This window comes from Pseudomonas sp. RtIB026 (genome assembly GCF_016861355.2).
GTDB lineage: Bacteria > Pseudomonadota > Gammaproteobacteria > Pseudomonadales > Pseudomonadaceae > Aquipseudomonas > Aquipseudomonas peradeniyensis.
In genome coordinates this window covers 4,527,501-4,583,395 of sequence record NZ_AP023348.2, presented here as the reverse complement: position 1 = coordinate 4,583,395, position 55,895 = coordinate 4,527,501, and the positions used below count along the sequence as shown (strand labels likewise).

Sequence of the window (55,895 nt, the reverse complement as noted above, 5' to 3'; positions counted from 1 at the left end):
GCCACGAATACCACTCGGCTATCGAGCAATGCACTGACCGCTACAGGTGAAAAGTTCTGTTCTACCTGGGCGATCGCCTCTGCCGGGTAATCCTGCGAGTTGGATTCGCGCAGCGCCGCGATCACGATCCGGCTGATGGCTTCTGCGTCTTCGCGCTGAGCGCGGCGGATATGACATTCCATGGACGTATCCCTCTGCTCCAAGGCGTATCGCAATCCCTTGTAGGAGCGGCCTTGTACCGCGAAAGGGCCGCAAAGCGGCCCCAGATTTCAGCATCATGCACCATTGCCGGGGCTGCTACGCAGCCCTTTCCGGCCGGTCCGACGCCTCGGCAAGGCCGCTCCTACAGAGCCCGCATGTACCTGGAGGTCAGTGCTTCATCCCCAACTCCGCATCATCCATCAGCGCCTTGGCCAGCGCACTCAGGTAATACGATGCCCAGATCAACTGAGGCTTCTCCTCCATGATCCCGGTGATGGTTAGGTCGCATACGCAGCCCATCAACTCCGAAGCCTGTTCTCGTGCGTGCTGGCAAGGGATGCCGGGTTCGATGCAGAACAGCGGGTCGGTATGCTTTTCACCCTGGTAGAACTTGGTCTTGCCCACCGTGGTGTGGGGCGTGGTGTCGTCTGTGCTCATTGCTCAATCTCCCTGAAGTTGTTGGCGCCTGGTCTGGACTTTTCGCGGGCAAGTCGCATCGGCGCACCACCCACACAGGATCATCGCGGTCTTCCAGAATGGCGCTGTGCCTGTGGGAGAATCTGTCTTGCTTAGATTCTTCAATTTGGTGCGATCCCTGTGGGAGCGGGCTTGCCCGCGAATGCGTCAGTCCAGGCAATACCTGTCTCGCAGATTAGTGTTGTGTCTGCGGCTGCGCCGACAGCATCTGCACCTGAATCAACGCCGACTCGAGCAGCACCCGCAGCGCCTCCATTTCATGCATCGCGGCCATGACCAGGATCGACACGGGCGACTTGGGATGCAGCAGAACAGCCTGATGCGCCACGGTCTGCGCGCACAGGGCGTACTCCGTGGCCTGGATGATGGTGTCTTCGAGGGAGTGGTGGTTGTGGGGTGGATCGGGAACTATCTTCAGCATGGTTTTGTGCCCTTTGATGGGGCCGCTACCGGACTGCTGTCAAACAGGTAGGTGGCAGCTATGCATAGGTTGACAGACCGGCGGACACAAAAACCGGCGCACGCAAGCGTGCCCCATGCACAGCCGCCATAGAGGGCAAGCAGTGCAGGTGTCGCGTCGCGGCCTGTCAAAGCCGATCGCTGATATGCAGCGACCTGCCGAGACTAGAGCGCTGGCAGGGCGATCGCAACGGGAAATAGGAGGTCGGAGTATCTTTGGGAAATGGACTACAAGAAATAGGCTAAATCTGAGTTTTTCTTGTAGAGGTAGGTTATAGTAAGACTTTTCCGGATACGATTTTACCTTCGCGCCCGATCAGCGGGAAGTCGAGGTTTGGAGCATAAATCTGCTTGTTCGCTGAATACGCCATTCTTGCATTTAGAGTGGCAATAAGTTTCTGGCCGGCTTGAAGAGTTCTTGATTTGTCGGAAAAGTTGCCAAGAAGCGAAACGTTTTTGGCGATCGGAAAATATATGAAGGTGTTTTTTAGGCCGAAGCCGGGAGAGTTTCGGAAGAAGGGTGGTACTTTGTCCGGTTCATGGTAATCAAGGAGGACTGGTCGGTCGGTGGTGATTATCGCTCCTGAATCGGTGTTGGCTCTAATTAAAGACCAGTCGCGCATCATAAGCAAAGAGACGACGGGTTGCAGCATTTTCATCTCTACTTGGATATGGTGCTCTCTGGCTACTTCAATGGTGTAGGGTTTTTCTTTGTGAAATTTCACCATGTCTTCATAAGTAATGTTGTCAGACAGCGTGCCCCCGTTTTTTCGAACTTGCTCAATTTGAGACTGCCAGCGCTCTTTGGTTGCCAAAGATATGCTCATGATGCGCTCAACTATTTCAGCTTCGATCTGGCGCATGTTTTCACGCATCTGTGGGGATCGTATAGCTAGCAAGCCAATGAGCGTAAGAATGGTATCTTTCTCTTTTCCTGCAAAGCTAGCCCCTTCGGTGACGGCTTTTAATGATATTGCTGCGTCGCTCTCAAAATCTGCCAAGGATTTTTCAAGAATATTTTGGTCCACACCTTCAATGTCAATTCGGTTGAAGTCACGTGCTCCGCCAACATTTCTAGGTGTGGTTTCAAAATGTTTTTTCTGGGAGAGATCGATAACTGTCAGTTTGGAGTTCTTGCTGCCATTGTTTGTGAACCCTCGGAGGTAGCACTGTGAAAGAAAGTGATGCTGCCTGGCAGTCATTTTGCCCTCCTGGCTTTGGGCGTTCGACGAAAATTACGAGGGTTTCCTTAATGTCAAACAGTTGGTGTCGCTTCTAAAAACGCCGCCTCCAACAACTGCCTCGTATACCCATGCTTCGGCTCATGAAATATAGCCCCCGCATCCCCCTGCTCCACCACCTGGCCATGCTTGATCACCATCAACTGATGACTCAACGCCTTGACCACCGCCAGGTCATGACTGATAAACAGATAAGTCAGGTTGTACTTAACCTGCAAATTCCGCAAAAGCTCCACCACCTGCCGCTGCACCGTCCGATCCAGCGCCGAAGTCGGCTCATCCAGCAGAATCAGCGCAGGCTTCAACACCAACGCCCGAGCAATCGCAATCCGCTGCCTTTGCCCCCCAGAAAACTCATGGGGATACCGATGCCGCGTCCTCGGATCCAGCCCCACTTCCTCCAACGCCGCAATAATCGCCGCTTCCTGCTCAGCCGGCGTGCCGATCTTGTGAATCCGTAAACCCTCGCCGACGATATCCGCCACGCACATGCGCGGGCTCAGGCTGCCAAAGGGATCCTGAAACACCACCTGCATCTCCCGCCGCAGCGGCCGCACTTCCTTCTGATTCAGCCCTTCAAGATTCTGTCCATGGAAGCGAATCCCTCCCTGGCTGGAAATCAACCGCAAGATGGCCAACCCCAAGGTCGACTTGCCCGATCCACTCTCGCCAACGATCCCCAGCGTCTGCCCCCGGGGCAGGCTGAAGTTCACCCCATCCACCGCCTTCACATGGTCCACGGTCCGGCGCAGCAGCCCCTTCTTGATCGGGAACCACACCTTCAGGTCCTTCACCTCCAGCAACGGCGCCCCTTCGGCATTCGCGGCGGGCGCGCCGCTGGGCTCGGCGTTGATCAGCATCTGCGTATACGGATGCTGCGGCTTGCTGAACAGCGTGGCGCAGTCGGCCTGCTCGACGATCTTGCCGCACTGCATCACGCACACGCGGTGGGCGATGCGGCGCACCAGGTTGAGGTCGTGGCTGATCAGCAGCAGGGCCATCCCGAGGCGCGCCTGCAGCTCCTTGAGCAGGTCGAGAATCTTCAACTGCACGGTCACGTCGAGCGCAGTGGTGGGCTCGTCGGCGATCAGCAGTTCGGGCTCGTTGGCCAGGGCCATGGCGATCATCACCCGCTGGCGCTGGCCACCGGACAGCTCATGGGGCAGGGCTTTCAGGCGTTTCCTGGGCTCGGGAATGCCGACCAGCTCCAGCAGCTCCAGCGTGCGCGCAGTGGCGGCCTTGCCGGTCAGCCCCTTGTGCAGCAACAGGATCTCGTTGATCTGCTTCTCGATGCTGTGCAGCGGGTTCAGCGAGGTCATCGGCTCCTGGAAGATCATCGCAATGCGGTTGCCGCGAATCCGCTGCATGGGCTTTTCGCCCAGGTGCAGCAGGTCCTTGCCGCCGTACTGGATGGTGCCGCTCGGATGCCGGGCCAGCGGGTAGGGCAGCAGGCGCAAAATCGAATGCGCGGTCACCGACTTGCCCGAGCCGCTTTCGCCCACCAGGGCGAGGGTCTCGCCCTTGCGGATGTCGAAGCTGATGCCGTCGACCACGCGGTTGACCTGCTCGCCAGTGACGAACTCCACCGCCAGGTCGCGGACTTCGATCAGGGTGTCTTGGCTCATGTCATTTCCTCGGGTCGAAGGCGTCGCGGGCGGATTCGCCGATGAATACCAGCAGGCTCAGCATCACCGCCAGCACGGCGAAGGCGCTGATGCCTAGCCACGGGGCTTGCAGGTTGGATTTCCCTTGGGCGACCAGCTCGCCCAGCGACGGCGAGCCGGCAGGCAGGCCGAAGCCTAAGAAGTCCAGGGCGGTGAGGGTGCCGATGGCGCCGGTGAGGATGAACGGCATGAAGGTCATGGTCGAGATCATGGCGTTGGGCAGGATGTGGCGGTACATGATCGGGCCGTTGCGCATCCCCAAGGCGCGGGCGGCGCGTACGTACTCGAGGTTGCGCCCGCGCAGGAACTCGGCGCGCACCACGTCCACCAGGCTCATCCACGAGAACAGTAGCATGATGCCCAGCAACCACCAGAAGTTGGGCTGCACGAAGCTGGCGAGGATGATCAGCAGGTACAGCACCGGCAGGCCGGACCAGATCTCCAAAAAGCGCTGGCCCGCCAGGTCGACCCAGCCGCCGTAGAAGCCCTGCAAGGCGCCGGCGATCACGCCGACGATGGAGCTGGCGATGGTCAGCGTCAGGGCGAACAGCACCGAGATGCGGAAACCGTAGATCACCCGGGCCAGCACGTCGCGGCCCTGGTCGTCGGTGCCCAGCAGGTTGTCGGTGGAGGGCGGCGCGGGGGCCGGCACCTTCAGGTCGTAGTTGATGCTCTGGTAGCTGTAGGGGATCGGCGCCCACAGCACGAAGGCGTCTTTTTTCTCCAGCAGCTCGCGGATGTACGGGCTCTTGTAGTTGGCCTCCAACGGGAACTCGCCGCCGAAGGTGGTCTCGGGGTAGCGCTTGAAGGCCGGGAAGTACCATTCGCCGTCGTAGCGCACGGCTATCGGCTTGTCGTTGGCGATGAACTCGGCGCCCAGGCTGAGCACGAACAGCACCAGGAAGATCCACAGCGACCACCAGCCGCGGCGGTTGGCCTTGAAGCGCTCGAAGCGCCGGCGATTGAGGGGGGACAGGGCCATGTCAGTGCTCTCGGCTGGCGAAGTCGATCCGCGGATCGACCAGGGTGTAGGTGAGGTCGCCGATCAGCTTCACCACAAGACCGAGCAGGGTGAAGATGAACAAGGTGCCGAACACCACCGGGTAGTCGCGGTTGATCGCCGCTTCGAAACTCATCAGGCCCAGGCCGTCGAGGCTGAAGATCACCTCAATCAATAAGGAGCCGGTGAAGAAGATGCCGATGAACGCCGAGGGGAAGCCGGCGATCACCAGCAGCATGGCGTTGCGGAACACATGGCCGTAGAGCACGCGGGTGCGGCTCAGGCCCTTGGCCTTGGCGGTGACCACGTACTGCTTGTTGATCTCGTCGAGGAAGCTGTTCTTGGTCAGCAGGGTCATGGTGGCGAAGTTGCCGATCACCAGCGCGGTGATCGGCAGTACCAGGTGCCAGAAGTAGTCGAGCACCTTGCCGGTGGTGGAGAGCTCGTCGAAGTTGTTGGAGGTCAGCCCGCGCAACGGGAACCAGTCGAAGTAGCTGCCGCCGGCGAACAGCACGATCAGCAGGATGGCGAACAGGAACGCGGGGATGGCGTAGCCGACGATGATCGCCGAGCTGGTCCAGACGTCGAAGTGGCTGCCGTGGCGCACGGCCTTGGCGATCCCCAGGGGGATCGACACCAGGTACATGATCAGCGTGCTCCACAGCCCCAGCGAGATGGACACGGGCATCTTCTCGGCGATCAGGTCGATGACCTTGGCGTCGCGGAAGAAGCTGTTACCAAAGTCCAGTTGGGCGTAGTTCTTGACCATGATCCACAGCCGTTCGGGCGCCGACTTGTCGAAGCCGTACATGCGCTCGATTTCGGCGATCAGCGCCGGGTCCAGGCCTTGCGCACCGCGGTAGTTGGAGCCGGCCACCGACACTTCGGCGCCGCCGCCGGCGATGCGGCTGGTGGCGCCTTCGAAGCCTTCGAGCTTGGCGATCATCTGCTCGACCGGGCCGCCGGGGGCGGCCTGGACGATGATGAAGTTGATGATGAGGATGCCGAACAGGGTCGGGATGATCAGCAGCAGGCGCCGCAGGATATAGGCCAGCATGTCAGTTGACCTCTTCCGCGGCGGGGGCTTCGCTCACGGCAGGCGTGACGTCGGGCTTGATCCACCAGGTGTCGATGCCGATGTCGTACTTGGGCGACACGGCGGGGTGGCCGATGTGGTTCCAGTAGGCCACGCGGGAAGTCTTGATGTGCCAGTTGGGGATCACGTAGTAGCCCCACAGCAGTACCCGGTCCAGGGCACGGCAATGGTCGATCAGGCTCTGCCGGGAGTCAGCGTTGATCAACTGCTCCACCAACTGGTCGATGGCCGGGTCACGCAGGCCGATGAAGTTGCGGCTGCCGGGGTTGTCGGCGGCGGCGCTGTTCCAGTATTCACGCTGCTCGTTGCCGGGCGAGTTCGATTGCGCGAAACCGCCGACGATCATGTCGTAGTCCCGCGAGCGCAGGCGGTTGATGTACTGCGATACGTCTACCCGGCGGATCTCGAGGTTGATGCCCAGGTCCGCGAGGTTGCGCTTGAACGGCAGCAGTACGCGCTCGAACTGGGTCTGGGCCAGCAGGAACTCGATGCTCACCGGCTTGCCGTCCTTGTCGACCATCTTGTCGTCGACGATCTTCCAGCCGGCGTCCTGCAGCAGCTTGTAGGCCTGGCGCTGCTGGTCGCGGATCATGCCGCTGCCGTCGGTGACGGGGTTGCGGAAGGCGCCGTTGAACACCTCGTCGGGCACCTCGGCGCGCAGTGGTTCGAGGATCTTCAGCTCGGCGGGCGAGGGCAGGCCGCTGGCGGCCATCTCGGAGTTCTCGAAGTAGCTGCCGGTGCGGGTGTAGGCGCCGTTGAACAGCTGCTTGTTGGTCCATTCGAAGTCCATCAGCAGGCTGATGGCGTGGCGCACGCGGATGTCCTGGAACACGGGTTTGCGCAGGTTGAAGATGAAGCCCTGCATGCCCACCGGGTTGCCGTTGGGGATCTCTTCCTTGATCAGGCGGCCGTCGCGCACGGCGGGCACGTCGTAGGCGGTGGCCCAGTTCTTCGCGCTGACTTCCAGGGCGTAGTCGAACTGACCGGCCTTGAGGGCTTCGAGGGCGACGGTGTTGTCGCGGTACGAGTCGAAGGTCATCACGTCGAAGTTGTAGAAGCCGCGGTTGATCGGCAGGTCCTTGGCCCAGTAGTCCTTGACCCGCTCGTAGCGGATCGAGCGGCCGGCCTTCACCTCGACGACCTTGTACGGGCCGCTGCCCAGTGGGATCTCCAGGTTGCCGCGGTTGAAGTCACGGCCCTCGTACCAGTGCTTGGGCAGCACCGGCAGCTGGCCGAGGATCAGCGGCAACTCGCGGTTGTTGGTGTGCTTGAACTTGAACAGCACCTTGAGCGGGGCTTCGGCGACCACCTCGGCGACGTCGGCGTAGTACTGGCGGTACAGCGGCGCGCCGTCCTTGATCAGGGCGTTGAAAGTGAACACCACGTCCTCGGCGCGCATCGGCTGGCCGTCGTGGAAGCGTGCCTCGGGGCGCAGGTAGAAGCGCACCCAGCTGTTGTCGGGGGCCTTTTCGATTTTGCCGGCCACCAGGCCGTATTCGGTGAAGGGCTCGTCCAGGCTCTGGCGCATCAGGGTGTCGTAGATGCTGCCGACGTTGTCGGCGGGCACGCCCTTGTTGATGAACGGGTTGAGGCTGTCGAAGCCGCCGAAGCTGGACTGGCGGAAGGTGCCGCCCTTGGGCGCGTCAGGATTGACGTATTCGAAGTGCTTGAAGTTGGCCGGGTATTTTGGCGGCTCGTCGTACAGGGTCAGGGCGTGCTGCGGGGCGGCCACGGCCGGGAGCGTGAGGCAGGCCAGCAACAGGCTGCCGGCCAGGCGGCGCAAGGTGGGCGTCATTTGGCTTTCTCCGAAGTCTTCTTGATCCACCAGCTGTTCAGCCCGAGGGTGTAGGGCGGCGTGGTGACGAAGGCGAACCGGTTGCGGTAGGCCAGGCGGTGATTGTCGAGGTACCAGTTGGGGATCATGTAGTACTGCCATGAGAGCACGCGGTCCAGGGCACGCGCCGCGGCGATCTGGTCATCACGCGTGCGGGCGGCGAGCAGGGTGTCGAGCAGGTGGTCGACCACCGGGTCCTTGACCCCAGCATAGTTCTTGCTGCCCTTGGTGGCGGCTTGGCTCGAGTGGAAATACAGCCACTGTTCGAGGCCCGGGCTCAGCGTCTGGTTCAGGGTCATCAGGATCATGTCGAAATCGAACTGGTCGAGCCGTTGTTTGTACTGGGCACGGTCGACGGTACGCAAGCGCGCATCGATGCCGATGCTCGCCAGATTTTCGACATAAGGTTGCAGGATGCGTTCGAGGTTCGGGTTCACCAGCAGCAGTTCCATGCGCAACTGCTGGCCCTTGTTGTCCACCAGGCGCTGGCCGTTGAGCTTCCAGCCGGCCTGGGCGAACAGGTCGAGGGCCTGGCGCAGGGCCGGGCGGCTGATGCCGCTGCCGTCGGTGTGGCTGACCTGGTAGGGCTGGGTGAACAGCTTCTCGGGCAGTTGGTCGCGGAACGGTTTGAGCAGCAGCCATTCCTTGCCGGTGGGCAGGCCTGTGGCGGTGAAATCACTGTTGGGGTAGTAGCTGGTGGCGCGCCGGTAGGCGCCGTTGAACAGCGCGCGGTTGGTCCACTCGAAATCTAGCATCAGGCCCAGCGCCTGGCGTACCCGCGGGTCGCTGAAGGTGGCGCGGCGGCTGTTCATGAACAGGCCTTGGGTCTGTGTCGGGATCTTGTGCGGGATCTGCGCCTTGATCACCTCACCGCGGCGCACGGCGGGGAAGTTGTAGCCGTTGGCCCAGTTCTTCGCCTGGTGCTCGATGTAGAGGTCGAACTCGCCGGCCTTGAAGGCCTCGAAGGCCACGGTGGCGTCACGGTAGAACTCGTATTCGACGCGCTTGAAGTTGTACTTGCCGCGGTTCACGGCCAGGTCCTTGCCCCAGTAGTCCTTCACCCGCTCGAACACCAGCCGGCGGCCGGGTTGCACCTCGGTGATGCGGTAGGGGCCGCTGCCCAAAGGCGGCTCGAAGGTGGTGGCCTTGAAGTCGCGCTTTTCCCAGTAGTGCCTGGGCAGCACCGGCATCTCGCCCAGGCGCAGGATCAGCAGCGGGTTGCCGGCGCGCTTGAACACGAAGCGGATGCGCAGCGGGCCGAGGATGTCGACCCGGGCCACTTCCTGCAGGTTGGTGCGGTAGATCGGGTGGCCGTCCTTGAGCAGGGTGCGGTAGCTGAAGGCGACATCGGCGGCGGTGATCGGCACGCCGTCGTGGAAGTGCGCCTCGGGGCGCAGGTTGAACACCACCCAGCTGCGGTCCTCGCTGTACTCGACGGAGCGGGCGATCAGGCCGTAGCTGGAGGTGGGCTCGTCGCCGGAGGGGTCGTACATGCCGGTGCCGACCATCAGCGGCTCGTTGAGCTCGTTGATGCCGTACTGCAGGAAGTTGGGCGTGGTGACCGGGCTCGAGCCCTTGAAGGTGTAGGGGTTGAGCGTGTCGAAGGTGCCGAAGGCCATGGCCCGCAAGGTGCCGCCTTTGGGGGCTTGCGGATTGACCCAGTCGAAGTGGGTGAAGCTGGCCGGGTACTTGAGCGTGCCGAACTGCGCGTATCCGTGGCTTTCGCTCACCATCGCGACGGCGGGGAAGCTCAAGGCCAGGCTGAGAGACAGCAGGAGGGGACGTATCAAGTCGGCATCCGATCCAGAAGGCGTTGGGCTTGGTTCGGGGTACAGTAACAGCTTGTCTGGAATGGAAAAAGGGTGCGAGCCGGTCAGATGGATGTGGCTGATTGGGGCTGCTTCGCAGCCCTTTCGCGGCACAAGGCCGCTCCTACAGAGTCTGCGTAATCCCTGTAGGAGCGGCCTTGTGCCGCGAAAGGGGCGCGAAGCGCCCCCGGGATTCACATCAACGCGACAGGTAAACGGTCAGCGTCTGCCCCGGCTTGAGCGCATGCCCGCTGCGCGGGTTCCAGCGCTTGAGGTGTTTCATCTCGACGTTGAAACGCTTGGCCACCAGGTAGTACGAGTCGCCCTTGCGCACCTTGTACTGGGTGGAACGCTGCTTGGCATCGGCCACGCGGTTGGCCGCCGCGCTCGGCGCGTTGCCGCCACGCAGGGCCAGCACCTGGCCGACCTTGAGGCTGTTGCCGCGCAGGCTGTTCCAGCGCTGGATGTCCTTGACCGCGACGCGGTTGGCCTTGGCGATGCTGCCCAGGTTGTCGCCGCGCTTGACCCGGTAGCTGCGCGCCGCCGGCGCCTTGGCATCGGCCAGGGCGGCCTGGAACACGGCCTTGTTCGGCTGCAGGGCGACCAGTTCCTCGGGCTTGAGGTTGGACATGCGGTCGCTCAGCAACTGTGCCTTGGCGGTAGGCACCAGCAACTGCTGCGGGCCGTCCACGGTCATGCGCTTCTTGAAGGCGGGGTTGAGCTGGATCAGCTCGTCTTCGTCGATGTCGGCGAAGGCCGCGACGCGCGACAGGTCGAGGCGGTCGTTGATGGCGACGGCTTCGAAATAGGGTTCGTTGGCGATCGGGTTCAGGTTGATCCCGTAGGCGGCCGGGGTGTTGACCACCTGCGACAGGGCCAGCAGCTTGGGCACGTAGTCGCGGGTTTCCTGCGGCAGCGGCAGGTTCCAGTAGTCGGTCGGCAGGCCCAGGCGCTCGTTGCGCTCGATGGCGCGGCTGACGGTGCCTTCGCCGGCATTGTAGGCCGCCAGGGCCAGCAGCCAGTCGCCGTTGAACATGTCGTGCAGGCGGTTCAGGTAGTCCAGCGCCGCATTGGTCGAGGCGGTGACGTCGCGACGGCCATCGTAGAAGTTGGTCTGGCGCAGCTTGAAGTGGCGCCCGGTGGACGGGATGAACTGCCACATGCCGGCGGCGTGCGCGCGGGAGTAGGCCATCGGGTTGTAGGCGCTCTCGATGGCCGGCAGCAGGGCCAGCTCCAGCGGCATGTCGCGTTCTTCGAGGCGCTCGACGATGTAGTGCAGGTAGAGGCTGCCGCGCTCGCCGGCGTTCTCGAGGAACGACGGGTTGCTGGCGAACCATAGGCGCTGCTGTTCGATGCGCGGGTTGACGTCCATGCCATCCTGCAGGGCGAAGCCCTGGCGCATGCGCTCCCAGACGTCCTGGGGCGGCGCTTCCTTGGGCTTGACCACCAGTGGCGCGGGCTTGTGCTTGATCCGCGCCTGGTAGTTGTGCGCGCGAACGCTGTCGGATTCGTCGAGCTGACGGGTGCTCTGGCAGCCGACCAGGGTGGCGGCCAGCGCCAGTGCACTGATCTGTGCCAGTCGCGTCAGGGCGACCGAATGAGCGGTTCTGCGGCTAGGGGAAGACATCGGCTGGAACGGTTATCCGGGCAAAAAAGTTGGGCGATTCTAGAAACCGGCCCCGGCCGGGTCAACCTTTGGGCTTGTGTCACGATATATCTTGAGGTTATCAGAACACGTCCTTCCAAGACCTCAAGGCAGCAAAAACAGTGGCTTGGGTGGGGTTGGAATGTCCCTTCCATTCGTCTGCTTTTTGTTTAACGAATGTTTCAGCGGTACGCAAAAACGGGTTGGTCAGGCGCTCCAGGCCGATGGTGGAGGGCAGGCTGATGCGATTGTCGGCGCGCAGGCGGGTAACGTCTTCGAACCGTTGCAGAACGTGCAGGTTTTCCGGTTCCACGGCGCGGGCGAAGCGCAGGTTGCTCAGGGTATATTCGTGGGCGCAGTACACTTCGGTCTCGGCGGGCAGGGCGGCCAGGCGCTGCAGCGAATGGTGCATCTGTTCAGGCGTGCCTTCGAACAGGCGACCGCAACCGGCGGCGAACAGGGTGTCGCCACTGAACAGTAGCGGCGTGGGCGATTGCGCAGTGTAATAGGCGATATGCCCCAGGGTGTGGCCGGGCATGGCCATGACTTCGAACGTCAGGCCCAGGGCTTTGACCTGCGCGCCATCCTCCAGGGCGACGTCGCGGGCCGGAATGAGCTCGTTGGCCGGGCCGTAGACGGTGGCACCGGTGGCCTGCTTCAGGGCCTCGACGCCGCCGACATGGTCATGGTGGTGGTGAGTGACCAGGATCGCCTCCAGCGCCCAGTCGCGATGCTGGCCCAGCCAGGCCTGCACCGGCCTGGCATCGCCGGGATCGACCACTGCGCAGCGGCGATTGGCAGTATCCTGTAACAACCAGATGTAGTTGTCGTTGAAAGCGGGTAGGGCATCGATCTGTATCATGTGCGGATCCGTATCGCCAAGCCTGGACATTGAGGGCATCTTAGCCGCGATGGCGCGGCCGGAGAACCTTCGAGGGAGAATGCAATGACCGACCAAGCCTTCGCCCAGGCCGACCCCGACTGGGTCGAACTCATCAGCCTGGCCCGCGACTGGTTCAATGGCCCCCTTGGGCAGTTGATGCTCAAGGAAGAGGAAAAGTTGCTCGAAGAAGAGCTGCGGCGCTTCTTCGGTGGCTACCTGGTGCACTACGGCCCCTGCGCCGAACCGCCGCCCAACGCCCCGCAGGTGCAGCGCAACGTGCGCCTGGGCGCGCCGTTGCCGGGGGTGGAGATCGTCTGCGAGGAGCAGGCCTGGCCGCTGTCGGAACATGCCGCCGACGTGGTGGTGCTGCAGCACGGCCTGGACTTCAGTCTCTCTCCCCACGGATTGCTCCGGGAGGCGGCCAGCGCGGTGCGCCCGGGCGGTCACCTGCTGATTGTCGGCATCAACCCGTGGAGCAGTTGGGGGCTGCGGCATTTCTTCAGCCAGGGCGCCTTGCGCAAGGCCCGCTGCATCTCGGCGTCGCGGGTCGGCGACTGGCTCAACCTGCTGGGCTTCGCGCTGGAGAAACGCCGCTTCGGGTGCTATCGTCCGCCGCTTGCCTCGCCGGCCTGGCAACAGCGCCTGGCCGGTTGGGAGCGGGTGGCCGGGGGCTGGCAGGGCGCCGGTGGCGGTGTCTACCTGCTGGTGGCGCGCAAGATGGTGGTCGGCCTGCGGCCGCTGCGCCTTGAGCGCCGCGAGCCGATGGGCAAGCTGCTGCCGCTGCCGTTGGCCAAGGTCAATCGCAGCGCCACCCACCCCGATTCCGAAAAGCACTGAACACGAGTGGTACATGAGCGATAGCGTCGAGATCTACACCGATGGTGCCTGCAAGGGCAATCCCGGCCCGGGCGGCTGGGGCGTCCTGATGGTTTTCAAGGGCGTCGAGAAGGAACTGTGGGGCGGCGAGCGCGAGACCACCAACAACCGCATGGAGCTGATGGCCGCGATCGAGGGCCTGAAGGCGCTCAAGCGCGAGTGCGAGGTGGTGCTGACCACCGACTCCCAGTACGTGATGAAGGGCATCAACGAGTGGATGACCAACTGGAAGAAGCGCGGCTGGAAGACCGCCGCCAAGGAGCCGGTGAAGAACGCCGACCTGTGGATGGCCCTCGATGAACAGGTCAACCGGCACAAGGTGACCTGGAAGTGGGTGCGCGGGCACATCGGCCACCCGGGCAACGAGCGGGCCGACCAGTTGGCCAATCGTGGGGTCGATGAGGTGCGGGCTCAGCGTTGAGCCAACTGGGGCTGCTGCGCAGCCCTTTCGCGGCACAAGGCCGCTCCTACAGGATTTACACGGTCCCAGTAGGAGCGGCCTTGTGCCGCGATGGGCCGCAAAGCGGCCCCGATTCCGGTATACTCCCGCCTCGAATTCAAGCCCCGCAAGTTGGAGTCACCCGTGGAGCAGCAGCAAGACAAACGGTTCGTCATCCTCGACACCGAGACCACCGGCATGCCGGTGGCCGAAGGCCACCGCATCATCGAGATCGGTTGCGTCGAGGTCGTGGGCCGGCGCCTGACCGGGCGGCATTTCCATGTCTACCTGCAGCCCGACCGCGAGAGTGACGAGGGTGCGATCAACGTCCACGGCATCACCGACGCCTTCCTGGTGGGCAAACCGCGCTTCGGCGATGTGGCCGAGGAGTTCTTCGACTTCATCCAGGGCGCCACCCTGGTCATCCACAACGCGGCGTTCGACGTCGGCTTCATCAACAATGAGTTCGCGCTGATCGGCCAGCAGGACCGCGCCGACATCTCGCAGCACTGCCCGATCCTCGACACCCTGATGATGGCGCGCTCGCGCCACCCGGGGCAGCGCAACAGCCTCGATGCGCTGTGCAAACGCTACGGTATCGACAACTCTGGCCGTGAACTGCACGGCGCATTGCTCGACTCGGAACTGCTGGCCGACGTCTACCTGGCGATGACCGGCGGCCAGACCAGCCTGTCGCTGGCGGGGGATGGCGCGCAGGGCGAGGATGGGCAGGGCAGCACCGGCAGTGAGATCCGTCGGATTACCGGTCGTGCGGCGGGTAAGGTGATCATGGCTAGCGAGGAAGAGCTCGAGGCCCATGTCGAGCGTTTGGCGGCCGTCGCCAAGTCGGCGGGTGGGCCGGCGATGTGGCAGGTGCTGACAGAGGCACCTGCCAGCTGATCTACCAGCAGTACTGGCCCTTTCGCGGGTAAACCCGCTCCCACAGGCAACCCCCCCGAACCTGTGGGAGCGGGTTTACCCGCGAAGAGGCCGGCACTGACGACACCAGCCTCAACTACCCTGAGGGGGAAGCCCCCGCAGAGGTAGCCGCCCGATGTACAAGGACCTCCAGTTCCCCATCCTCATCGTCCACCGGGCGATCAAGGCCGACAGTGTCGCCGGTGAACGGGTGCGTGGCATTGCCGACGAACTGGCCAGGGACGGCTTCGCCATCCTCGCCGCCGCCGACCAGGCCGAGGCGCGCCTGGTGGCCGCTACCCACCACGGCCTGGCCTGCATGCTGATCGCCGCCGAGGGTGTCGGCGACAATAGCCGCCTGCTGCAGAACATGGCCGAGCTGATCCGCCTGGCCCGGCTGCGCGCACCCAACCTGCCGATCTTCGCCTTGGGCGAGCAGGTCACCCTGGAGAACGCCCCGGCCGAGGCCATGGGTGAGCTCAACCAGTTGCGCGGCATTCTCTACCTGTTCGAAGACACCGTGCCCTTTCTCGCCCGCCAGGTGGCGCGGGCCGCGCACACTTACCTCGACGGTTTGCTGCCACCGTTCTTCAAGGCCCTGGTGCAACACACCGCGCAGTCGAACTACTCCTGGCACACCCCAGGCCACGGCGGCGGCGTGGCCTATCACAAGAGCCCGGTGGGGCAGGCCTTTCACCAGTTCTTCGGCGAAAACACCCTGCGCTCGGACCTGTCCGTGTCGGTGCCCGAGCTGGGCTCGCTGCTCGACCATACCGGCCCCCTGGCCGCCGCCGAGGCGCGGGCGGCGCGCAACTTCGGCGCCGACCATACCTTCTTCGTCATCAACGGCACCTCCACCGCCAACAAGATCGTCTGGCACGCCATGGTCGGGCGCGGTGACCTGGTGCTGGTGGACCGCAACTGCCACAAGTCGGTGGTGCATGCGATCATCATGACCGGCGCCATCCCCCTCTACCTGTGCCCGGAGCGTAACGAGCTGGGCGTCATCGGGCCGATCCCGCTCAGCGAGTTCACCCCGGCGTCCATACAGGCAAAGATCCAGGCCCACCCGCTGGCCCAGGGGCGGCCGGCGAAGATCAAGCTGGCGGTGGTCACCAACTCCACCTATGACGGCCTGTGCTACCACGCTGGCCTCATCAAGCAGACCCTCGGTGCCAGTGCCGAGGTGCTGCACTTCGATGAGGCCTGGTTCGCCTACGCCGCCTTCCACGAGTTCTTCACCGGCCGCTATGCCATGGGCACGCCGCGCGGCGATGAGGGCCCGCTGCTGTTCAGCACCCATTCCACCCACAAGCTGCTGGCTGCCTTCAGCCAGGCATCGATGATCCATGTGCAGGACGGCGCCGCCCGCCAGCTGGACCGCGACCGCTTCAACGAAGCGTTCATGATGCATATCTCCACCTCGCCGCAGTACAGCATCCTCGCCTCGCTGGACGTGGCCTCGGCGATGATGGAGGGCCCGGCCGGGCGCTCGCTGCTGCAGGAGATGTTCGACGAGGCCCTGAGCTTTCGCCGGGCGCTGGCCAACCTGCGCGAGCACATCGCCGCCGACGACTGGTGGTTCAGCATCTGGCAGCCCCCGCTGGCGCAGGGCGGCGAGCGCCTGGAGGCGGCGGACTGGCTGTTGCAGCCGGGGGCCGAGTGGCATGGCTTTGCCGAGCTGAGCGACGACTATGTGCTGCTCGATCCGCTCAAGGTCACCCTGGTGATGCCGGGAGCCGGTGGTGGGGCGGGCGAGCACGGCATTCCGGCCGCGGTGGTCGGCAAGTTCCTCTGGGAACGGGGGCTGGTGGTGGAGAAGACCGGTCTGTACAGCTTCCTGGTGCTGTTCTCGATGGGCATCACCAAGGGCAAGTGGAGCACGCTGCTGACCGAACTGCTGGAGTTCAAGCGCCACTACGACGCCAATACCGCGCTGGCCGACTGCCTGCCCAGCGCGCTGACGCCGCAGCCGTCACGCTACCAGGGGCTGGGGCTGCGCGACCTGTGCCAGCAACTGCATGCCTTCTACCGCGGCAATGCCACGTCCAGGCAGCTCAAGCTGCTGTTCACCCGTTTGCCCGAGGTGGCGATGACCCCGGCCGAGGCCTATGACCGGATGGTGCGCGGGGAGGTGGAGGCGGTGCCGATCGAGCAGCTGCTGGGCCGGGTCGCGGCGGTGATGCTGGTGCCGTATCCGCCGGGGATCCCCTTGATCATGCCGGGCGAGCGCTTCACCGAGGCGACCCGCTCGATCCTGGTCTACCTGGAGTGCGCCCGGGCCTTCGACCAGGGCTTCCCGGGTTTCGTCGCCGACGTGCATGGCCTGCAGCGCGAGGGGACGCTGTACACCGTCGATTGCGTCAAGGAATGCGGATGATCTCGACGCCGGTCTGGGCCAGCTCGAAGCGGTCGTCGCCCAGGTGGTTGACGCGGTCGCCGATGGCCAGCCGATAGCTGGTGACCGGCGCGCCGAGGGTGCTGCCGTCAGCCTGCAGGGTGGATTCCTGGAATTCGTGGACGGGGTAGATACGGCCTTCGGCGTCGCGGGCGTGGAACTGGCCGACCATTACTGCTGCCATTTAGGTGGAAACCTCTGAATCGTGTAGGAAATGTCTGTAGGCATAGACCAGTGAAACGCCCGGGAAGTTTTCAGCCAAATGGAAAAAAAACCGGGAGCCGAGGAACGGTCATCTATAACTAACAGGTCCCATTCCCAGAGCAGAGGTTGCAAAACGCCATGAGCCAGGTCTATTCGGTAGCGGTTGTCGTCGGCAGCTTGCGCAAGGAGTCCTACAACCGCAAGGTGGCCCGCGCGCTATCTGAGCTGGCGCCATCCAGCCTCAAACTGCGGATCGTCGAGATCGGCGACCTGCCGTTGTACAACGAGGATGTCGAGGCCGAGGGCGCTCCCGAGGCGTGGAAGCATTTTCGCGACGAAATCCGCCGCAGCGACGCGGTGTTGTTTGTCACCCCGGAGTACAACCGTTCGGTGCCGGGCGGGTTGAAGAACGCCATCGACGTGGGTTCGCGGCCCTATGGGCAGAGCGTATGGAGCGGAAAGCCGGCGGCGGTGGCCAGCGTGTCGCCGGGGGCGATCGGCGGGTTCGGCGCCAATCATGCGGTGCGCCAGTCGCTGGTGTTCCTCGACATGCCGTGCATGCAGATGCCCGAGGCTTATATCGGTGGGGCGGCGACGCTGTTCGATGATAGCGGCAAGCTGAACGACAAGACCCGGCCCTTCCTGCAGGGCTATATCGACCGGTTCGCGTCGTGGGTGAAGTTGAACCGGGCAGTCTGATGGTTCTCGGTTGTCTGCTCTGACGCCTTCGCGGGTAAACCCGCTCCCACAGGAAAATCACCGACTTCCAAGGCAGTGATATCTCTGTGGGAGCGGGTTTACCCGCGAAGAAAGTAACACCGACCTGTCAGGAGGCCTGCGGCATCTCCCCCTTGGCCAACCGCCGATTGATATCGGCAATGACCTCGGGCAGCTCGTTGATGGTATCGATCAGGTAGTGCGGGCGGGAGCTGGCAAACATCCCATGGATCCGCTTGCGCTCGCTCTCCAGCTTCTCCGTGCTCAACGCCCGGTAGCCTTCCCAGGTCAGCCCCAGGGCATTGCCCGAGCACACGAGCGCCACGGTCCACATCCCGGCGCGGCGGCCTTCGAGAATCCCCGGCACGGTGTCGTCGACCTTCACGCAGGCAGCCACGTCATCGATGCCCAGGGCAATCACGTTGGCCAGCGCCTGGGCCGGCCACGGGCGGCCGTTCGGCGTCTCGTCGGTGGCCACCACATGGTCGGCCACGTAGCCGTTCTGCGCGGCCAGTTCGACCACCTTGTCCATCACCACCTTCGGGTAGCCGGAGCAGGAGCCGATTTTCAGGCCGTCCTTGCGCAGCCCGGTCAGGGTGTCCAGGGCGCCTGGGATCAGCGCCGAGTGCACGGCGATCTTCTCGATCTGCAGCGGCATGAAGCGCTCGTAGATGGCGGTGACATCGTCGTCGGTGGGCGTGCGGCCGAACACCTTGCGGTAGCGCTCGGCGATTTCCGGCACGTCGCACAGGGTGCGGATATGGTCCCACTTGCCCATGCCCATCGGGCCACGGGCTTCTTCGATGGACACCTGCACGTCGAACTCGGCGAAGGCTTCGACGAAGATCTGGGTCGGGGCGAAGGAGCCGAAGTCGACCACGGTGCCGGCCCAGTCGAGGATGGCGGCTTGCAGCTGGGTGGGGTTGCTGTAGTTCATGTGCGCGTTTTCCTTGAATTGGGTGGGCAGAGGGTCAGATGTCCAGCACTTCCATTTCCCGCAGCACCTCGGCCACGGCGTTCACGGCGGCCTGCATGCCATCGGCGCCAACCACGCCGATGCAGCCGACGCGGAAGGTCTCGACCTGGGTCAGCTTGCCCGGGTAGAGGATGAAGCCCTTGGCCTTGACCCGCTCATAGAAGTCCTTGAACTGGTAGCGCGGATCCTTCGGCGCGTGGAAGGTGACGATGATCGGTGCCTGGATGTCGGCGGGCAGGAAGCTCTTCAGACCGATCTTCGCCATGCCGTCGAGCAAGGTCTTGCAATTGTCGGCGTAGCGTTGGTGGCGAGCGGGCAGTCCACCTTCTTCGTTGTATTGCTGCAGCGCTTCGTGCAGGGCGGCGACCACGTGGGTCGGCGGGGTGAAGCGCCACTGGCCGGTCTTGGCCATGTAGGCGTGCTGGTCGTGCAGGTCCATGGCCAGGGAGTGGGCGTTGCCCTCGGCGGCGGCCAGGGCGGTTTTTTCGGCGAAGACGAAGCCCATGCCCGGCACGCCTTCCAGGCACTTGCCGGAGGCGGCGATCAGCGCTTCGAAGGGAATTTCACGAGCATCGATCGGCAGCGCACCGAACGAGCTCATGGCGTCGATGATCAGGCGCTTGCCGTGGCGCTGGATCACCTGGGCGATCTCGGGCAGCGGGTTGAGGATGCCGGTGCTGGTCTCGCAGTGGATCAGCGCCACATGGGTCACGGCGGGGTCGGCGGCCAGCAGGCGGTCGACGTCGGCGGCGGTGGTCGGCTGGTCCTCGGCGGTCTCGAAGGTGCTGTAGGCGCGGCCCAGCACCTTGCAGATCTTCGCCAGGCGCTGGCCGTAGGCGCCGTTGATCAGCACCAGCACCTTGCCGTCACGGGGTACCAGGGTGCCGATGGCGGCCTCGACGGCGAAGGTGCCGCTGCCTTGCAGGGGCACGCAGTGGTGGCTGGCGCTGCCGTCGATGATGGCCAGCAGTTGTTCGCACACGCTGGCGGTCAGCTGGTTGAAGTCGCGATCCCACGAGCCCCAGTCCACGAGCATGGCCTGGCGGGTGCGGATCGAGGTGGTCAGGGGACCGGGGGTCAGCAGGATCGGGGCGTTGCTCATTCCGGGGTTCCTCACTTGCGGTGGGCTGGAAACTTAGTGGGGCTAGGTTGCAATTCGCCGTGTCATCAATCAAATTGTTTGTAGATATGCCAGCCATAAGTCAGGCCGATAGATATGAACCTGTTCCAGCTCCGCGCCTTCGACGCCGTCGCCCGCGAGGGCAGCTTCACCCGCGCCGCCGAGCGCCTGTTCATCAGCCAGCCGGCGGTGACCGGGCATGTGAAGGCGTTGGAGGAGCACTACCAGATCACCTTGCTGCGCCGTACCGCCCGGCGGGTCGAGCTGACCGAGGAGGGCACGCGCCTGGCGGCCATCACCCGGGCCATGTTCGGCCTGGCCGAGGAAGCCCAGGCCATGCTCGAGGCCAACCGGCAGTTGCTGACCGGGCGCCTGGAGGTGGCGGCGGACGGCCCGCACCGGGTGATGCCGATGCTGGCGCAACTGCGCGAGCGCTACCCCGGCATCACCGTCAACCTGCGCCTGGGCAATGCCCAGGAAACCCTGGCCGCGTTGCTGTCGGAACATGCCGATGTGGCCGTGCTGACCGAGATCGAGCCGCGCAAGGGCCTGCACCTGCAGGCGTTATGCGAATCGCGGTTGTGTGCACTGTTGCCGGTGGGGCATGCCTGGGCGGGTGCCGGGGGTGACTTGCCGCTGGCCGAGCTGGACAGGCAGATCATGGTGCTGCGCGAGCCCAGCTCGACCACCCGGCGCACCTTCGACAAGGCCTGCGCCGACGCTGGCGTGCAACCCCGGGTGCTGCTGGAACTGGACAGCCGCGAAGCGGTCACCGAGGCGGTGGCGGCGGAGCTGGGCATCGGCGTGGTGTCCTCCACCGAAGTGGCCCATGACCCGCGGGTGGTGGCCCGCCCCCTGGGCGGCCAGGGTCTGGTCAACCAGCACATGGTCGGTTGCCTGGAGCGCCGCCGTGAGTTGCGCCTGATCCAGGCGTTCCTGAGCCTGGCCGCCGGTCAGTGATTGGCGGCTGACGTTTTCCCCATGGCGGCCTAAGATGGCGGCCACAGCGCAGACTGGATTGTCGATGAGCGAGAAGGACACCATTTCCATGCAACTGGTGCGCGAAGCCCTGTTGCAGACCTGCCCGGCCGGCGAGCCCGACGCCGGGCTGCTGGCGCGTGCCGGGATCGCGGCCGAGCAGTTGGACCTGCCCGAGGCGCGGGTCACGGCGGAGTCCTACGCCCGGCTCTGGCGCCTGTTGGCGCGCCGTTGCAACGACGAGTTCTTCGCCATGGACCGGCGCGGCCTGCGCAGCGGCAGCCTGGCCTTCATGGCCCGCAGCGCCATGGCCCAGCCGACCCTGGGCGCGGCCCTGGACAACCTGCTGGCGTTCCTGTCGCTGATGCTCGAAGACCTGCAGCCGGGCCTGGTGCGCCAGCAGAGCCTGGCCGAGATCGTCATCAACGAACCCGGCGATACGCCGCGCCGGGCGTTCACCTACTTCACCTTCTGGATGATCGTGCACGGCCTGGCCTGTTGGTTGGCCGGGCGGCGCATCCCGATCCTGGCCATCGACCTGCGCTGCGCCGAGCCGCCGTTTTGCGACGACTACCGGGTGATGTTTTCCGAGAACCTGCAGTTCGAGCGCCCGCGCACGCGGATGATCATCGCCGCCGAATGCCTTGAACTGCCGGTCAGACGCAGTGACGAGGAGTTGCAGCGCTTCCTGGCCGAGGCCCCGGGCAACATCCTGGTCAAGTTCCGCGACCCGGCCAGTCTGGCCCGGCAGATCCGCCACCGCTTGCTGGAAATGCCGCCGGGGGGCTGGCCGGACGCCGAGCAGGTGGCCGCCACCCTGCACATGTCGGTGTCGACGTTGCGCCGGCGTCTGTCGGAAGAGGGCCAGAGCTACCAGGGCATCAAGGATGGCGTGCGTCGGGAGCTGGCCATTGCCTGGCTGGCCGAGGCGCAACTGGGGTTGGGCGATATCGCCGAACGTCTGGGCTTTGCCGACAGCAGCTCGTTCTACAAGGCGTTTCGCAAGTGGTTCGGCTGCAACCCGGGGCATTACCGTTCGCTGGTCATGCAAGAAGGCGGCGTACCGGGTGGGTGAGCCTTCCCGCTGAAGCGCCGCCGAGGGCTTGTGCATTGTGAGGCACCTCCAAGCACAAGGTCCCTACAGCATGAACGCCAACACTCTCCAGCCAACTGAAGCGGGCAGGAACGCGCAACTGCGCGTGCTTCTGGACAAGTTTATCGGTGCAAAGCTGCCGGACTGGTTTACGCAGGTTCCCGTGGAGCGCCTGAGGGCGCTGCATAACGCATTCCAAGGCCATGAAAAGAGTCGCCAGCGCCTGGTGCGGGCGACGGTGGGGCTGGTCTCGGCGCAACAGTTCGCCGAACAGCATTTCCAGCCGATGCTCAAGACCATGTTGCCCGAGGGAGTCGCGCTGGATGCGCTGGAATGGGTCGACGCGTGGTACGGGCTGACGCCGATCCTGTCCACGCCAGGTGTCGAACCACGCGAACTGCGTTCGCCGGCACGGTTGCGGTTGATGCAGAACTTCCCCTCGGCAGCTTCGTTCTTCGTCGCCACAGGTCTGGTGAGCAGCGGCACTTCGGCGGTCCTGGCCAGCCCGGAGGGCGTTGCCGGTGCCTGCCGCAAGCTGGATCTGGGCAAGCAGTACCAGGCACTGGTTGCTCAGGTGCTCAGCCCGGCCAGTCGCACATTGCTTGCTGAACACAAACGAGCCGCGTTTGTCCTGATGTGCGAGCTGGCCCTGTGCCGCGCGCAGATCAGCGCCGAAGAGTACATGGCCCTTGACCAGCTATCGAGCGGCAAGGCAGATCAGCCAGGCCAACAATGCTTCGCTGGCGCCGGCGAACTGCGCATGCTGGGATTCACCGTCGAGAACGCCTTGAAAATCCAGTTGCGCGATGCGCAGGGTACGGACAAGGGCGTGATCCTCTACGTGCCCGACGACGGCCAGAACTCCCTGCGCCGCTTCGATTCGGTCCAGCGGATGGAGCAGACGCTGGCAAGTGAGCTGGAAAACGCGAATATCCGCCGCGACTTTCGCGAGCGGATTCGCCTGCGTGACCGTGCTGCCTTCAGTCAGTTGCTGGACAAGCGCCTGAGTGATGATGTGCCGGACCTGCAAATGGTCGGTGCCGCGTCCGGGCAGGATATCTTCATCACCCTGGCCATTACCCAGGTCGAGCGGTTCAAGGATGACGGCAAGCTGCTGCTGGTCTCGAATGCGGACGCTGATCAGCGGGTGGCCAACGAGCGTCTGGCCGTCTGGTCCGAGATCGGTCTCGGAGTGCTTGGCCTGGCCGGCCTGGGTATCCCGATCGTCGGTGTCGCGTTGTTCGCGACCTTGGTGGTGGACACCCTCGCGCATGTCTATGAGGGCGCCGTCGACTGGAGCAAGGGACATCAGCATGAAGCGCTCGAGCACCTGTTCGCTGTTGCCGAGACTATGGCGATAACTGCTGCCGTCGCCGCAGGTGCCACGGCGCTGGCGAGCGTGTTGAAGCGCAGTTCATTTGTCGACCTGCTGGATCCGGTCAGGACAAGCCTTGGGGCACGCCTGTGGCAGGCGGACCTGCAGGTGTACGAATCGGACCCGGGTGCCGCGCGGCTTTTGGATAATGGTCTGTATGGCGAGGGCCGTCGACGCTGGTTGCGTGCCGACGACAAATACTACGAGTTGCAGCGGGAGGCGCCAGACAAACCCTGGCGCCTGCGCCATGCCGAACGCGGGAACGCTTACGGGCCGCCGGTCGACTTCAATGGCGAACGTTGCTGGCGCATACGTCTGGAGCGGCCTCTGGAGTGGAATGACAGCACGCGGATGCTCAACCGTCTGTGGCCGTTGGACCCACCGCTGTGCGCCGAAACGGCCGGACGGATCCTGCAGGTGGCCGGGGTCGACAAGGAGGCGTTGCGTGGGGTGCTGGTGGAAAATCGTCAGGCACCGATCGCTCTGCGGGATACGCTCAGACGCTACATGGCGGCGAGTCGGGTTTCGGCGCTGTTCAGCGCCCTGGAGAAGCCCGGCGTAATCCTGAAGGACACCCAGGTGCTGGCCTGGTGCAGGGGCAGCGCGGATATGCAAGCGCTGGATGACCAGGCCATTGGCAGGCAGTTGTTGACGCGACGGTACGAGCTGCGTGAGGCGTTGCAGAGCCACCTGGCGGAAGACCTGCTGCTTGCCGAGGATCCCCTGGAGGCATTGCCGGACGATGAACCTGCTGCAGACGCGCTGCTGCAGCAGTTGCAAAGCGAGTTTCCCGGCTTGCCCCTGGCCTACGCCACCGAGGCGCTGCAAAACGCAGACTCGATGCTGCGGCGGGTGGCCATCAGCGAGTCTCGGTTGCCGATGGCAATCCTCAAGCATGCTCGCTCGCTGCTTGGGCAAGCGCGGCTGACACGGGCACTTGAAGGTCTTCTGCTGGACACCAGCTACAACGATGGGACTGGCGAGCTGGTGCTGGCCTTGCTGCCCAGGCTCGCCAAATGGCCTGCGTCGTTGAATCTGGAACTGCGCGAAGGTTCGGCGTTTGGCCGACGGATCAGTGTGCTGGACCCTCAAGGTCCGAGCGAGAAACGCACGGTACTGGTCTGGCGCTCGGGCCAGTTCCACCTCTACGACCACCGGGGGCTGGCGCTGGAGCAGGACATCGACGCGCCGGGCGGGCTGTTCCAGGCCTTGGTGAGCTTGCTCGGGCAGGAGGGGAGGCAGGCCCTCAGACTGACCGGGCAGTTGCCGGCCGAACAGCTGCGCCAGGTAATCATCGGCGAGCTGCCGAAAACTCGGGACGCAATCATCAACCGTTTAGGCTGGCGGGCGGAGGCTCCCAGGTTCAACCCTGGCAGGCGTTTGCCCGATGGGCGAGTCGGCTACACCCTTGGTGGCTCTTTCTCCAGGCGCTCGGGGACCATGGATACCCTGAGGCTGCGGGTTCGGGCGCTGTATCCCTCGCTCAGTGTCATCGAGGTGGACAGGATGATTCAGGAGTGGCAGTTGCGCACAGGGGATGCCATTGAGGCGCTGTTGTCCCAGGAAACCAACTTCACATACCTGGACGATACCCTGAGCACTTGGGAGCGCGAGCCGCGCAGCCGCGGGCTGCGCAATCGGCGCCGGCAGTTCTCCAACCGCCTGCGCAGCGCCTGGCGTTATGAGGGGGAAGCCATTCGCAGCAGCGAGGAGCGAGTCGGGCGTATCCTGAGCATTGACGGGTGGCGCATCGGCTCGTTGCCAGACCTGCCAGCGGAAGTCGACATGGGGCACATCTATGAGTTGCGCATGTCCGGCATGGACTTGATGAGCATGTCGCCGATGTTCCTGGGCTGTTTCGATTCCCTGGAAACGCTGAGCCTGAACAACAACCTGCTGACTTCTGTGCCAGAGCAGATCGCCCAGTTGCCCAGGCTCAGGCGGCTGGAGATGAGGTCGAACCGGATCCAGATGAATGCCTCGGGCGTCGAGACCTTGTCCAGCCTTGAAGGTTTGGAGACATTGGTGCTCGATTTCAACCCGCTGCGTTCGCTCGATCTGGATTTCTCCCGTCTTCCCGGATTGCAGTTCCTCAGGGTGAACCGATGCTCCCTGAGAAGCGTGCCGACAGGTATCGAGCGATGTACTCAACTGATCCTGGCCGATCTACGCTTCAACCTGATTACCACGATTCCCAATGGCCTGATGGCCACCTCACGCCCCTTCAGGCGCCGTGTGAACCTGGATGGCAATCCGTTACCGTTGCAAACCCTGACCGCGTTCATGGCCGGGGACGCCGAGGAACCTGTCGATGCTCAGCTCCCTGAGGTTGTCGACCCTCTGCAACGCTGGCTTGAAACATGCGAACTGCAAGGGCGCACCGAGCGACGCACCATGTGGCAGCGCGTGCAGCAACTCGAAGGCAGCGCGCAATTGTTCCGGTTGTTGGCCAGTCTCACCAGGACCCAGGATTTCCTCCAGGCCCCCGAGTATCTGGGCGACCAGGTCTGGCAGTTGATCGAGGATCTCGACACCGACAGCGTGTTGCGCGATGACCTCTTCACCCATGCCGGTATCCAGCTCACCTGCCATGACAGTGTCGCGGAACGCTTCAGCAGGCTGTGGATGCGGGCGTTGGTTCACCATGCCGAAGTAGAGGGCAAGGTAGGAAGCAATGGTGACGAACTGTTGAAACTGGGGCGGGCCCTGTTTCGCCTGGACCGTCTCGACGAGTTCGCCAGGCAGGAGGTAATTCTGCGCGAGGCGGCGGGGCAGGAGGTCGATGAACTGGAGGTCGTGCTCGGCTTGCGGGTCGAGCTGGCCGACACGCTGGGTCTGATCGGGCAGCCCAGGTCGATGTTGTATGGGGCTGTAGCGGATATCACGCCTGCGTTGAAGGAGCGGGCGGTCGATGCGGTGCTGGCGGATGAGACGGATGGGCACCTGGTGCGGAGTCTGGTGAACCGCGAGTTCTGGCGTGATTACCTGAAAGTGCGGCATGACGAACTCTTTGCCCAGCATGACGAAGAGTACGTTGAAAAGCTTGCCGCGCTGGACGAGCAAGCCTTGAGCAGCGATGCCTATCTGAAGGCCTGCAATGCCGTGGCGGCTGAGCGTGAGGCCAGTGAGCGCACCATGCTGGTCACGCTGACCCAGGAGGTGCTCGACCTTGAGGCGGTGGGCGTCAAGCTCGGCCCGGAGGATGGCGAATCCGCTCAGCCGGATTGACAGCTTTGGCCATTGCCGGTTGCGCCTGGCGGCGCGAACATCGTCAGACCGATGGTGCACTCCAACAATAAGAAACCAGGAGTCTGACGATGCGCGATTACGCCGAGGCCGCCCGTTCGTTCGACCATGCCCGGGCCGCCGCCGCGGCGCTGCATGGCAACCTCGAGGCCCTCAACGCCTGTGTCGAGTGCTGCGACCGCCACACCGGCAGCAACAAACCCGCCCTGGTCTGGGAGGACCGGGATGGCAACAGCGGGCGCTACACCTTCGATCAACTGCAGGCCCTGGCCGCACGCTTTGCCAACGTGCTCAAGGCCCAGGGCGTCGAGGCCGGCGACCGGGTCGCCGGGCTCATGCCGCGTACCCCCGAATTGCTGGTGACCATCCTTGCCACCTGGCGCCTGGGCGCGGTCTACCAACCCCTGTTTACCGCATTCGGCCCGAAGGCCATCGAGCACCGCCTCGAGCAGTCCCACGCCAAGGTGGTGATCACCGATCGCAACAACCGGCCCAAGCTCGATGAGGTGGCGGACTGTCCGACCATCGTCACGGTCGCCGCCGTCGAGGGCGAACTGGACTTCCATCGCAGTCTCGAGGCCGCCGCCGGCGATTGCGCGCCGGTGATGCGTACCGGCGACGATCCTTTCCTGTTGATGTTCACCTCGGGCACCACCGGCCCGGCCAAGCCGCTGGAAGTGCCGCTGCGCGCCATCGTCGCGTTCCAGGGCTACATGCGTGACGCCATCGGTCTGCGCCCGGACGACAACTTCTGGAACCTGGCCGACCCCGGTTGGGCCTATGGCCTTTACTACGCGGTCACCGGACCGCTGTCGCTGGGCCATGCCACCACCTTCTACGACGGCCCGTTCAGCGTCGAAAGCTGCGCGCGGGTCATCGACAAGCTGGGCATCACCAACCTGGCAGGCTCGCCCACGGCCTACAGGCTGCTGATCGCGGCGGGCAGCGCATTCTCGGCGCCGATCAAAGGGCGCCTGCGGGTAGTCAGCAGTGCCGGCGAACCGCTCAACCCGGAAGTGATCCGCTGGTTCGCCGACGAGCTCGGGGTGACCATCCACGACCACTACGGCCAGACCGAGCTGGGCATGGTGCTGTGCAACCACCATGCGCTGGCGCACCCGGTGCACCTGGGTTCGGCCGGCTTCGCCATTCCCGGCCACCGCATCGTGGTGGTGGACGAGCAGGGCAACGAACTGCCTGTCGGCCAGCCTGGCATCCTCGCGGTGGATCGCGAGCAGTCGCCGCTGTGCTGGTTCGCCGGCTACCACGGGCTGCCGACCAAGGCCTTTTGCGGTAAGTACTACCTGTCCGGCGACACCGTCGAGCTCAACCAGGATGGCAGCATCAGCTTCGTCGGTCGCAGCGACGATGTGATCACCACCTCCGGCTACCGGGTCGGCCCATTCGATGTGGAAAGCGCCCTGATCGAGCACCCGGCAGTGGTCGAGGCGGCGGTGATCGGCAAGCCCGACCCGGAACGCACCGAACTGATCAAGGCCTTCGTGGTGTTGGCCCAGGGTTACCAGGGCAGCGCCGAACTTGAGGAAACCCTGCGCCAGCATGTACGCCAGCGCCTCTACGCCCACGCCTACCCGCGTGAAATCGAATTCGTCGGCGAGCTGCCCAAGACCCCGAGCGGCAAGCTGCAGCGCTTCATCCTGCGCAACCAGGAAATCGCCCGACAACAAGCCGCGCAGCCGATCGCTGCGGGCGCCTGAAGGAAGACCGACATGCACATCACTCAAAAGAATTTCATCGTCAGCGGCGCGGCCTCGGGCCTGGGCGCCGCCACCGCGCAAATGCTCATCGAGGCCGGCGCCAAGGTCATGCTGGTCGACCTGAACGCCGCGGCAGTCGAAGCCAAGGTCGCCGAACTGGGCGCCAATGCCCGCTTCGCGGTGGCCGATATCAGCGACGAGGAGGCCGCCAAGGCAGCGGTCGATGCCGCGGTCGGCGCCTTCGGCAGCCTGCACGGGCTGGTCAACTGCGCCGGCATCGTCGGTGCCGAGAAGGTCCTGGGCAAGAACGGCCCGCACGCCCTGGGCAGCTTCGCCAAGGTCATCAACGTCAACCTGATCGGCAGTTTCAACCTGTTGCGCCTGGCCGCCGCGGCCATGGCCGAAGGACCGGCGGACGAGGGTGGCGAGCGGGGCGTGATCATCAATACCGCCTCCATCGCCGCCTATGACGGCCAGATCGGCCAGGCCGCCTATGCCGCCTCCAAGGGCGCCATCGCCAGCCTCACCCTGCCGGCGGCCCGTGAGCTGGCGCGCTTCGGCATCCGCGTGATGACCATCGCTCCCGGCATTTTCGAAACCCCGATGATGGCCGGCATGACCGACGAAGTCCGTGCCTCGCTGTCCGCCGGCGTGCCGTTCCCGCCACGCCTGGGCCGCCCGCAGGAATACGCAGCACTGGCCCGTCATATCATCGAGAACAGCATGCTCAACGGCGAGGTGATCCGCCTCGACGGCGCGCTGCGCATGGCTGTCAAGTAAGGAGAACCGAACATGACCCTCGCCAATGATCCGATTGTCATCGTCAGCGCCGTGCGCACGCCCATGGGCGGCCTGCAGGGTGACCTCAAGAGCCTGACCGCGGCGCAGCTGGGCAGCGCGGCGATTCGTGCCGCCGTCGAGCGCGCCGGTATCGATGCCGCCAGTGTCGAGCAGGTGCTGTTTGGTTGCGTGCTGCCGGCCGGGCAGGGCCAGGCACCGGCACGCCAGGCGGCGCTGGGTGCCGGCCTGGACAAGCACACCACCTGTACCACCCTGAACAAGATGTGCGGCTCGGGCATGCAGGCCGCCATCATGGCACATGACCAGCTCCTGGCCGGCAGCGCCGACGTGATCGTCGCCGGTGGCATGGAAAGCATGACCAACGCCCCCTACCTGCTGGACAAGGCCCGTGGCGGCTACCGCATGGGGCACGGCAAGATCATCGACCACATGTTCATGGACGGCCTGGAAGACGCTTACGACAAGGGCCGTCTGATGGGCACCTTCGCCGAGGACTGCGCGCAGAAGGGCGACTTCAGCCGCGAGGCCCAGGACGCCTTTGCCATCGCTTCGCTGACCCGCGCCCAGGACGCGATCAAGAGCGGCCGCTTCGCCGCCGAGATCGTTCCGGTGGAAGTCACCGAGGGCAAGGAAAAGCGCATCATCAAGGACGACGAGCAGCCGCCCAAGGCGCGTCTGGACAAGATCCCGCAGCTCAAGCCGGCTTTCCGCGAGGGCGGCACCGTCACCGCGGCCAACTCCAGCTCGATTTCCGACGGCGCCGCCGCGCTGGTGCTGATGCGTCGCTCCGAGGCCGAGAAACGCGGCCTCAAGCCGCTGGCGGTGATCCATGGCCACGCGGCCTTCGCCGACACCCCGGCACTGTTCCCCACCGCGCCCATCGGTGCCATCGACAAGCTGCTCAAGCGTACCGGCTGGAACCTGGCCGAGGTGGACCTGTTCGAGATCAACGAGGCCTTCGCCGTGGTCACCCTGGCGGCCATGAAACACCTCGACCTGCACCACGACAAAGTCAATATCCACGGCGGCGCCTGCGCCCTGGGCCACCCGATCGGCGCCTCGGGCGCGCGCATTCTGGTGACCCTGCTGTCGGCCCTGCGCCAGAACAACCTGCGCCGTGGCGTGGCGGCCATCTGCATCGGCGGTGGCGAAGCGACGGCCATGGCGGTCGAGTGCCTGTACTGAGGTGAATCATGCTGGTAACTGAAGAGCAACAACAGATCGCCGACGCCGTGCGCGACTTCGCCCAGGAGCGCCTGAAGCCGTTTGCCGAGCAATGGGACAAGGAACACCGTTTCCCCAGGGAGGCCATCGAGGAGATGGCCGGCCTGGGCCTGTTCGGCATGCTGGTACCGGAGCAATACGGCGGCAGCGACACTGGCTACGTGGCCTATGCCATGGCCCTGGAAGAGATCGCCGCCGGTGACGGCGCCTGCTCGACCATCATGAGCGTGCACAATTCGGTGGGCTGCGTGCCGATCCTCAAGTTCGGCAGCGAGGCGCAGAAACAGCAGTTCCTCGCGCCATTGGCCAGCGGCTCGATGCTCGGCGCCTTCGCCCTGACCGAGCCCCAGGCCGGCTCCGACGCCAGCAGCCTGAAGACCCGCGCCCGCCTGGACGGCGACCATTACGTGCTCAACGGCAGCAAGCAGTTCATCACCTCCGGGCAGAACGCCGGGGTGGTGATTGTCTTCGCCGTGACCGACCCGGACGCCGGCAAGCGCGGCATCACCGCCTTCATCGTGCCCACCGACTCACCGGGTTACCAGGTGGCACGGGTCGAGGACAAGCTCGGTCAGCACGCCTCCGACACCTGCCAGATCGTCTTCGACAATGTGCGGGTGCCGGTAGCCAATCGCCTGGGTGAGGAAGGGCAGGGCTACAAGATCGCCTTGGCCAACCTTGAAGGCGGCCGCATCGGCATCGCCTCGCAGTCGGTGGGCATGGCCCGCGCCGCCTTTGAGGCAGCACGCGACTACGCCAACGAGCGGCAGACCTTCGGCAAGCCACTGATCGAGCACCAGGCCGTGGCCTTCCGCCTGGCCGACATGGCAACGAAGATTGCCGTGGCCCGGCAGATGGTGCTGCACGCCGCCGCCCTGCGCGATGCCGGGCGTCCGGCACTGGTGGAAGCGTCGATGGCCAAGCTTTTCGCCTCGGAAATGGCCGAAAAGGTCTGTTCGGACGCCTTGCAGACCCTCGGCGGTTATGGCTATCTGAGCGACTTCCCGCTGGAGCGGATCTACCGCGACGTGCGGGTCTGCCAGATCTACGAAGGCACCAGCGACATTCAGCGCATGGTCATTGCGCGCAATCTTTGAAGGAGCAGACTGCATGGCATTCGAAACCATCCTGTTGGACATCCACGGCAAGGTCGGCCTGATCACCCTCAACCGCCCGCAGGCGCTCAACGCGCTGAACGCGCAGATCGTCGGCGAGATCAACCAGGCCCTGGACCAGCTGGAGCGTGACCCGAACATCGGCTGCGTGGTACTGACTGGTTCCGCCAAGGCCTTTGCCGCCGGCGCCGACATCAAGGAAATGGCCGAGCTGCAATACCCGCAGATCTACGTCGAGGACCTGTTCAGCGATTCCGATCGCATCGCCAACCGGCGCAAACCGATCATCGCCGCGGTGTCGGGCTTCGCCCTGGGCGGTGGCTGCGAGCTGGCGATGATGTGCGATTTCATCCTGGCCGCCGACAACGCCAAGTTCGGCCAGCCGGAAATCAATCTCGGCGTGCTGCCGGGCATGGGTGGCACCCAGCGCCTGACCCGCGCCGTGGGCAAGGCCAAGGCCATGGAACTGTGCCTGACCGGCCGCCTGATGGGCGCCGAGGAAGCCGAGCGCGCCGGCCTGGTGGCGCGTATCGTGCCGCAGGCGGAGCTGGTGGAAGAGGCGCTTAAAGTGGCCGCGACCATCGCCAGCAAGTCGATCCCGGTGAGCATGATGGTCAAGGAAAGCGTCAACCGCGCCTTCGAAGTCACCCTGAGCGAGGGCGTGCGCTTCGAGCGCCGGGTATTCCACGCTGCATTCGCTACCGAAGACCAGAAGGAAGGCATGGCCGCGTTCATCGCCAAGCGCGAGGCGCAGTTCAAGGACCGTTGATGTCACGCGGGCGCCGTTTGTACGGCGCCCCATGTCACTACAGGTTGAAGAAGTAGCGCTCGGCTGCGGCGCTGGTGATGGGCGCCCGGTAGACCTCAACCTCCTTGCCGCTGGCGTCGGTATGGCGCCCGCCGGCGGCATGGCGCTGGGCAGCAGTCTTCAGGTGGCCGGCGGTGAAGTCGGCCTTGGCCGTGTCCGCTGCCGGGTAGTGGAAGTGGGCGTACCACAGCGCCTGGCCACCCCGGCTGATGCTGTATTCGTCCAGGTAGTCGACGGGGCGGCCCTTGACCTTGGCCAGGCGGGTGCGGCCACCGACCAGGGCGATCCGCACTTCGCCTTGCTCCAACAGGAACTGCACCTCGCCCATCCTCGGTTGACGCGCCACGGCGGCGTCCATACGCATCCGGGTCGCCTGGCGAGCCATCTCTGCGGCCAGATCGCGCAGGTGCCTGGCCACCCTTTCGGCATCCTTGCCCTGGCTCGCCTCGTCGGTTTCATTGTCCGCTGTCAGACGCGCCTCGATGTCCTCGACCCGTTCCAGCAGGCGGTCACGCTGGTGCAGCACGGACTCCTCGATCTCCACTGGCAGGTAGCTGTCCGAGGCCCGTTGCAGGCGGGCCACTTCCTGCGCGGTTTCGGCGATAAGCCCGTCGCTGCCCTTGAGCAGGCGCTTGAGGCTCAGGCCTGACGCACGGTTGACCACAATCGCCGGTGCGACCTCGACCCATTCACCGTGCTTGAGATGGTAGGTCTGGCCCGGGGTCTTGCTGTCGGGGCCCGGAATGTCCACGGTGCTGGCGTCGTTCGTGCGGGGCTCGGCCAGCAGCAGGCCATGTTCGGTGGTTTCGATCAGGCCGGGAACCTTGCTGCGCAACTGCTTGAGGGAGCTGACCGGTGGGTAGTCGGGCAAATTGCCCAGGTCCTGGGCAATCAGGCCCTGGATGTGCTCCAGCTCGTCGCGCAGGCGTTGCAGGGTCTGTTGCGCGGCCTCGCCGGGCACGCGCTCCGCGAGGTTGCCCAACTGGCGCGCGGCGGCCTGGAAATGCCCCTGGATGCTGCGCAGCAAGCGCACCGACACTTCCTGATCGGCATCGGCCAGCTTGTACAGTTCGCTGCGCTGGATGATGCCGAGCTGGAAGCTGCGCCAGAAGCGGTCGCGCCAGTAGGCGGTATCGTTGCTCAGACCATGGACCAGGGTCAGGCGGTTGAGCAGGCTTTCGAGGTGCAGGAAGCGCAGGAACAGGTCCTTGTTCGCGGTGGCGGAGGGGACGGCCATCAGATCGCGCCAGTGGACGATATCGGGGTGTCGCTGGCCGGCCAGCCGGGTCAGTTCTTCCTGGCGTTGGCGTAGCAGGGTGTTGTTGTGGATCATCTGCTCGAGCAGCGGTTGCATGGTGTCCAGGCGCTGGGTCGCGATGCGGATGTCGGCGCGGCTGAGCTCCTCGCCGTCCTGGTCCTGTTGCCGGGCGATCTGCGCCAGTTGCTCGCGGATGGGCTGGTAGCGTTTTTGCAGCAGGGTACGCAGGAGCTGCTGGCAGGAGCAGTCCTGGTACAGCGCGAATGCATGTACCTTGCGAAAGTCTTTCACCGGTTGCATGGCGTTGCGGGTCCTGAGGTGTTCTATATGGGTGGTCCAGAATGCCGACAAGGCCTGCACCTTGCCCTGGCAACGCTCCAGGGTCGCATCATCGAGGGCAGTGGCGGCCAGCTTGTCGATGGTGCTCAACTCCCGGATCCTGTCCGTCATCAGTGCCTTGTCCGCCATGATCGCCTCATTGGCCGCCTGCATGGCCGTCTCCTTGTCCAGGCGCATCCGGCGGATCTGCTCGGACAACGGCATGCCGCCCTTGAGCCCCAGGCGCAGGTCCAGTTGCCAGCGGCCGATCTCGTCGCGGTGCAGCCATGGGCCCTGGGTGAGGTCCGGGCCGATGATGCGCAGCCGCTGCGGCACCACCAGTTCCACCTCGTAGACATTGCCGTCCTGCAGGGTGAAGAAGCGGGTGTCCTGCAGATAGAGCCCACGCAGCCTGCCGTTGGGTATCGGCGCTCCCAGCGCGCTGGCCTTGACCGTTGCCTGCAACGCCTCGAGCGCGTCGCGTTGGGTGTCGTTGAGTCGCCGATCAGGGCGGGCCCAGGTGAAATCCAGCTGGGTGAAGGGCACTGCTGCCGCGACAGGCAGGAGGGGGCCGGTTTCGGAGGCGTGGGGTGGTGTCAGCCCGACGGGCGACCGAGGTGTCATGCCCTGCTCCAGTTGCAGCCGTATGAGCGAGTGGGAGAACAGCAGCAGGGCGATGTTCAGCAACAGGTTGACCAGGGCCAGTTCGTGCCCGGTGGGGTTGCGTTCGGCATCGGATTCGACGAACTCGGCCAGGGCCACTTCCATCTGGACCAGCCAGGCTACTTTGCCCAGGGTGCCGCCGGCCAGCGGCAGCAAGGTGTTGAACAGCAGCCAGCCCAGTTCTTTCCAGCTGTTCCAGCGGGTCTGCGCGCTGGTGCTGGCCTGGGCCTCGAAGCGCTGGATCGACTCGGTCACACAGCCGTCGTACAGGGCCTGGTCGACATGGGCGACAGCATCCTCGATGGACAGGCTGACAGGCGCAGGCGTGCTGAATGGCACGGCGCTGGTGTCGTCCAGCGGCACGAACAGATGCGGTTCGAGGAAGCCGCCGTGGGCATAGAAGCGACGGTCCTCGGCCGGCAGGCGTTGCAGCAGGTCGTCCTGCAGCGGCCCCGTTGCGCTGATCGCGACGAACAGCGCCATGCGATCGGCGAAGTGCACCAGTGGCTCCTGATGCAGCGGGCGGTACAACAGGCAGCCTGCGCTGCCCGGATCGTCAGGCTCGATCAACCAGGTGTTGAGGGGATGGTCCGGCGCCGAACCGGGTGTCTTGATGAACCCCAATGGCCGCAGGATCCAGCGTGGTAGCAGCCCATCGGGGCCGGAGGCGAACACCTGGGCGACATGTCCTGGAATCGTCGGGTCCTGCAGGCTGCCGCGCAGGTAAAGCTCCATGGCCAGGGCCGGGAGCTGGGCCCGCAGTTGCTGGTACAGCAGGTGCTGGCGCTGCTGCCGGCGGGGCGGATCATCCAGCAGTTTGCCGCGCAGCATGGCCGGGTAGGCGCTGGCGATGTCCAGTTCGCTGACCAGGCGACGCAGGTAGGGTTCGTCCAGCCATTGCGGCAGGGCATCCCCGCTCGTGCTGCTCAGCACCACGCGTCCGGGCCTGAGCAGCCCGAGGTTGCCGATGGCCAGTTGGGCGAGGGTCAGCACCACCGGCGTGACCTCGCCCGAGGTGATGATCATGTCCTGGCCCGCAGCGGCGGCGGCGATGGTCTGGTAGTTGGTGAGGCGAATGGTTTCGGGCGCGGGCGCGTCGGCGGGATGATCGCTGGCCATGCGGGCGGCGAGGCGGCGATTGGCGAATGCTTCGGCATCGTCGATGCCGTCGAGCCAGAACTGCCCCTGGGTGTCTCGATATTGCTGGGCGACATCGATCAGCAGTTCGCTGTAGTGCATCAGTGAACGGCTGTCGGCATTGCGCAACCAGTCGGGTAGCTGTTCACTGAGTGTCTTGCGCTGGGCAGTCTCGACCTCGTCGCACAGGTCGATCAGCGAGGTCAGGCGATCCAGGTCACGGTTCATGGCCATGGCATCGAACTCGCCGTGGTAGCGTCCGGCGAGGTGTTCCACCAATCGCAACTGCTGCTCGAGCAGGCCCAGGGCCTGGACCTGGAACACCGGGTCGGTGGAGGCCGCTATTTCGATCTGGCGTTGACCGGATCGCACGACCTTGGCCAGGGCGTGGTCGATGTCTTCAAGCATGACCTGGCGGGAGTTGAAGCGCAGCAGCTTGCCGGTCAGGGTAAAGAGCAGGGTCAGCGCGCGTTGTGGATCGCCGTCGTCATGCTCGATCAGCACGGCGCTGGACAGGTCGGCATCGAGCTTGTTGTCGGCGCTCAGGTCCACGCCCAGGTTGAGTACTTGCAGGCCCTTGGTATTGGACCAGTCGCTGCGCTGGGCCGGTGTCGGATAGTCATGCACCAGGCGCACGATGGCCTGTGCGAAGCCGGGCAGGGTCTGGGTTCTGGCCTGCAGGAACTGGTCCTTGAGGTAGCTGGAATACCAGCTCCAGGGGGTCTGTCCGCTGCTGTCGTGGCGGCCCCAGTAAGCCACCAGTGCCTGCCGGTAGCCATCCACGAGCAGCGGGCCTGCTTCGTCGATCAGCAACTCGACGGCATGCAGGTCGAGGTCCACCTGCCAGGCCGGATCGCTGTCCTGACGGGTGCTGAGAAAGTCCTCGCCGACGGTCAGGTTGAGGGTGGCGCGCTGGCAGTAGCGCTCCACCAGGACCTGGGAGAGCGGTCGGATCCAGGGTGTGGTGGATTGCGCTCGGGCACTGACAAGGTACAGGCCTAGCGGGTCATGGGCATTGCCCAGTTGTCGCTGCCGCCATTGATCACGCAGGATATCGTCGGCGGCGTCGAGCAGGGTGGGGCGGTCGTTGAAGCGTTTGGCGACCTTGCAGTCCAGGTTGCTGAAGCTGGCCAGGCGTTGGTGCAGGTTGTCGTTCATGATGGGGCTTCGGGTCGTTGTGAGGGCCGCTATCAAGCGCGTTTTCCTGCTGTTTCGTGCGCTAGCTGGCTACTACCCGAGAGAACCATTATTATTTCGGCATATTACCCAATGGCGTCTTGCAGGCGCGCAATCCGTACTATTCCACGGTGCCAGTCAGCGGATTCCCAACCTGTTTCGGCCAAATCCGCCGTCATTTCTGTTGCCCACTCGGGCGCGGCACCTTAGACTGCCGCCCCCTGTAAAAGAGTGCCGGTTGGCGCTTGAAGAATTCCGCGGCCGACGAAGCTTCGTCGGCGGCACCCGAATCGCCCAATGCACATTTTTTCATAGAGAAATCGATGACCAAGGAACAGTTGCTGGCCATGTCGGCCGATGACTACATGAACGCCGAACAGCTCGCGTTCTTCACCAAGCTGCTGCAAGCGATGAAAGTCGAAACGCACGAGCGCATCGAACTCAGCCGCACCTCCATCGAAAGCCTGGACAGCCCCTCGGATCCGGCTGACGTGGCGTCGGTCGAGGAAGAACGCACCTGGCTGGTCAACGCCATCGACCGCGACCAGCGCCTGCTGCCGCAGCTGGAGATGGCCCTGGACCGCATCGCCGACGAAAGCTTCGGCTGGTGCGACGACAGCGGTGAGCCGATCGGCCTGAAGCGCCTGCTGATCAGCCCGACCACCAAGTACTGCATCGAAGCCCAGGAGCGTCACGAGCAGCTCGACCGCCACCAGCGGCAGATCTGATCCAACGCCTTGCGCAAGGCCCCACGGAGCGATCCCTGGGGCCTTCGTGTTTTCTTGCCCTGTATCAACGGGTGGCCGGCTGCATCCAAGTGAGCGTGGATAATGGCGTTATAGTGGCGTTTAATGACGTCACAATAACGACATGCGGATGGACCACGACAATGATGCGAGAAGGATCTCTGCCGGCCGGCGCAGCGCCGCAGGCCACCCCGACCCGTGCGGGGGCCGCCGTCGCCCTGTTGCAGGGCGTCGCGCTGTGCGCGGTGTTGGCGGCCATGGCGTTCACCGGGCTGCCCTTGTACCTGGCCTTGCCGATGGCGCTGGCGGTGCTGTGGCTGCCGCGTGGGCGCAAGGTGGCCGCCGTGCAGCCGGTATCGACGCCGGCCCAGGACGGCACGCTGCTCCAGGAACTGGCCCGCGGCACCAGCCACAATGCTTTGTCGGCCGCCGCAGTGGCGCATTCGGTGCAGCAACTGGCGGCCCGGGTGCAGTCGCAACTGGGGGCTGCCCAGGAGATCGTCGGCAGTGCCGAGATCATGATCACCACCGAGGAGCAGACTGCCCAGCTCAGCCAGCAGGCGCTGCAAGCCGCTCGTTCCGCCCACGGCAGCAGCGTGGTCGGCAGCGAGGTGCTGGCCGAGTCCATCCAGTGCATGCGCGAGCTCAGTGTGCGCGCTTCGGCCAGTCGCGAGCTGATCGAGGCCCTGCATCAGCGCAGCGAGGATATCGCCCGGGTCACCCTGGTGATCCAGGGCATTGCCAGCCAGACCAACCTGCTGGCGCTCAACGCCGCCATCGAGGCGGCGCGGGCCGGCGAGCATGGCCGTGGCTTCGCGGTGGTGGCCGACGAGGTGCGCGGCCTTGCCGGGCGTACCGCCAGTGCCACCGAGGAGGTCGGCCAGATGGTTGCGGACATCCAGGCGCGCACCGCCCAGGTGGTGGCGCAGATCCGCACGCTGGCCGAGGACCTGGGCAAGGGGGTCGGCCAGGTCGAGCAGGCTGGCGGGCAACTGGCGCAGATTGCCAGCCTGGCGGCCAGTGTCGAGGGGCAGGTGAGCGAGATCGCCGGGGGCACGCAGGTCAACCAGGCTCAGCTCGACACCCTGTTCCAGGCCGTGGCCCAGGTGCGCGGCGACTTGGAGGTCAGCGACCAGCAGACCCGGCGCCTGGCCAAGGCAGCGGTGCAGATGGAGGGCCAGGTGGAAAGCCTGAGCGAACGGCTGGCCGAGGTCGGCCTGGACGCCTACCACCAGCGGGTATTCGAACTGGCGCAGGCGGGCGCGCGGCAGATCGGCGAATGTTTCGAGACGGATATCGAACAGGGGCGCATCGGCCTGGACGATCTGTTCGATCGCCAGTACCGGCCGATTGCCGGCATGCAGCCACCACGTTTCAGTACGCGCTTCGACCACTACACCGACACGGTGTTGCCGCAGCTCCAGGAGCCGTTGCTGCAGCACGACGGTATGGTCTACGCCATTGCCTGTACCCAGCAGGGCTACGTGCCGACCCACAACAATGCGTTCAACCAGCCGCTGACCGGCGATGCCGCCCATGACACGGCGCACAACCGCAGCAAGCGCATGTTCGATGATCGTACCGGCGCTCGCTGCGGCAGTCACCAGCAGCGGGTGCTGCTGCAAACCTACACGCGAGACACCGGTGAGCTGATGCACGACCTGTCGGTGCCGATCTTCGTCGCGGGACGACACTGGGGTGGCCTGCGCCTGGGGTACCGGCCTGAACCCGGGCTCGATTGAGGCGATTTGTTGCCTGGAGTGCAACACTGCTGTACCGCCTTGCGCTTTATTCGTGGGGTACCCAGGTCGTATCATGCGCACATCGTTAGGTTGCTAATTAAATTCCGGAGGGGATGATGACTAGCCGAGTCGATGTGGCCGTGATGATCGGCAGTGGTGTGCCACGGTCCTTGCAGGCCCTGGGCAAAAGGGCGTGCTGGGTGGTACTGGTTGACGGCGAACGTCGTGGCACGGCCTTCGCCAGCCGTGATGAGGCCCTGGAGTGCCAGGCTGCATGGCAACAGCAACTGGGCAGGAGCCAGGCGGCGTGAAGCTTCAGCGCTCCAGGTAGCGTGCAAGCTCCCAGGCGTCCTGGTAGCGCTGGCGGAATCCGCGGACCTTGCCAGAGGTGATTTCAGTGATGTGAAAGAAGCCGATACCGGCGGCCACAACGCTGTATCGGGATGTGCCTGGCATAGCCGTACGCCAAGAAATGTTACTTGCCTCTCGACGGAATTCGGTGTTTTCGTGCATATTCCTGTACCTGTAATGCGCGACGAAGGGTTGGGGCACACTCATGCTGAAGTGTCGCCCTCAGTAGTCGCATCTTCCTGACCCCTTTGCCGTCAGGTTATACGTTTCCTATTTGCGGATAGTTTGCCGAAGCACGCCGGATGTTCCAGCGGGGAAGTGTTCCCTGCTTGGCGTATCGTTCGTGTGCGTGGATCTTCGCTTATTGAATCCATGGTCCTTTGGACTTCGACTTTGTGTGGCTGCCACCCCAACGCCCAGCGGCGTGTGCGGTGCGGCTTGCTGTAATTGATGTGAGGAGCTTTTCATTGGCAGTCAGTACTCTGGATACCCATGCGTTGTTTGCCCTGGGCGATTTGCGCGCCAAGCTGGTCAAGTTGTTCCAGGGGCGCTTCGTGTATGTCACCGAGCAGAACCCCGACGGCCTGTACATGGCCGAGATCGATACCGATGACGCCATGGTGGTCGATGACAAACAGCGCCTTGAGCTGAAAGTGGGTGACCACTTCCGCGCCGCGGTGCTGCCCAGCCGCGAAGGCGGCAAGCTCGAACTGCGTTTTCGCGAGATCAAGTTCAATGTGTACGGGCAGGGCGACTACGCCTTCGTTTCGGTGCCGGAAGGCGAGGCCATCGTGTTCCGTGAAGGGCAGGGCGTGATGCTGGTGTTCGCGGCCCAGCAGCAGGTCCAGGAAGGCCTGGGCAAGCTGCTCAAGGCGGTGACCGGCAAGGTCGCCAAGTGGCGCAAGGGCGAGCTGACCACCTTCAAGGCCAGCGAGTGAGCGACGAGGACACACCCGCCTCGCGGGCCGACTTCCACCGTGAGCATCAGGCCCGGGCCCTCGAGCAGGCCGAGCGCCTGCTGGCGCGCCGGGATGAACTGCAGGGGGCGTGGCTGGGCTGGGTGGCCGGCGAGCTCTACCAGATGAGCCCACCGCCCTTCGTCGCCATGGTGCGACGCGAGCTGCAGCGCTTGAGCCAGGCCTGACGGTTGGGGTTGCGCATTCCCCTGTAGGAGCGGCCTTGCGCCGCGAAAGGGCTGCAAAGCAGCCCCGGCAATTTATGCGTCAACGCTGAAACCCTGGGGCCGCTTTCCGGCCCATTCGCGGCGCAAGGCCGCTCCTACAACGGGCGTGCGTGGCTTGAGGCCACTTCAGTTACCGCGATCACGCCCGCTGCTGACTTCTTCCGGTACGTCCTCGCCCGAGGTGCGCTTGCGAAACAGTGCGGCCCTGGCCAGCAGCAGGGTGGTCACCGGCACGGTGATCGACAGCAGGATCGGGATCAGCCAGGCGTGCAGCACCGGGCTCTGCTTGAGCACCGAGAAGTACAGGATCGAGGCCAGCGCCACGCACCAGGCGCCGATGGTCGAGGCCAGCGCGGGCGGGTGCATGCGCTGGAAGTACTCCTTCAGGCGCACCAGGCCGATGGCGCCAATCAGCGCGAACAGGCTGCCGATGAGCAGCAGGGCTGCCGTGATCAGCTCAAGCCAGAACGGCAATACCACGGATTCGTTCATTCGATCACCTCGCCACGCAGGAGGAACTTGGCCAGGGCGAAAGAGCCGACGAAGCCGAACAGGGCTATCAGCAGGGCGCCTTCGAAGTAGGTGTCGCTGGCGTAGCGGATGCCCAGCACCAGCATCATCAGCATGCCCAGGATGTACAGGTAGTCCAGTGCCAGTACCCGATCCTGGGCGGATGGACCGCGAAACAGCCGGATCAGCGTCAGGCCCATGGCCAGGGCGAAGATGAACAGGCTGGCGAGGACGGCATTGGCAAGCAGGCCGCTCATTCGAAGATCTCCATCAGCGGGCGTTCATAGGTGTGTTTGAAGTGCTCGATGAATGCTGGTTCGTCGTCCAGGTCGAACACGTGCAGCAGCAGTACGCTGCGGTCCAGGGCCAGCTCCGACCAGATGGTGCCCGGCACCACGGTGGTGATCATCGACAGGGCCGCCAGGCCGTGGGCGTCGCGCAGGTCCAGCGGGATATGCACGAACGCCGAGCGCGGTGGCGTGCTGCCGGCGCGCAGGACACCACGGGCGACCTGCAGGTTGGAATGGATCACGTCGAGGCCGACCCGGCCAATCAGCTTGGCGATCACCCAGGGCCGGCGCACGTGGGCATGCTGCGGGCGCAGCGGCGCCATCAGGATCGGCGCGAGGATACCCAGCAGGGCGCCCAGCAGCAGGTTGCCGGGGCTGACCGACAGATTGAGCAGCAGCCACAGCACGAACAGCGCAACGGACAGCAATGGCGCGGGGAACAGTCGGTTCATGGCTGCACCTCCAGGCCGGCGGTGGTCGGGCCAGGTACTGGCCGCGTCGACATCACGGCATTGATGTAGGCTTCCGGCGTGCGCAGGCTGGCGGCGGTGTCCTGGGTGTAGCGCAGCAGCGGCTCGGCCTTGAGGCTGAGGAAGATGCACAGGCCCAGGAGGATGACGATGGGCACGCATTCATAGCGACGCAACACCGGGGAGGGGCGCTCCTCGGGCTTCCAGAAACGCTGGATGCCGACGCGGCCGAAGGCGATCAGCGAGGCCATGCCGGACAGCACCAACAGGGTGACCAGGGTCCAGCCGGCGGCGCCCAGCGGTTGCTCCGGGGCAACGCCCAGACCTTGCGGATTGAACAGCGCGCTGATCAGGTTGAGCTTGCCGATGAAGCCCGACAGCGGCGGCATGCCGATGATCAGCAGGGCGCAGGCGATGAAGCTCAGGCCCAGGAAGGCCATGGTCCAGGGAATGATCTGGCCGATCACTACCTGTTGCTCGTCGTCCAGGTTGATGCCCTTGGGCGGATGCAGCGACTCCAGCGGCGAAGGCATCGCATCTTCTTCATCGTCCAGCGGCGCCTCGTTGGCCGAGCGCGAACGCTCCACCAGCTCGGCCAGCAGGAACAGCGCGCACAGGGCCAGCGTGGAGCTTGCCAGGTAGAATAGCGCGGCGCCGGTCAGGATCGACTGGCCGAAGCCGACGGCGGCCAGCAGCGTACCGGCGGACATCAGGATGCTCAGGGCCGCCAGGCGCTCCAGGCGCTGAGCGGCGAGGATCGACATGGCCGCCACGGCCAGTGTCGCCAGGCCGCCGTACACCAGCCAGTCGCCGCCGAAGAACGCCGAGGCGCCGGCCTGGCCGGAGAACAGCAGCGTCCACATGCGCAGGATGGCGTACAGCCCGACCTTGGTCATGATTGCGAACAGCGCGGCCACCGGCGCGCTGGCCGATGAATAGGCCGGCACCAGCCAGAAGTTCAACGGCCACATCCCGGCCTTGGCCAGGAAGGCGATGGCCAGGATCGCCGCGCCGGCATGCAGCAGGCCGCGGTCGGCTTCCGGGACCAGCGGCACTTTCAGCGCCAGGTCGGCCATGTTCAGGGTGCCGGTCACGCCATAGAGCATGGCCGCGCCGACCAGGAACAGCGACGAGGCGAACAGGTTGATGGCGATGTAGTGCAGCCCGGCCTTGACCCGCGCCCGCCCCGAGCCATGCAGCAGCAGGCCGTAGGAGGCCGCCAGCAGCACCTCGAAGAACACGAACAGGTTGAACAGGTCGGCGGTGAGGAACGCACCGTACAGGCCCATCAGCTGGATCTGGAACAGCGCGTGGAAGCTGGCTCCGGCGCCATCCCAGCGCGCCCGGGCGAACAGCAGGGCGCTCAAGCCGACGATACCGGTCAGGGTCAGCAGCAGCGCCGACAGGTGATCGACCACCAGGGCGATGCCGAACGGCGCCGGCCAGTTGCCCGGCAGGTAGACGCCGATGGACTCGGCCTGGCCCTGGGTGCGCACCCACATCAGCAAGGTGACGGCGATGCCCAGGCCGAGGGCGGTGGACAGCAGGTTCAGGCGTGCCTTGAGCCAGCGGTGCTTCTCGCCGATCAACAGCATCAACGATGCGGTAATCAACGGCAGCAGGATCGGCGCGATGATCAGTTGGTTCATCCCGCTCATTCCTCACGCTCCCGGCCATCGACGTGGTCGGTCCCGGTCAGGCCGCGGGAGGCCAGCAGCACCACCAGGAACAGCGCGGTCATGGCGAAGCTGATGACGATCGCGGTGAGCACCAGCGCCTGGGGCAGCGGGTCGGTGTAGTGCAGCAGGTCGTGGGGCACGCCGTCCTTGATGATCGGCTCCTTGCCGATGAACAGGCTGCCCATGCTGAAGATGAACAGGTTGACCCCGTAGGACAGCAGGCACAGGCCCATGATCACCTGGTAGGTCCGCGGGCGCAGGACCAGCCAGACCCCGGAGGCGGCCAGGACACCGATGGCGACTGCAATGACTTCTTCCATCAGGCGGCTCCTGCTTGGCTGGACTTGGCGGGGCGGTAGGCACGCACCGACTGGTGGGCCAGGGCGGTGAGGATCAGCAGGGTCGAGCCGACCACCACGGTGTACACGCCGATGTCGAAGAACAGCGCGCTGGCCACGTGCACGTCACCCAGCAGTGGCAGGTGCAGGTGGGCGGTGTGAGTGGTCAGGAACGGGTAGCCCAGCAGCATCGCCCCGGCACCGGTGAGGGTGGCGCAGAGCAGGCCGGTGCCCATCCAGCGCAGCGGACGCAGGCTCATCTGCGCCTCCACCCACTGGGTGCCGGCGACCATGTACTGCAGGATGAACGCCACCGACATCACCAGGCCGGCGACGAAACCGCCGCCCGGCTGGTTGTGGCCGCGCATGAACAGGTACATCGACACCAGCAGGGCGATTGGCAGCAGCAGGCGCACCAGGGCGGCCGGCACCATCATGAAGCCGAGCGCGGTGTCGGTGGCCTGGCGCGGGTTGACCAGGTCGGTGACCACGTCCGGCGCCAACTGGCGCTGCTGGGCCGGCAATTGCATGCTCTCCTTCGGCGGGCGGAAGCGGCGCAGCAGGGCGAACACGGTCAGCGCCACGGCCACCAGCACGGTGACCTCGCCGAGGGTGTCGAAGCCGCGGAAGTCCACCAGCATCACGTTGACCACGTTGCTGCCGCCGCCCTGGGGCAGGGCGCGGCTGAGGTAGAACGAGGAGATGTCGTTGGGTGTCGGGCGGGTCAGCATGGCGTAGGACAGCAACGCCATGCCGCCGCCGACCAGCACTGCCAGCACCAGGTCGCGCAGGCGTCGCAGGCGTGCGCGGTCCTGGCTGCCGGGCAACGGCGACACGCCTTCGATACGCCGTGGCAGCCAGCGCAGGCCGAGCAGGATCAGCACGGTGGTGACCACCTCGACCGCCAGCTGGGTCAGCGCCAGGTCTGGTGCGGAGAACCAGACGAAGGTGATGCAGGTCATCAGGCCGCAGACACCGACCATGATCAAGGCCGCCAGTCGATGGTACTTGGCCTGGTAGGCGGCGCCGATGGCGCAGGCGATGGCGATCAGCCAGAGGGCGACGAACACCCCGGAGCCCGGGATCTTCGGCCGGTCGCCCCAGCTCAGGCCGCTGTACAGCAGCGGCACCAGGCCGGCGACGAAGGCCGCCAGCACCAGCATGAACAGTTGCGTCTGCAGGCGCTTGGTGGTCAGCAGGCGCTCGGCATGCCGGGCCAGCAGCATCAGGCGCACCAGGCCGTGCTCGAACAGGCGCTTGCCGTTGAAGCGCTCGATCAGCGGCGGGTAGGGGAAACGGCCGCGCTGCAGCTGCTTGCGCAACAGCAGGTAGAGGACAATGCCGCCGGTCATGGCGATCAGGCTCATCATCAGTGGCGCGTTCCAGCCGTGCCAGATGGCCAGGCTGTATTCCGGCAGGACGCCGCCCACCACCGGTGTGGCGGCAGCGGCCAGCAGCGGACCGACCGATTGCGCCGGGAAGATGCCCACCACCAGGCAGGTGAGCACCAGCAGCTCGACCGGCGCGCGCATCCAGCGCGGCGGCTCGTGGGGCGTGTGCGGCAGGTCCTGGGCCGGTGGGCCGAAGAACACGTCGACGGTGAAGCGCAGCGCGTAGGCCACGCTGAAGGTCCCGGCGAGGGTGGCGATCACCGGCAGGGCCGCTTCGACCCAGGCCGTGGAGGTGATGAATACGGTCTCGGCGAAGAACATCTCCTTGGACAGGAAACCGTTCATCAACGGCACGCCGGCCATCGAGGCGCTGGCGACCATCGCCAGGGTCGCGGTGAACGGCACCAGGCGGAACAGGCCGCTCAGGCGGCGGATGTCACGGGTGCCGCTCTCGTGGTCGATGATCCCCGCCGCCATGAACAGCGAGGCCTTGAAGGTGGCGTGGTTGAGGATGTGGAACACCGCGGCGACCGCCGCCAGCGGGCTGTTCAGGCCCAGCAGCAGGGTGATCAGGCCCAGGTGGCTGATGGTCGAATAGGCCAGCAGGCCCTTGAGGTCGTTCTGGAACATCGCGGCGAAGGCGCCGAGCAGCAGGGTGGCGGCGCCGGCGCCGCCGACGATCCAGAACCATTCCTCGCTGCCCGACAGCGCCGGCCACAGGCGGGCCAGCAGGAACACCCCGGCCTTGACCATGGTCGCCGAGTGCAGGTAAGCCGAGACGGGGGTTGGGGCCGCCATGGCATGGGGCAGCCAGAACTGGAAGGGGAATTGTGCGCTCTTGCTCAGGGCGCCGATCAGGATGAGGGGCAGCAGCACCGGGTACAGCGCATGCTGGCGGATGGTGTCGCCGGCAGCCAGGACCTTGTCCAGGTCATAGCTGCCGACCACATGGCCGAGCAGCAGGGCCCCGACCAGCAGGCACAAGCCGCCGGCCCCCGTGACCATCAACGCCATGTAGGCGCCGCGGCGGGCGTCGGCGCGGTGGTGCCAGTAGCCGATCAGCAGGAAGGAGAACAGGCTGGTCAGCTCCCAGAAGAACACCAGCTGGATCAGGTTGCCGGAGATCACCAGGCCGAGCATGGCACCCATGAACGCCAGGAAGAAGGCGAAGAAGCGCGGCACCGGGTCCTGGGGCGACATGTAGTAGCGGGCGTACAGCGACACCAGGGTACCGATGCCCAGCACCAGCAGGCTGAACAGCCAGGCGAAGCCGTCCATGCGCAGGACCAGGTTCAGGCCCAGGCTCGGTAACCAGAGGAACTCTTCGCGGATCACCCCGCCATCGGCAATCTGGGGGTACAGCAACGCCACCTGGACGGTGCCGACCAGGGCCACGAGCCCGGCAAGAATGGACTCGGCGTTGCGTGCGTTGTGCGGCAGTACAGCCGCCAGGCAACTGCCCAGGAAGGGCAGAAGCAATAGCACAATCAATGACATAGCGTTCTGTTCTGAGAAGTTTGCCAAGGATCATACGTGCCGGACGGTTGATCACCAACACGCAAGGGTTTGCAGGATCCTACAAATGTGCTGTGACAAGCTGTTTTTTTATAACAGTTTCTTTCAGAGCATAGCGGCTGATCGTGTGCCCGTGGGGTTGTGCGTTCCCTGTGTAGGAGCGGCCTTGTGCCGCGAAAGGGCCGCATGGCGGCCCCGGGGATTCAGTGTTCAATCGCCGGGGCTGCTTTGCAGCCCTTTCGCGGCGCAAGGCCGCTCCTACACAGGGTGGTTGCCTTGCCTACAATCCCGCCTCGCGCTCGCGCGCCTCATCATCCTGCAAGGCGCTGGCCTCATCCTGGCGTCGGATCTTCAGCTCGCTCACCACCACTGCCAGCACGATCAGCAGCCCGCCGATCAGCGCCACGCCCGGCAGGCGCTCGCCGGCGATACGCCCGACGATACCGGCCCACACCGGCTCGCCAGCGTAGATCAGGGTGGCGCGGGTCGGCGAAACCGACTGCTGCGCCCAGTTCATCGCCACCTGGATCACCGCGCTCATGGCCCCCAGGCCTACCGCGCTTGCCAGCAGCAGCCAGGAAAAACCGGGCAGCTGCTCCTGGGTCGGCACGATCATCAGGAACGACAGCGCCGAGGCGGTGGCCAGTTGCACCACGGTGACCCGGCGCACATCGACCTTGCCGGCGTAGCGGCTGATCAGGATGATCTCGCCGGCGATCGCCACGGCGCTGACCAGGGTCACCAGTTCACCTTCGCTGAAGTGCAGCGCGCCGCCCTCGGGGCCGGCCAGCAGCATCAGGCCGACGAAGGCCAGGCCGATGCCCAGGCTCGGCATCAGGCCCGGGCGCCGGCCCAGCACCAGCCATTGCAGCAGCGGCACGAAGGGCACGTAGAGCGCGGTGATGAATGCCGACTGGCTGCTGCTGATGGTCTGCAGGCCCATGGTCTGCAAGCCGTAGCCAAGCATGATCGACACGCCGATGAGCACGCCGGCCTTGAGCTCGGTGAAGGTCAGCCCCGACAGCGAACGGGCCGACACCAGGCCGACGAACAGCGCGGCGGCGGCAAAGCGCAGGCCGACGAAGAACATCGGCCCGCTGACGGTCATGACGTTGTGCACGATCAGGAAGGTGCCGCCCCAGAGCATGGTGATGAACACCAGCACCAGTTCGGCCTTGCTCAGGCGCAAGCTGACGGTGGGTTTGCGGGTGGGGGCCTGGCTCATGGTCTTGCGCACTCGGAAGGGGCGGCGCACAATTCGCCGCAAAGTGGGCAGTATACTGCGCATCCCCTACCAGTGAGCAATATAGTGCACAAAGATTCCGAGCACCGGGCATCGGTGCTGCAGCATGTCAGCCAGAACGTTCGTCGCCTGCGTGGCGACGCCGGCCTGAGCCAGGCCGTCCTGGCCGAGCGTTCCGGGGTCAGCCGGCGGATGCTGGTGGCCATCGAGGCCGGCGAGAAGAATGTCAGCCTCACCACCCTGGACCTGATCGCCGAAGCGCTGGGGGTGGCGTTCAGCACCCTGATCCAGGCGCCGGACCGGCGCGATCCCAGCCGCATCGAAGAACTGGCCTGGGCCGGTGTGCACCCTGCCAGCCGCGCCGTGCTGCTCGGTAGCAGCCCGGCGCGCCGCGAGGTCGAGTTGTGGGAGTGGACCCTGGCCCCCGGCGAGTGCTATGCCAGTGAAGCCGACGCCGCCGGCTGGAGCGAGCAGATCTATGTGACCGACGGCCGCCTGACCCTGATCATAGAAGAAGGAGAGCGGCAACTGGGCAAGGGCGAGTTCTTCGTCTTCCCCAGCAACTGTCGCTACGCCTACCGCAACGATGGCCAGGAGCCGGTGCGTTTCGTGCGCAACGTGGTGATCTGAGCCCTCAACCGGCCAGCAGCTCGTCGGTACTGGCGACCCTGGCATAGGCGAACGCCAGCGCGGCCATTGCCGAGGCGTGCACATCGGCCGCCGCCACCGACTTGCCGCCGAACTCCAGCGCTAGGGTCGCGCAGGCATCGTGGGCGACGCTGACTTCATAGCCGAAGTCGGCGGCGGCGCGGGTCGCAGCATCGATGCACATGTGGCTCATGCTGCCGGCGATGGTCAGTGCCTTGATGTCGTGCTGGTCGAGCAGCGCCTTCAGCTGGGTGTCGCGGAAGCTGTTGACCTTGTGCTTGAGCACTACCGTCTCGCTGGCTGCCGGCGCGACCTTGGGGTGGATCTGTGCGCCGACCGAGCCCGGCACGAAGAAGGGCGCGTCGGCGCTCTCGAACTCATGGCGCACATGCACCACCAGGTCGCTCCGCTCGCGGGCTGCGGCCAGCAACCGGGCGGCGTTGTCGGCGGCCGCCTCGGCGCCGTCCAGGGTCCATTTGCCACCGGGGAAGTAGTCGTTCTGGATATCGATGATGATCAGGGCGCGCTTGCTCATGGTGCCTCCTGCGGCAGTAGTGATGAACTGCCGATAGTTATAGGCTTGGGCGACCCGATCGAGGATAGGCGCGAGCGACACAATGACGGCAAAAACTGACAGCCTGGAAATCGGCGTGCTGATCTATCCCGGCGCGCAGAGCGCGGCGGTGCACGGCCTGACCGACCTGTTCGCGGTGGCCAACCGGGTCGCCGCGCAGCTGGGCGCCCATGATCTGCCAGTACTGCGAGTGACCCATTGGCAGCTCGATGGAGCGGGTCAGTTGCAGGTGGTGCATGACAGCCTGCCGGCGAACGGCCATGCGCTGCGGGCGCTGATGATTCCGCCGAGCCTGGCGGCGACCCCTTCGGCCGAGGTGTTGCAGGCCCATCGCGCCGCGCTCTGCCAGGTGCACAGCCAGGGCACCGTGCTGGCCTCGGTGTGCATCGGTGTGTTCCTGGTGGCCGGCAGCGGCCTGCTGGATGGTCGGGCGGCCTGCACCCACTGGAACTATGCCCAGGCCCTTACCGAACGCTTTCCCAGGGTGCGGGTACAGGGCAGCCAGCCGCTGCTCGACGACGGCGACATCGTCACCTCCGCCGGGCTGATGGCCTGGACCGACCTCGGCCTGCACCTGATCGAGCGCTTCCTCGGCCACACCCTGGCCCGCGAGACGGCCCGCTATCTTGCGGTCGAGCCCTCGCCGGCGCCGTTGCCCGGCGCCCTGTTCCAGCCGCGCCTGGACCATGGTGACGAGGCTGTTCTGAAGGTGCAGCACTGGTTGCAGGCAGAGGAGGCCCGGGATGCCAGCCTGGCCGACATGGCCGGTTGCGCGGGCCTCGAGCCGCGAACCTTCCTGCGTCGCTTTCGCGCCGCCACCGGCCTGCGTCCCACCGAATACGCGCAGCAGGTGCGGGTCGGCCGGGCCTGCCGCTTGCTGGAGTTCACCCGGCGCAGCGTCGACCAGATCGCCTGGGGCGTCGGCTATCAGGACCCCAGCGCCTTTCGCAAGGTGTTCCAGCGCCTGACCGGGATGACCCCCAGCGATTACCGTCGGCGTTTCGCGGTCATCAGCGGCTGAGCTTCGCTGGTGGTTGGGTGCGGCCCCGGGCCTTCATCGGCGAGGCGGTCGTGATGGTTGCGCAGCGGGCATTCCTTCAACGACATGCAGCCACAGCCGATGCAGCCGTCGAGCTGATCGCGCAGCATCACCAGCTCGTCGATGCGCCGGCTCAGGTCGTCGCGCCAGCGCGCCGACAGGCGCTGCCAGTCGTCGGCAGTGGGGGTGTGATCGCAGGGCAGGGCCTCCAGGGCGCTGGCGATGTCGGCCAGGGCGATGCCCAGGCGCTGGGCCATCTTGATCACCGCCACCCGGCGCAGCATGGCCCGTGGATAGCGGCGCTGGTTGCCGGCGTTGCGAGTGCTGTGGATCAGTCCCTTGGTCTCGTAGAAGTGCAGGGCGGTCACGGCCACGCCGCTGCGCGCGGCCAGCTGGCCGACGCTGAGCAGGCGCTCCTGGGCGGAAGGGGGCTTCATCGGCAATAAAATCCTTGACCTTGAGTTAGCTGGAGGTTTTACCCTCCACGACCATCTGCTGCAAGAGCCCGAAACGAGGAGATGCGTCATGGCGGCCAACACCCATTCCCTGTGGTTCACCCAGATGATCGAGTACGACGTGCCACCGTTGCGCCAGGACGCCCTGGCCGAGGCCCTGGTGGTGCGCAGCGAGCACCTCGCGCAACGCTGCGATGGTCTGCTGAGCGTCAGCATCCAGGTCAGCGACGACGGTCGTCGAGTGCTCCAGCACCTGCGCTGGCAATCGCGCCAGGCCTGGGTCGCCGCCGCCGGCTGCTTCATCGAGGAGCCGTTCCTCGACCTGCTGGGCGAGCACCAGGCCCGCGGGGTGAACTTCGCCGCGTACCAGACGCTGCGCAGCCTGGTGCGTGGCGCCGATGGCGGCCTGCATTGTCAGCTGGGTAGCACTCAGGCATACCAGGGCGCGTAGTGCGGGTAGCGGTCCAGGCGCGCGCCGATGACCATCTCGCTGATCCACGCCGTGAGTATGGCGCTGTAGGCTTTCTGGCTTTCCTCGCTGGACAGCGCGTGGTCGGCGCCGTCGACCAGGCGGTGGGTCATCGAGTGGGCGCCGACGAAGGCCGAGCGGTAGCTCATCAGCGTGCTGTGCGGCACATAGTCGTCCTGTTCGGATTCCACCAGCAGCACGTCGCCGGCGAATTCGGCGCAGGCGGCCAAGGCGCGGTTGTCGGCCGGCCCGAGGTCACGCAGGCGGTAGGCGTTGAGCCGCTGGCGGTCGAGGGCCTGCTTGGGCGCCTCCCATTCATCGTCCCAATAGAGGGCCGGTACCCTCAACGCCAGCCATTTGACTGGCCGGTGACGGGTGAGCAGGGTCGCCAGGTAGCCGCCATAGCTGCTGCCGATCACGGCGATGGCGCCGGGATCGACCGACGGGTGGCTAGCCAACCGGTCGTAGGCGGCCAGCAGGTCGGCCAGGTTCTGCTCGCGGGTGACGGTCAGGCGCTGGCTCTCGGTCTTTTCATGTCCGCGCAGGTCGAAGGTCATGCACACGCAGCCGAGCCCGGTGATCTGCCGGGCACGGGCCAGGTCGCGTTGCTGGCTGCCGCCCCAGCCATGGACGAAGAGGATCCCCGGCATGCGGCTGCCCGGGCTGACCAGGGTGCCGACGATGCTGTCACCCTCGACGTGCAGTTCCACGGTTTCACTCTCGATGGTCATGGTCGCGTATCCGTGCATATTTGCTGAGTTGTCCAAGTTCACTGTCATGGCCCTGATAGAACAGGGTGGCGTCGGCGGGCAGTTGCGTGTCGCCGAATACCTCGTGAGTCGAGGCGCGTAGCCGTTGCAGCGCCGGATCGGCGGCGAAGGCCTGCAGCGCAAGGACCTCGGCGGGGCTGGCACCGCCCAGGCGCCAGGACTGTTCAAGCACGCCGCTGCGCAGATGGCCGTGATGGTCCTGGCCGCGGGCTATGTCGTAGTTGCGACGTGAGGCGATGAAGCCCGGGAAGTAGCGTTCGGCGGCCTCTTCGTAGGTCATGGCCTGGTTGATGGCCAGGCGCAGGTGGTCCTCGAGCGGCAGTTGCAGCAGTTGCTGGTAGTCGCCGCGCACGATCACCAGGTCGGAGCCACCATACACCTCGGTGCCCGCATGATCGCGGGTGAGGTGCTGGGTGCCGTGATAGCTCAAGGTTAGCCCGGCCACGCGTACCTGCCCTACGCTGAAGGTCTCGACCTCGTCGAGGTCTTCTTCCAGTACCAATCCCCACAAGCTCAGTTGTTGTTCATCCATCGCCTCCAGCAGCGGCTCCAGGGCCAGCCTGTCGATGATCACCTCCTGGCCCCGGCCGGCGCAGGCCAGTACCGGCTTGATCCTTACCGGCCCATCGCGCAGCAGCAGTTCGGCGGCGCGGCGGGCGTCGGCCCTGGAGAACACGGTATAGCCGCGCAGCAGGGCGTCGCTGGCATGCTGGGCAAAGGCATCGGTCCAGCCGGGCGGAAAGCTGGCGTCGGCCGGCAGCGGGTGGGAGATGGCTTTGGTGGCCATGTGCGGATGGCTGACCATGCCACCGAACAGATCCTGTTCGTCGTGAATGCCCAGCGCTGCGTGACGCTCCTGATCGACCAGGGTCTGGGTCGGTACATAGTAGTAGCCGGTCGCATCGGATTGCGTGGGCGAAGGCTCGACCCGCTCGACATCCAGCAGACGCGCCAGGTGATCGGCGATCTTCAGGTGGACTGCGCGTTCATGCTCGGGTGTGTGCTCGCGGGTTTCGAGCAGCACGACGGCGCTTTTCGGTTCGCGTGAGTGGGGCATGCTCGGCCTCGCGTACGCACGGTATGTAAGGGTTGTGAAGGCCCGCAGCCGGTTTAGTTCAGGAGGATGGATCGACGGTCGTCAGGGCAGTTGGGGCAATGCATGCCTTGTTACGGTCGTGGAGATTGCGGGCGCCAGCCGGCTGTTCCATTATCAACGCCCTGGACCCGTCGACACCTATCCGCAGGAGTGCGCATGAACAGTCAGTCCCCCCTTCACGAATCCGTCCCGGCGCGTCTTGCCCGCGTGCGCGAGGTCATGACCCGGGAGGGCGTGGATGCCCTGCTGGTGCCTTCGGCCGACCCGCACCTGTCCGAGTACCTGCCGGGCTATTGGCAAGGTCGGCAGTGGCTGTCCGGGTTCCTTGGTTCGGTGGGGACGCTGGTGGTGACGGCGGACTTTGCCGGGCTGTGGGCTGACAGTCGTTACTGGGAACAGGCGGACAAGGAACTGGCCGGCAGCGGCATCGAGTTGATGAAACTGCGCCCCGGGGAGCCCGGGGCGCTGGAGTGGCTGGGTGCGCAAGTGTCCGGCACCGTCGCGGTGGACGGCGCGGTCATGGCCCTGGCCTCGGCGCGGCAACTGGGCGAGCGTCTGCAGGCGCGTGGCGCGACATTGCGCACGGATCTCGACTTGCTGGACCAGGTGTGGGGGGGGCGCCCCTCGCTGCCGGGCAATCCGGTGTACCAGCACCTGCCACCCCATGCCACGGTCAACCGTGCGCAAAAGCTCGCCGAGTTGCGCAGCACACTGCGGGAGAAGGGCGCCGACTGGCATTTCATCGCCACCCTCGACGACATCGCCTGGCTGTTCAACCTGCGGGGTAGCGATGTCTCCTACAACCCCGTGTTCGTTTCCTTCGCCCTGGTCAGCCAGGACAAGGCGTTCCTGTTTGTCGGGCGTGACAAGGTCGATAGCCACCTGCGCCAGGTGCTGGCGGCCGATGGTATCGAGGTTCGCGACTACGTTGGGGTCAATGACGCGCTGGCCGCGATTCCGGCTGCGGCTAGCCTGCTGGTGGACCCGGCGCGGGTCACCCGTGGCCTGCTGGACAAACTGCACGAGCAGGTGCGACTGGTCGAGAGCATCAACCCGACTACCCTGAGCAAGTCGCGCAAGGGGGAGGGTGACCTCGTCCACATCCGCCAGGCCATGGAGCAGGATGGCGCTGCATTGTGCGAATTCTTCGCCTGGTTCGAGGCGAACCAGGGGCAGGAGCGGATCACCGAGCTGACCATCGACGAGCAACTGAGCGCGGCCCGGGCCCGTCGTCCTGGTTATGTGTCGTTGAGCTTTTCGACCATTGCCGCGTACAACGCTAATGGCGCGATGCCACATTACCGAGCTACGGACGAGTCCCATGCCGTGATCGAGGGTAATGGCCTATTGTTGATCGACTCCGGGGGACAGTACCTGGGGGGCACTACGGACATTACCCGTATGGTGCCGATCGGTGAGCCTAGCCAGGCACAGAAGGCCGACTGCTCGCGGGTGCTCAAGGGCATGATCGCGTTGTCGCGCGCGCGATTCCCGCGAGGCATTCTTTCGCCGTTGCTGGATGCCATCGCGCGAGCGCCGATCTGGGCGGATCAGGTCGATTACGGTCATGGCACCGGTCATGGTGTCGGCTACTTCATGAATGTGCACGAAGGCCCGCAAGTGATTGCCTACCAAGCTGCGCCGGCGCCGCAGACAGCGATGCAGCCGGGCATGATCAGTTCGATCGAGCCGGGGACCTACCGGTCGGGCGAATGGGGCGTGCGCATCGAGAACCTGGTGGTCAACCGCCAGGCGGGTAGCAGCGAGTTCGGTGAGTTCCTTGAGTTCGAAACGCTGACCCTGTGCCCGATCGATACGCGCTGCCTGCTCGTCGAGAAGCTCGGTAGCGAGGACATTGCCTGGTTGAATCGCTATCACCAGACGGTGCGCGAACGGCTGGCCCCGTTGCTGGCTGGGGACGCGTTGGCATGGTTGGAGCAGCGTACTGCGCCGATCTGAAACAGGCGGGCCTGAAAGCGAAAGGGCAGCCCTTGGCTGCCCTTTTCGTTATTTGCAGATCACGATCATGCTGCGGCTGGTGTAACCGGCGGGGTTGATACCGAATACATAGTCGCCAGGCTCTTCGTCGGTGTCGCCGGAGCGGGCGATGACCTTGTAGCCCTTGCTGCTGCAGGCGCTGGCGGCTTTGCTATAACACTTGTCCCACGACGAGGAGAGCCCCGAGCAGTTGATGTGCAGGCCCTTCTTCCCCCGTTTCACCTCGGTGTTGGCTGTCGCGGCGCATCCCGCGATGGCCAGGATGCCCAGAATGAGCAAAATACGTTTCATTCCTGTCCTTATCGGCCCGACTGCTTTAACGGACCTGTCGTTTGCGCTTTGCCTCTTCCCTGATGATCCCCGGCGTCCATGTGCCGCCCAGTAGATAGCGTCAAGATGATGATTGGGTGACAGCTTAATCAGCCAGGCCGGGTGGTACAAGGTTGCAGGTCAGCTAAATGCAAATATTTCTCAAATCAGTCGGCGGCAACGGGCGGTGCTGTGTCCCGTTTCATGGAAAGT

The 55,895-nt window shown here is 65.0% G+C and carries 50 protein-coding genes and 1 pseudogene (2 of these 51 cut by a window edge); 22 read left to right on the top strand and 29 right to left on the bottom strand.

Annotated elements, in window-relative coordinates:
- The 11 genes and pseudogenes from PRtIB026_RS20535 to gloB all read right to left on the bottom strand — a co-directional run.
- A pseudogene (locus tag PRtIB026_RS20535) lies at positions 1-182 on the bottom strand (GNAT family N-acetyltransferase); its annotated part reaches 259 nt to the left of the window's first position; the annotation flags it as partial.
- A gap of 187 nt (positions 183-369) precedes the next feature.
- On the bottom strand, positions 370-639 hold the full coding sequence (locus PRtIB026_RS20530; RefSeq protein ID WP_011534690.1) for a DUF3077 domain-containing protein: 270 nt from the start codon (positions 637-639) through the stop codon (positions 370-372).
- A 214-nt stretch (positions 640-853) separates the two neighbouring features.
- On the bottom strand, positions 854-1,099 hold the full coding sequence (locus PRtIB026_RS20525) for a hypothetical protein (RefSeq protein WP_203651888.1): 246 nt from the start codon (positions 1,097-1,099) through the stop codon (positions 854-856).
- 310 nt (positions 1,100-1,409) lie between these two features.
- Entirely contained in the window at positions 1,410-2,339 is a 930-nt protein-coding gene (locus PRtIB026_RS20520) for a DUF4238 domain-containing protein (RefSeq protein ID WP_203651890.1), read from the bottom strand.
- Positions 2,340-2,392: 53 nt separating this feature from the next.
- Positions 2,393-4,003 carry an ABC transporter ATP-binding protein gene (locus PRtIB026_RS20515; protein ID WP_203651892.1) on the bottom strand — a complete coding sequence of 537 codons (1,611 nt, stop codon included), beginning with the start codon at positions 4,001-4,003 and terminating at the stop codon, positions 2,393-2,395.
- A gap of 1 nt (position 4,004) precedes the next feature.
- A complete protein-coding gene (locus PRtIB026_RS20510) occupies positions 4,005-5,024 on the bottom strand; it encodes an ABC transporter permease (RefSeq protein WP_248920744.1) in 1,020 nt (339 codons plus the stop codon).
- Between the two features lies 1 nt (position 5,025).
- Positions 5,026-6,099 (bottom strand): microcin C ABC transporter permease YejB, encoded by a 1,074-nt coding sequence (locus PRtIB026_RS20505; protein ID WP_046854817.1) that lies wholly within the window; start codon positions 6,097-6,099, stop codon positions 5,026-5,028.
- A 1-nt stretch (position 6,100) separates the two neighbouring features.
- Positions 6,101-7,933 carry an extracellular solute-binding protein gene (locus PRtIB026_RS20500; protein WP_267812808.1) on the bottom strand — a complete coding sequence of 611 codons (1,833 nt, stop codon included), beginning with the start codon at positions 7,931-7,933 and terminating at the stop codon, positions 6,101-6,103.
- Positions 7,930-9,762 carry an extracellular solute-binding protein gene (locus PRtIB026_RS20495; RefSeq protein ID WP_203651894.1) on the bottom strand — a complete coding sequence of 611 codons (1,833 nt, stop codon included), beginning with the start codon at positions 9,760-9,762 and terminating at the stop codon, positions 7,930-7,932. The genes PRtIB026_RS20500 and PRtIB026_RS20495 overlap by 4 nt, the downstream gene beginning before the upstream one ends.
- Before the next feature lie 217 nt (positions 9,763-9,979).
- Entirely contained in the window at positions 9,980-11,407 is a 1,428-nt protein-coding gene (locus PRtIB026_RS20490) for a lytic transglycosylase domain-containing protein (RefSeq protein ID WP_203651896.1), read from the bottom strand.
- 100 nt (positions 11,408-11,507) lie between these two features.
- On the bottom strand, positions 11,508-12,287 hold the full coding sequence (gene gloB / locus PRtIB026_RS20485) for a hydroxyacylglutathione hydrolase (protein ID WP_203651898.1): 780 nt from the start codon (positions 12,285-12,287) through the stop codon (positions 11,508-11,510).
- An 84-nt stretch (positions 12,288-12,371) separates the two neighbouring features.
- Between gloB and PRtIB026_RS20480 the strand changes: the two genes are divergently transcribed.
- From PRtIB026_RS20480 to PRtIB026_RS20465, 4 genes are all read left to right on the top strand, one after another.
- Positions 12,372-13,145, top strand: coding sequence for a class I SAM-dependent methyltransferase (locus PRtIB026_RS20480; RefSeq protein ID WP_203651900.1), 774 nt, complete (start codon positions 12,372-12,374; stop codon positions 13,143-13,145).
- A gap of 13 nt (positions 13,146-13,158) precedes the next feature.
- Positions 13,159-13,605 carry a ribonuclease HI gene (gene rnhA, locus PRtIB026_RS20475; protein WP_028690529.1) on the top strand — a complete coding sequence of 149 codons (447 nt, stop codon included), beginning with the start codon at positions 13,159-13,161 and terminating at the stop codon, positions 13,603-13,605.
- A 162-nt stretch (positions 13,606-13,767) separates the two neighbouring features.
- Positions 13,768-14,523 carry a DNA polymerase III subunit epsilon gene (dnaQ, locus tag PRtIB026_RS20470; RefSeq protein WP_203651902.1) on the top strand — a complete coding sequence of 252 codons (756 nt, stop codon included), beginning with the start codon at positions 13,768-13,770 and terminating at the stop codon, positions 14,521-14,523.
- Positions 14,524-14,677: 154 nt separating this feature from the next.
- Positions 14,678-16,921, top strand: coding sequence for an Orn/Lys/Arg decarboxylase N-terminal domain-containing protein (locus PRtIB026_RS20465; protein WP_203651904.1), 2,244 nt, complete (start codon positions 14,678-14,680; stop codon positions 16,919-16,921).
- Here PRtIB026_RS20465 and PRtIB026_RS20460 read toward each other — a convergent pair.
- Complete coding sequence (locus tag PRtIB026_RS20460; protein WP_028690532.1) at positions 16,905-17,123, bottom strand: hypothetical protein; 219 nt, start codon at positions 17,121-17,123, stop codon at positions 16,905-16,907. The genes PRtIB026_RS20465 and PRtIB026_RS20460 overlap by 17 nt on opposite strands.
- A 158-nt stretch (positions 17,124-17,281) precedes the next feature.
- Here PRtIB026_RS20460 and PRtIB026_RS20455 point away from each other — a divergent pair, with 158 nt between their 5' ends.
- Positions 17,282-17,842 carry an NADPH-dependent FMN reductase gene (locus PRtIB026_RS20455; RefSeq protein WP_203651906.1) on the top strand — a complete coding sequence of 187 codons (561 nt, stop codon included), beginning with the start codon at positions 17,282-17,284 and terminating at the stop codon, positions 17,840-17,842.
- Between the two features lie 127 nt (positions 17,843-17,969).
- Here PRtIB026_RS20455 and phnX read toward each other — a convergent pair whose 3' ends face one another.
- Complete coding sequence (phnX, locus tag PRtIB026_RS20450; protein ID WP_203651908.1) at positions 17,970-18,797, bottom strand: phosphonoacetaldehyde hydrolase; 828 nt, start codon at positions 18,795-18,797, stop codon at positions 17,970-17,972.
- 34 nt (positions 18,798-18,831) lie between these two features.
- On the bottom strand, positions 18,832-19,938 hold the full coding sequence (locus PRtIB026_RS20445; protein ID WP_203651911.1) for a 2-aminoethylphosphonate--pyruvate transaminase: 1,107 nt from the start codon (positions 19,936-19,938) through the stop codon (positions 18,832-18,834).
- A 114-nt stretch (positions 19,939-20,052) separates the two neighbouring features.
- Here PRtIB026_RS20445 and PRtIB026_RS20440 point away from each other — a divergent pair, with 114 nt between their 5' ends.
- The 8 genes from PRtIB026_RS20440 to PRtIB026_RS20405 all read left to right on the top strand — a co-directional run bounded on the left by PRtIB026_RS20440 (position 20,053) and on the right by PRtIB026_RS20405 (position 32,275).
- Complete coding sequence (locus PRtIB026_RS20440) at positions 20,053-20,916, top strand: LysR substrate-binding domain-containing protein (protein WP_203651913.1); 864 nt, start codon at positions 20,053-20,055, stop codon at positions 20,914-20,916.
- A gap of 64 nt (positions 20,917-20,980) precedes the next feature.
- Positions 20,981-22,009 (top strand): AraC family transcriptional regulator, encoded by a 1,029-nt coding sequence (locus PRtIB026_RS20435; RefSeq protein WP_203651914.1) that lies wholly within the window; start codon positions 20,981-20,983, stop codon positions 22,007-22,009.
- A gap of 70 nt (positions 22,010-22,079) precedes the next feature.
- A complete protein-coding gene (locus tag PRtIB026_RS20430) occupies positions 22,080-26,630 on the top strand; it encodes an NEL-type E3 ubiquitin ligase domain-containing protein (RefSeq protein ID WP_203651915.1) in 4,551 nt (1,516 codons plus the stop codon).
- Between the two features lie 89 nt (positions 26,631-26,719).
- Positions 26,720-28,366: an AMP-binding protein gene (locus PRtIB026_RS20425; protein WP_203651916.1), complete on the top strand. Its 1,647-nt coding sequence runs from the start codon at positions 26,720-26,722 to the stop codon at positions 28,364-28,366.
- Positions 28,367-28,378: 12 nt separating this feature from the next.
- Positions 28,379-29,146, top strand: coding sequence for an SDR family NAD(P)-dependent oxidoreductase (locus PRtIB026_RS20420; RefSeq protein ID WP_203651918.1), 768 nt, complete (start codon positions 28,379-28,381; stop codon positions 29,144-29,146).
- 12 nt (positions 29,147-29,158) lie between these two features.
- Positions 29,159-30,352 (top strand): acetyl-CoA C-acyltransferase, encoded by a 1,194-nt coding sequence (locus tag PRtIB026_RS20415; RefSeq protein WP_203651920.1) that lies wholly within the window; start codon positions 29,159-29,161, stop codon positions 30,350-30,352.
- An 8-nt stretch (positions 30,353-30,360) separates the two neighbouring features.
- Positions 30,361-31,488, top strand: coding sequence for an acyl-CoA dehydrogenase (locus PRtIB026_RS20410; RefSeq protein WP_203651921.1), 1,128 nt, complete (start codon positions 30,361-30,363; stop codon positions 31,486-31,488).
- Positions 31,489-31,501: 13 nt separating this feature from the next.
- The gene (locus PRtIB026_RS20405; protein WP_198743228.1) at positions 31,502-32,275 is read left to right on the top strand and encodes an enoyl-CoA hydratase; all 774 of its coding nucleotides are present in this window, start codon (positions 31,502-31,504) and stop codon (positions 32,273-32,275) included.
- A gap of 37 nt (positions 32,276-32,312) precedes the next feature.
- Here PRtIB026_RS20405 and PRtIB026_RS20400 read toward each other — a convergent pair whose 3' ends face one another.
- On the bottom strand, positions 32,313-36,848 hold the full coding sequence (locus PRtIB026_RS20400; RefSeq protein ID WP_203651923.1) for a hypothetical protein: 4,536 nt from the start codon (positions 36,846-36,848) through the stop codon (positions 32,313-32,315).
- Positions 36,849-37,189: 341 nt separating this feature from the next.
- Between PRtIB026_RS20400 and PRtIB026_RS20395 the strand changes: the two genes are divergently transcribed.
- The 3 genes from PRtIB026_RS20395 (at position 37,190) to PRtIB026_RS20385 (ending at position 39,665) form a co-directional block, all read left to right on the top strand.
- A complete protein-coding gene (locus PRtIB026_RS20395) occupies positions 37,190-37,594 on the top strand; it encodes a TraR/DksA family transcriptional regulator (protein ID WP_050704989.1) in 405 nt (134 codons plus the stop codon).
- A gap of 161 nt (positions 37,595-37,755) precedes the next feature.
- The gene (locus PRtIB026_RS20390) at positions 37,756-39,354 is read left to right on the top strand and encodes a methyl-accepting chemotaxis protein (protein WP_203651924.1); all 1,599 of its coding nucleotides are present in this window, start codon (positions 37,756-37,758) and stop codon (positions 39,352-39,354) included.
- Between the two features lie 116 nt (positions 39,355-39,470).
- Positions 39,471-39,665, top strand: a complete 195-nt coding sequence (locus PRtIB026_RS20385) for a hypothetical protein (RefSeq protein ID WP_203651925.1) — start codon at positions 39,471-39,473, stop codon at positions 39,663-39,665.
- A 4-nt stretch (positions 39,666-39,669) separates the two neighbouring features.
- Here the strand turns inward: PRtIB026_RS20385 and PRtIB026_RS20380 are convergent, their stop codons facing one another.
- Positions 39,670-39,810 carry a hypothetical protein gene (locus tag PRtIB026_RS20380; RefSeq protein ID WP_203651926.1) on the bottom strand — a complete coding sequence of 47 codons (141 nt, stop codon included), beginning with the start codon at positions 39,808-39,810 and terminating at the stop codon, positions 39,670-39,672.
- A gap of 362 nt (positions 39,811-40,172) precedes the next feature.
- Here PRtIB026_RS20380 and PRtIB026_RS20375 point away from each other — a divergent pair, with 362 nt between their 5' ends.
- Positions 40,173-40,643, top strand: a complete 471-nt coding sequence (locus PRtIB026_RS20375; RefSeq protein ID WP_028690546.1) for a hypothetical protein — start codon at positions 40,173-40,175, stop codon at positions 40,641-40,643.
- Positions 40,640-40,849 (top strand): hypothetical protein, encoded by a 210-nt coding sequence (locus PRtIB026_RS20370; protein ID WP_203651927.1) that lies wholly within the window; start codon positions 40,640-40,642, stop codon positions 40,847-40,849. The genes PRtIB026_RS20375 and PRtIB026_RS20370 overlap by 4 nt, the downstream gene beginning before the upstream one ends.
- A gap of 165 nt (positions 40,850-41,014) precedes the next feature.
- Here the strand turns inward: PRtIB026_RS20370 and PRtIB026_RS20365 are convergent, their stop codons facing one another.
- The 7 genes from PRtIB026_RS20365 to PRtIB026_RS20335 all read right to left on the bottom strand — a co-directional run bounded on the left by PRtIB026_RS20365 (position 41,015) and on the right by PRtIB026_RS20335 (position 48,306).
- Positions 41,015-41,380: a Na+/H+ antiporter subunit G gene (locus PRtIB026_RS20365; RefSeq protein WP_203651928.1), complete on the bottom strand. Its 366-nt coding sequence runs from the start codon at positions 41,378-41,380 to the stop codon at positions 41,015-41,017.
- Complete coding sequence (locus tag PRtIB026_RS20360; protein ID WP_011534656.1) at positions 41,377-41,655, bottom strand: K+/H+ antiporter subunit F; 279 nt, start codon at positions 41,653-41,655, stop codon at positions 41,377-41,379. The genes PRtIB026_RS20365 and PRtIB026_RS20360 overlap by 4 nt, the downstream gene beginning before the upstream one ends.
- A complete protein-coding gene (locus PRtIB026_RS20355) occupies positions 41,652-42,140 on the bottom strand; it encodes a Na+/H+ antiporter subunit E (RefSeq protein ID WP_203651929.1) in 489 nt (162 codons plus the stop codon). The genes PRtIB026_RS20360 and PRtIB026_RS20355 overlap by 4 nt, the downstream gene beginning before the upstream one ends.
- Positions 42,137-43,816 carry a monovalent cation/H+ antiporter subunit D gene (locus PRtIB026_RS20350; protein ID WP_203651930.1) on the bottom strand — a complete coding sequence of 560 codons (1,680 nt, stop codon included), beginning with the start codon at positions 43,814-43,816 and terminating at the stop codon, positions 42,137-42,139. Before PRtIB026_RS20350 ends, PRtIB026_RS20355 begins: the two co-directional genes overlap by 4 nt.
- Positions 43,813-44,157, bottom strand: coding sequence for a Na+/H+ antiporter subunit C (locus PRtIB026_RS20345; RefSeq protein WP_028690551.1), 345 nt, complete (start codon positions 44,155-44,157; stop codon positions 43,813-43,815). Before PRtIB026_RS20345 ends, PRtIB026_RS20350 begins: the two co-directional genes overlap by 4 nt.
- Entirely contained in the window at positions 44,157-47,063 is a 2,907-nt protein-coding gene (locus PRtIB026_RS20340) for a monovalent cation/H+ antiporter subunit A (RefSeq protein WP_203651931.1), read from the bottom strand. The genes PRtIB026_RS20345 and PRtIB026_RS20340 overlap by 1 nt, the downstream gene beginning before the upstream one ends.
- A gap of 298 nt (positions 47,064-47,361) precedes the next feature.
- Positions 47,362-48,306 carry a DMT family transporter gene (locus PRtIB026_RS20335; RefSeq protein WP_203651932.1) on the bottom strand — a complete coding sequence of 315 codons (945 nt, stop codon included), beginning with the start codon at positions 48,304-48,306 and terminating at the stop codon, positions 47,362-47,364.
- An 84-nt stretch (positions 48,307-48,390) separates the two neighbouring features.
- Between PRtIB026_RS20335 and PRtIB026_RS20330 the strand changes: the two genes are divergently transcribed.
- Positions 48,391-48,954: a helix-turn-helix domain-containing protein gene (locus PRtIB026_RS20330; protein WP_203651933.1), complete on the top strand. Its 564-nt coding sequence runs from the start codon at positions 48,391-48,393 to the stop codon at positions 48,952-48,954.
- A 4-nt stretch (positions 48,955-48,958) separates the two neighbouring features.
- Here the strand turns inward: PRtIB026_RS20330 and PRtIB026_RS20325 are convergent, their stop codons facing one another.
- A complete protein-coding gene (locus PRtIB026_RS20325) occupies positions 48,959-49,507 on the bottom strand; it encodes a cysteine hydrolase family protein (RefSeq protein ID WP_203651934.1) in 549 nt (182 codons plus the stop codon).
- An 82-nt stretch (positions 49,508-49,589) separates the two neighbouring features.
- Between PRtIB026_RS20325 and PRtIB026_RS20320 the strand changes: the two genes are divergently transcribed.
- Entirely contained in the window at positions 49,590-50,567 is a 978-nt protein-coding gene (locus PRtIB026_RS20320; RefSeq protein ID WP_203651935.1) for a GlxA family transcriptional regulator, read from the top strand.
- Here the strand turns inward: PRtIB026_RS20320 and soxR are convergent.
- Positions 50,534-51,022 (bottom strand): redox-sensitive transcriptional activator SoxR, encoded by a 489-nt coding sequence (gene soxR / locus PRtIB026_RS20315; protein WP_203651936.1) that lies wholly within the window; start codon positions 51,020-51,022, stop codon positions 50,534-50,536. The genes PRtIB026_RS20320 and soxR overlap by 34 nt on opposite strands.
- A gap of 88 nt (positions 51,023-51,110) precedes the next feature.
- Here soxR and PRtIB026_RS20310 point away from each other — a divergent pair, with 88 nt between their 5' ends.
- The gene (locus PRtIB026_RS20310) at positions 51,111-51,491 is read left to right on the top strand and encodes an antibiotic biosynthesis monooxygenase (protein ID WP_203651937.1); all 381 of its coding nucleotides are present in this window, start codon (positions 51,111-51,113) and stop codon (positions 51,489-51,491) included.
- Here the strand turns inward: PRtIB026_RS20310 and PRtIB026_RS20305 are convergent.
- Positions 51,470-52,240 (bottom strand): alpha/beta hydrolase family protein, encoded by a 771-nt coding sequence (locus PRtIB026_RS20305; protein WP_203651938.1) that lies wholly within the window; start codon positions 52,238-52,240, stop codon positions 51,470-51,472. The two genes, PRtIB026_RS20310 and PRtIB026_RS20305, sit on opposite strands and share 22 nt — an antisense overlap.
- Positions 52,224-53,336: a DUF3182 family protein gene (locus PRtIB026_RS20300; protein ID WP_203651941.1), complete on the bottom strand. Its 1,113-nt coding sequence runs from the start codon at positions 53,334-53,336 to the stop codon at positions 52,224-52,226. The genes PRtIB026_RS20305 and PRtIB026_RS20300 overlap by 17 nt, the downstream gene beginning before the upstream one ends.
- Positions 53,337-53,531: 195 nt before the next feature.
- Between PRtIB026_RS20300 and PRtIB026_RS20295 the strand changes: the two genes are divergently transcribed.
- Positions 53,532-55,334 (top strand): aminopeptidase P family protein, encoded by a 1,803-nt coding sequence (locus PRtIB026_RS20295; protein ID WP_267812793.1) that lies wholly within the window; start codon positions 53,532-53,534, stop codon positions 55,332-55,334.
- A 48-nt stretch (positions 55,335-55,382) separates the two neighbouring features.
- Here the strand turns inward: PRtIB026_RS20295 and PRtIB026_RS20290 are convergent, their stop codons facing one another.
- Complete coding sequence (locus PRtIB026_RS20290) at positions 55,383-55,664, bottom strand: hypothetical protein (RefSeq protein ID WP_186714886.1); 282 nt, start codon at positions 55,662-55,664, stop codon at positions 55,383-55,385.
- A 185-nt stretch (positions 55,665-55,849) separates the two neighbouring features.
- Positions 55,850-55,895: the 3' portion of a threonine/homoserine exporter RhtA gene (gene rhtA / locus PRtIB026_RS20285; RefSeq protein ID WP_203651943.1), read on the bottom strand. Its footprint extends 842 nt past the window's final position; only the last 46 of its 888 coding nucleotides appear in the window; its start codon lies off the right edge, out of view — the gene reads right to left on this strand; its stop codon occupies positions 55,850-55,852.

Bases quoted from the DNA above. Each gene is read 5' to 3' on its own strand.
- PRtIB026_RS20530 (WP_011534690.1), bottom strand. From the start codon at position 639: ATGAGCACAGACGACACCACGCCCCACACCACGGTGGGCAAGACCAAG.
- PRtIB026_RS20525 (WP_203651888.1), bottom strand. From the start codon at position 1,099: ATGCTGAAGATAGTTCCCGATCCACCCCACAACCACCACTCCCTCGAA.
- PRtIB026_RS20520 (WP_203651890.1), bottom strand. From the start codon at position 2,339: ATGACTGCCAGGCAGCATCACTTTCTTTCACAGTGCTACCTCCGAGGG.
- PRtIB026_RS20515 (WP_203651892.1), bottom strand. From the start codon at position 4,003: ATGAGCCAAGACACCCTGATCGAAGTCCGCGACCTGGCGGTGGAGTTC.
- PRtIB026_RS20510 (WP_248920744.1), bottom strand. From the start codon at position 5,024: ATGGCCCTGTCCCCCCTCAATCGCCGGCGCTTCGAGCGCTTCAAGGCC.
- PRtIB026_RS20505 (WP_046854817.1), bottom strand. From the start codon at position 6,099: ATGCTGGCCTATATCCTGCGGCGCCTGCTGCTGATCATCCCGACCCTG.
- PRtIB026_RS20500 (WP_267812808.1), bottom strand. From the start codon at position 7,933: ATGACGCCCACCTTGCGCCGCCTGGCCGGCAGCCTGTTGCTGGCCTGC.
- PRtIB026_RS20490 (WP_203651896.1), bottom strand. From the start codon at position 11,407: ATGTCTTCCCCTAGCCGCAGAACCGCTCATTCGGTCGCCCTGACGCGA.
- gloB (WP_203651898.1), bottom strand. From the start codon at position 12,287: ATGATACAGATCGATGCCCTACCCGCTTTCAACGACAACTACATCTGG.
- PRtIB026_RS20480 (WP_203651900.1), top strand. From the start codon at position 12,372: ATGACCGACCAAGCCTTCGCCCAGGCCGACCCCGACTGGGTCGAACTC.
- rnhA (WP_028690529.1), top strand. From the start codon at position 13,159: ATGAGCGATAGCGTCGAGATCTACACCGATGGTGCCTGCAAGGGCAAT.
- PRtIB026_RS20465 (WP_203651904.1), top strand. From the start codon at position 14,678: ATGTACAAGGACCTCCAGTTCCCCATCCTCATCGTCCACCGGGCGATC.
- PRtIB026_RS20460 (WP_028690532.1), bottom strand. From the start codon at position 17,123: ATGGCAGCAGTAATGGTCGGCCAGTTCCACGCCCGCGACGCCGAAGGC.
- PRtIB026_RS20455 (WP_203651906.1), top strand. From the start codon at position 17,282: ATGAGCCAGGTCTATTCGGTAGCGGTTGTCGTCGGCAGCTTGCGCAAG.
- phnX (WP_203651908.1), bottom strand. From the start codon at position 18,797: ATGAACTACAGCAACCCCACCCAGCTGCAAGCCGCCATCCTCGACTGG.
- PRtIB026_RS20445 (WP_203651911.1), bottom strand. From the start codon at position 19,938: ATGAGCAACGCCCCGATCCTGCTGACCCCCGGTCCCCTGACCACCTCG.
- PRtIB026_RS20440 (WP_203651913.1), top strand. From the start codon at position 20,053: ATGAACCTGTTCCAGCTCCGCGCCTTCGACGCCGTCGCCCGCGAGGGC.
- PRtIB026_RS20435 (WP_203651914.1), top strand. From the start codon at position 20,981: ATGAGCGAGAAGGACACCATTTCCATGCAACTGGTGCGCGAAGCCCTG.
- PRtIB026_RS20430 (WP_203651915.1), top strand. From the start codon at position 22,080: ATGAACGCCAACACTCTCCAGCCAACTGAAGCGGGCAGGAACGCGCAA.
- PRtIB026_RS20425 (WP_203651916.1), top strand. From the start codon at position 26,720: ATGCGCGATTACGCCGAGGCCGCCCGTTCGTTCGACCATGCCCGGGCC.
- PRtIB026_RS20420 (WP_203651918.1), top strand. From the start codon at position 28,379: ATGCACATCACTCAAAAGAATTTCATCGTCAGCGGCGCGGCCTCGGGC.
- PRtIB026_RS20415 (WP_203651920.1), top strand. From the start codon at position 29,159: ATGACCCTCGCCAATGATCCGATTGTCATCGTCAGCGCCGTGCGCACG.
- PRtIB026_RS20410 (WP_203651921.1), top strand. From the start codon at position 30,361: ATGCTGGTAACTGAAGAGCAACAACAGATCGCCGACGCCGTGCGCGAC.
- PRtIB026_RS20405 (WP_198743228.1), top strand. From the start codon at position 31,502: ATGGCATTCGAAACCATCCTGTTGGACATCCACGGCAAGGTCGGCCTG.
- PRtIB026_RS20400 (WP_203651923.1), bottom strand. From the start codon at position 36,848: ATGAACGACAACCTGCACCAACGCCTGGCCAGCTTCAGCAACCTGGAC.
- PRtIB026_RS20395 (WP_050704989.1), top strand. From the start codon at position 37,190: ATGACCAAGGAACAGTTGCTGGCCATGTCGGCCGATGACTACATGAAC.
- PRtIB026_RS20390 (WP_203651924.1), top strand. From the start codon at position 37,756: ATGATGCGAGAAGGATCTCTGCCGGCCGGCGCAGCGCCGCAGGCCACC.
- PRtIB026_RS20385 (WP_203651925.1), top strand. From the start codon at position 39,471: ATGACTAGCCGAGTCGATGTGGCCGTGATGATCGGCAGTGGTGTGCCA.
- PRtIB026_RS20380 (WP_203651926.1), bottom strand. From the start codon at position 39,810: ATGCCAGGCACATCCCGATACAGCGTTGTGGCCGCCGGTATCGGCTTC.
- PRtIB026_RS20365 (WP_203651928.1), bottom strand. From the start codon at position 41,380: ATGAACGAATCCGTGGTATTGCCGTTCTGGCTTGAGCTGATCACGGCA.
- PRtIB026_RS20360 (WP_011534656.1), bottom strand. From the start codon at position 41,655: ATGAGCGGCCTGCTTGCCAATGCCGTCCTCGCCAGCCTGTTCATCTTC.
- PRtIB026_RS20355 (WP_203651929.1), bottom strand. From the start codon at position 42,140: ATGAACCGACTGTTCCCCGCGCCATTGCTGTCCGTTGCGCTGTTCGTG.
- PRtIB026_RS20350 (WP_203651930.1), bottom strand. From the start codon at position 43,816: ATGAGCGGGATGAACCAACTGATCATCGCGCCGATCCTGCTGCCGTTG.
- PRtIB026_RS20345 (WP_028690551.1), bottom strand. From the start codon at position 44,157: ATGGAAGAAGTCATTGCAGTCGCCATCGGTGTCCTGGCCGCCTCCGGG.
- PRtIB026_RS20340 (WP_203651931.1), bottom strand. From the start codon at position 47,063: ATGTCATTGATTGTGCTATTGCTTCTGCCCTTCCTGGGCAGTTGCCTG.
- PRtIB026_RS20335 (WP_203651932.1), bottom strand. From the start codon at position 48,306: ATGAGCCAGGCCCCCACCCGCAAACCCACCGTCAGCTTGCGCCTGAGC.
- PRtIB026_RS20325 (WP_203651934.1), bottom strand. From the start codon at position 49,507: ATGAGCAAGCGCGCCCTGATCATCATCGATATCCAGAACGACTACTTC.
- PRtIB026_RS20320 (WP_203651935.1), top strand. From the start codon at position 49,590: ATGACGGCAAAAACTGACAGCCTGGAAATCGGCGTGCTGATCTATCCC.
- soxR (WP_203651936.1), bottom strand. From the start codon at position 51,022: ATGAAGCCCCCTTCCGCCCAGGAGCGCCTGCTCAGCGTCGGCCAGCTG.
- PRtIB026_RS20310 (WP_203651937.1), top strand. From the start codon at position 51,111: ATGGCGGCCAACACCCATTCCCTGTGGTTCACCCAGATGATCGAGTAC.
- PRtIB026_RS20305 (WP_203651938.1), bottom strand. From the start codon at position 52,240: ATGACCATCGAGAGTGAAACCGTGGAACTGCACGTCGAGGGTGACAGC.
- PRtIB026_RS20300 (WP_203651941.1), bottom strand. From the start codon at position 53,336: ATGCCCCACTCACGCGAACCGAAAAGCGCCGTCGTGCTGCTCGAAACC.
- PRtIB026_RS20295 (WP_267812793.1), top strand. From the start codon at position 53,532: ATGAACAGTCAGTCCCCCCTTCACGAATCCGTCCCGGCGCGTCTTGCC.
- PRtIB026_RS20290 (WP_186714886.1), bottom strand. From the start codon at position 55,664: ATGAAACGTATTTTGCTCATTCTGGGCATCCTGGCCATCGCGGGATGC.